The 57,671-nt window shown below is 73.4% G+C and carries 47 protein-coding genes and 3 tRNA genes (2 of these 50 cut by a window edge); 32 read left to right on the forward strand and 18 right to left on the reverse strand.

All coding sequences use genetic code 11. The features are described 5' to 3' along the window. The 3 genes from SM452_RS11840 to SM452_RS11850 all read left to right on the forward strand — a co-directional run. Positions 1-746 carry the 3' portion of a putative Ig domain-containing protein gene (locus SM452_RS11840; protein ID WP_355507498.1) on the forward strand. It extends 406 nt beyond the left edge of the window, so the window shows 746 of its 1,152 coding nt (coding positions 407-1,152); the start codon falls outside the window, past its left edge; its stop codon occupies positions 744-746. Positions 747-869: 123 nt separating this feature from the next. Beyond that, positions 870-2,363 (forward strand): Asp-tRNA(Asn)/Glu-tRNA(Gln) amidotransferase subunit GatB, encoded by a 1,494-nt coding sequence (gatB, locus tag SM452_RS11845; protein ID WP_018786240.1) that lies wholly within the window; start codon positions 870-872, stop codon positions 2,361-2,363. Between the two features lie 116 nt (positions 2,364-2,479). Beyond that, a complete protein-coding gene (locus tag SM452_RS11850; protein ID WP_262014710.1) occupies positions 2,480-4,837 on the forward strand; it encodes a transketolase-like TK C-terminal-containing protein in 2,358 nt (785 codons plus the stop codon). Between the two features lie 388 nt (positions 4,838-5,225). Here the strand turns inward: SM452_RS11850 and SM452_RS11855 are convergent, their stop codons facing one another. The 3 genes from SM452_RS11855 to SM452_RS11865 form a co-directional block, all read right to left on the reverse strand. After that, a complete protein-coding gene (locus tag SM452_RS11855) occupies positions 5,226-6,839 on the reverse strand; it encodes a metallophosphoesterase family protein (RefSeq protein ID WP_135243676.1) in 1,614 nt (537 codons plus the stop codon). A gap of 53 nt (positions 6,840-6,892) precedes the next feature. Next, positions 6,893-8,068 carry a PQQ-dependent sugar dehydrogenase gene (locus SM452_RS11860; protein WP_463839921.1) on the reverse strand — a complete coding sequence of 392 codons (1,176 nt, stop codon included), beginning with the start codon at positions 8,066-8,068 and terminating at the stop codon, positions 6,893-6,895. An 86-nt stretch (positions 8,069-8,154) separates the two neighbouring features. Continuing rightward, on the reverse strand, positions 8,155-9,960 hold the full coding sequence (locus SM452_RS11865; protein WP_463839922.1) for a SpoIIE family protein phosphatase: 1,806 nt from the start codon (positions 9,958-9,960) through the stop codon (positions 8,155-8,157). A 143-nt stretch (positions 9,961-10,103) separates the two neighbouring features. Here SM452_RS11865 and SM452_RS11870 point away from each other — a divergent pair, with 143 nt between their 5' ends. Beyond that, positions 10,104-11,030, forward strand: a complete 927-nt coding sequence (locus SM452_RS11870) for a 2-hydroxyacid dehydrogenase (RefSeq protein ID WP_355507506.1) — start codon at positions 10,104-10,106, stop codon at positions 11,028-11,030. An 8-nt stretch (positions 11,031-11,038) separates the two neighbouring features. Here the strand turns inward: SM452_RS11870 and SM452_RS11875 are convergent, their stop codons facing one another. Beyond that, positions 11,039-11,422: a PH domain-containing protein gene (locus SM452_RS11875; RefSeq protein WP_318332824.1), complete on the reverse strand. Its 384-nt coding sequence runs from the start codon at positions 11,420-11,422 to the stop codon at positions 11,039-11,041. Positions 11,423-11,950: 528 nt separating this feature from the next. On the opposite strand from SM452_RS11875, the gene SM452_RS11880 reads away from it, so the two are divergent. Further along, a complete protein-coding gene (locus tag SM452_RS11880; protein ID WP_463839923.1) occupies positions 11,951-14,293 on the forward strand; it encodes an EAL domain-containing protein in 2,343 nt (780 codons plus the stop codon). 11 nt (positions 14,294-14,304) lie between these two features. Here SM452_RS11880 and SM452_RS11885 read toward each other — a convergent pair whose 3' ends face one another. After that, positions 14,305-15,330, reverse strand: a complete 1,026-nt coding sequence (locus SM452_RS11885; protein WP_262014716.1) for a LacI family DNA-binding transcriptional regulator — start codon at positions 15,328-15,330, stop codon at positions 14,305-14,307. A 339-nt stretch (positions 15,331-15,669) separates the two neighbouring features. Between SM452_RS11885 and SM452_RS11890 the strand changes: the two genes are divergently transcribed. The 6 genes from SM452_RS11890 (at position 15,670) to SM452_RS11915 (ending at position 23,442) form a co-directional block, all read left to right on the forward strand. Beyond that, on the forward strand, positions 15,670-16,953 hold the full coding sequence (locus SM452_RS11890) for an ABC transporter substrate-binding protein (protein ID WP_463839924.1): 1,284 nt from the start codon (positions 15,670-15,672) through the stop codon (positions 16,951-16,953). Positions 16,954-17,023: 70 nt separating this feature from the next. Beyond that, entirely contained in the window at positions 17,024-18,037 is a 1,014-nt protein-coding gene (locus tag SM452_RS11895; protein ID WP_262014718.1) for a carbohydrate ABC transporter permease, read from the forward strand. Continuing rightward, positions 18,034-18,894 (forward strand): carbohydrate ABC transporter permease, encoded by an 861-nt coding sequence (locus SM452_RS11900; RefSeq protein WP_262014719.1) that lies wholly within the window; start codon positions 18,034-18,036, stop codon positions 18,892-18,894. The genes SM452_RS11895 and SM452_RS11900 overlap by 4 nt, the downstream gene beginning before the upstream one ends. Then, the gene (locus tag SM452_RS11905; protein ID WP_463839925.1) at positions 18,891-21,338 is read left to right on the forward strand and encodes a glycoside hydrolase family 2 protein; all 2,448 of its coding nucleotides are present in this window, start codon (positions 18,891-18,893) and stop codon (positions 21,336-21,338) included. The genes SM452_RS11900 and SM452_RS11905 overlap by 4 nt, the downstream gene beginning before the upstream one ends. 77 nt (positions 21,339-21,415) lie before the next feature. Further along, entirely contained in the window at positions 21,416-21,754 is a 339-nt protein-coding gene (locus tag SM452_RS11910; RefSeq protein ID WP_013284484.1) for an ArsR/SmtB family transcription factor, read from the forward strand. Beyond that, complete coding sequence (locus SM452_RS11915) at positions 21,751-23,442, forward strand: SulP family inorganic anion transporter (protein WP_355507521.1); 1,692 nt, start codon at positions 21,751-21,753, stop codon at positions 23,440-23,442. Before SM452_RS11910 ends, SM452_RS11915 begins: the two co-directional genes overlap by 4 nt. Before the next feature lie 110 nt (positions 23,443-23,552). On the opposite strand, the gene SM452_RS11920 is transcribed toward SM452_RS11915, so the two are convergent. Continuing rightward, complete coding sequence (locus SM452_RS11920) at positions 23,553-24,275, reverse strand: hypothetical protein (protein WP_463839926.1); 723 nt, start codon at positions 24,273-24,275, stop codon at positions 23,553-23,555. Between the two features lie 61 nt (positions 24,276-24,336). Continuing rightward, entirely contained in the window at positions 24,337-26,184 is a 1,848-nt protein-coding gene (gene ilvD, locus SM452_RS11925) for a dihydroxy-acid dehydratase (RefSeq protein WP_463839927.1), read from the reverse strand. 110 nt (positions 26,185-26,294) lie between these two features. Between ilvD and SM452_RS11930 the strand changes: the two genes are divergently transcribed. The 4 genes from SM452_RS11930 (at position 26,295) to ilvC (ending at position 32,406) form a co-directional block, all read left to right on the forward strand. Continuing rightward, a complete protein-coding gene (locus tag SM452_RS11930; protein WP_262014724.1) occupies positions 26,295-28,742 on the forward strand; it encodes a putative bifunctional diguanylate cyclase/phosphodiesterase in 2,448 nt (815 codons plus the stop codon). A gap of 180 nt (positions 28,743-28,922) precedes the next feature. Further along, the gene (locus tag SM452_RS11935) at positions 28,923-30,818 is read left to right on the forward strand and encodes an acetolactate synthase large subunit (RefSeq protein WP_262014725.1); all 1,896 of its coding nucleotides are present in this window, start codon (positions 28,923-28,925) and stop codon (positions 30,816-30,818) included. Continuing rightward, entirely contained in the window at positions 30,819-31,334 is a 516-nt protein-coding gene (gene ilvN / locus SM452_RS11940; protein WP_013284504.1) for an acetolactate synthase small subunit, read from the forward strand. It abuts the gene before it with no gap. A gap of 58 nt (positions 31,335-31,392) precedes the next feature. Further along, a complete protein-coding gene (ilvC, locus tag SM452_RS11945) occupies positions 31,393-32,406 on the forward strand; it encodes a ketol-acid reductoisomerase (protein ID WP_120571299.1) in 1,014 nt (337 codons plus the stop codon). A 57-nt stretch (positions 32,407-32,463) separates the two neighbouring features. Here ilvC and SM452_RS11950 read toward each other — a convergent pair whose 3' ends face one another. Beyond that, on the reverse strand, positions 32,464-34,149 hold the full coding sequence (locus SM452_RS11950) for a tetratricopeptide repeat protein (protein ID WP_262014726.1): 1,686 nt from the start codon (positions 34,147-34,149) through the stop codon (positions 32,464-32,466). A 370-nt stretch (positions 34,150-34,519) separates the two neighbouring features. Here SM452_RS11950 and serA point away from each other — a divergent pair, with 370 nt between their 5' ends. Beyond that, complete coding sequence (serA, locus tag SM452_RS11955; RefSeq protein WP_355507530.1) at positions 34,520-36,118, forward strand: phosphoglycerate dehydrogenase; 1,599 nt, start codon at positions 34,520-34,522, stop codon at positions 36,116-36,118. A gap of 60 nt (positions 36,119-36,178) precedes the next feature. Here serA and SM452_RS11960 read toward each other — a convergent pair whose 3' ends face one another. Both SM452_RS11960 and SM452_RS11965 read right to left on the reverse strand, forming a co-directional pair. Beyond that, positions 36,179-36,535 (reverse strand): hypothetical protein, encoded by a 357-nt coding sequence (locus SM452_RS11960; RefSeq protein WP_355507532.1) that lies wholly within the window; start codon positions 36,533-36,535, stop codon positions 36,179-36,181. 311 nt (positions 36,536-36,846) lie between these two features. Then, positions 36,847-37,719 carry an FAD:protein FMN transferase gene (locus SM452_RS11965; protein ID WP_355507534.1) on the reverse strand — a complete coding sequence of 291 codons (873 nt, stop codon included), beginning with the start codon at positions 37,717-37,719 and terminating at the stop codon, positions 36,847-36,849. 219 nt (positions 37,720-37,938) lie between these two features. On the opposite strand from SM452_RS11965, the gene SM452_RS11970 reads away from it, so the two are divergent. Next, positions 37,939-38,970, forward strand: a complete 1,032-nt coding sequence (locus SM452_RS11970; RefSeq protein ID WP_262014728.1) for a 3-isopropylmalate dehydrogenase — start codon at positions 37,939-37,941, stop codon at positions 38,968-38,970. 189 nt (positions 38,971-39,159) lie between these two features. Continuing rightward, positions 39,160-40,254 (forward strand): branched-chain amino acid aminotransferase, encoded by a 1,095-nt coding sequence (locus SM452_RS11975; protein WP_463839928.1) that lies wholly within the window; start codon positions 39,160-39,162, stop codon positions 40,252-40,254. 51 nt (positions 40,255-40,305) lie between these two features. On the opposite strand, the gene SM452_RS11980 is transcribed toward SM452_RS11975, so the two are convergent. The 4 genes from SM452_RS11980 to SM452_RS11995 all read right to left on the reverse strand — a co-directional run bounded on the left by SM452_RS11980 (position 40,306) and on the right by SM452_RS11995 (position 42,848). Then, complete coding sequence (locus SM452_RS11980) at positions 40,306-41,046, reverse strand: tyrosine-protein phosphatase (RefSeq protein WP_463839929.1); 741 nt, start codon at positions 41,044-41,046, stop codon at positions 40,306-40,308. Between the two features lie 51 nt (positions 41,047-41,097). Further along, positions 41,098-41,562 carry a PRC-barrel domain containing protein gene (locus tag SM452_RS11985; RefSeq protein WP_262014731.1) on the reverse strand — a complete coding sequence of 155 codons (465 nt, stop codon included), beginning with the start codon at positions 41,560-41,562 and terminating at the stop codon, positions 41,098-41,100. 192 nt (positions 41,563-41,754) lie between these two features. Further along, positions 41,755-42,285, reverse strand: a complete 531-nt coding sequence (gene ahpD / locus SM452_RS11990; RefSeq protein ID WP_104113885.1) for a carboxymuconolactone decarboxylase family protein — start codon at positions 42,283-42,285, stop codon at positions 41,755-41,757. Positions 42,286-42,287: 2 nt separating this feature from the next. Continuing rightward, positions 42,288-42,848 (reverse strand): peroxiredoxin, encoded by a 561-nt coding sequence (locus SM452_RS11995; protein ID WP_262014732.1) that lies wholly within the window; start codon positions 42,846-42,848, stop codon positions 42,288-42,290. A gap of 315 nt (positions 42,849-43,163) precedes the next feature. Between SM452_RS11995 and cimA the strand changes: the two genes are divergently transcribed. Next, the gene (gene cimA / locus SM452_RS12000; RefSeq protein WP_262014733.1) at positions 43,164-44,762 is read left to right on the forward strand and encodes a citramalate synthase; all 1,599 of its coding nucleotides are present in this window, start codon (positions 43,164-43,166) and stop codon (positions 44,760-44,762) included. A 1-nt stretch (position 44,763) separates the two neighbouring features. On the opposite strand, the gene SM452_RS12005 is transcribed toward cimA, so the two are convergent. Then, the gene (locus SM452_RS12005) at positions 44,764-45,756 is read right to left on the reverse strand and encodes an endonuclease/exonuclease/phosphatase family protein (RefSeq protein WP_463839930.1); all 993 of its coding nucleotides are present in this window, start codon (positions 45,754-45,756) and stop codon (positions 44,764-44,766) included. 278 nt (positions 45,757-46,034) lie between these two features. Here SM452_RS12005 and SM452_RS12010 point away from each other — a divergent pair, with 278 nt between their 5' ends. The 9 genes from SM452_RS12010 to SM452_RS12050 all read left to right on the forward strand — a co-directional run bounded on the left by SM452_RS12010 (position 46,035) and on the right by SM452_RS12050 (position 53,383). After that, positions 46,035-46,556 (forward strand): hypothetical protein, encoded by a 522-nt coding sequence (locus tag SM452_RS12010; protein WP_262014735.1) that lies wholly within the window; start codon positions 46,035-46,037, stop codon positions 46,554-46,556. Positions 46,557-46,748: 192 nt separating this feature from the next. After that, positions 46,749-47,798, forward strand: coding sequence for an AAA family ATPase (locus tag SM452_RS12015; RefSeq protein WP_355514545.1), 1,050 nt, complete (start codon positions 46,749-46,751; stop codon positions 47,796-47,798). Further along, positions 47,795-48,811, forward strand: coding sequence for a DUF58 domain-containing protein (locus SM452_RS12020; RefSeq protein ID WP_463839931.1), 1,017 nt, complete (start codon positions 47,795-47,797; stop codon positions 48,809-48,811). Before SM452_RS12015 ends, SM452_RS12020 begins: the two co-directional genes overlap by 4 nt. After that, positions 48,808-49,767 carry a VWA domain-containing protein gene (locus SM452_RS12025; protein ID WP_262014738.1) on the forward strand — a complete coding sequence of 320 codons (960 nt, stop codon included), beginning with the start codon at positions 48,808-48,810 and terminating at the stop codon, positions 49,765-49,767. The genes SM452_RS12020 and SM452_RS12025 overlap by 4 nt, the downstream gene beginning before the upstream one ends. A gap of 39 nt (positions 49,768-49,806) precedes the next feature. Next, on the forward strand, positions 49,807-50,667 hold the full coding sequence (locus tag SM452_RS12030; RefSeq protein ID WP_262014739.1) for a S1C family serine protease: 861 nt from the start codon (positions 49,807-49,809) through the stop codon (positions 50,665-50,667). Positions 50,668-50,820: 153 nt separating this feature from the next. Then, positions 50,821-51,117 carry a hypothetical protein gene (locus tag SM452_RS12035; RefSeq protein ID WP_013284522.1) on the forward strand — a complete coding sequence of 99 codons (297 nt, stop codon included), beginning with the start codon at positions 50,821-50,823 and terminating at the stop codon, positions 51,115-51,117. A gap of 9 nt (positions 51,118-51,126) precedes the next feature. Continuing rightward, positions 51,127-51,552, forward strand: coding sequence for an alternative ribosome rescue aminoacyl-tRNA hydrolase ArfB (arfB, locus tag SM452_RS12040; protein ID WP_262014740.1), 426 nt, complete (start codon positions 51,127-51,129; stop codon positions 51,550-51,552). Positions 51,553-51,601: 49 nt separating this feature from the next. Further along, positions 51,602-52,174, forward strand: a complete 573-nt coding sequence (locus SM452_RS12045; protein ID WP_355514550.1) for a GNAT family N-acetyltransferase — start codon at positions 51,602-51,604, stop codon at positions 52,172-52,174. Between the two features lie 87 nt (positions 52,175-52,261). Continuing rightward, positions 52,262-53,383: a cellulose binding domain-containing protein gene (locus tag SM452_RS12050; RefSeq protein WP_355514553.1), complete on the forward strand. Its 1,122-nt coding sequence runs from the start codon at positions 52,262-52,264 to the stop codon at positions 53,381-53,383. Between the two features lie 24 nt (positions 53,384-53,407). Here SM452_RS12050 and SM452_RS12055 read toward each other — a convergent pair whose 3' ends face one another. Then, positions 53,408-54,292, reverse strand: a complete 885-nt coding sequence (locus SM452_RS12055) for a 3-methyladenine DNA glycosylase (RefSeq protein ID WP_262014743.1) — start codon at positions 54,290-54,292, stop codon at positions 53,408-53,410. 34 nt (positions 54,293-54,326) lie between these two features. Next, entirely contained in the window at positions 54,327-55,793 is a 1,467-nt protein-coding gene (locus SM452_RS12060; protein WP_463839932.1) for a hypothetical protein, read from the reverse strand. 213 nt (positions 55,794-56,006) lie between these two features. On the opposite strand from SM452_RS12060, the gene SM452_RS12065 reads away from it, so the two are divergent. From SM452_RS12065 to SM452_RS12080, 4 genes are all read left to right on the forward strand, one after another. Continuing rightward, positions 56,007-56,810: a fumarylacetoacetate hydrolase family protein gene (locus tag SM452_RS12065; protein ID WP_013284528.1), complete on the forward strand. Its 804-nt coding sequence runs from the start codon at positions 56,007-56,009 to the stop codon at positions 56,808-56,810. A gap of 107 nt (positions 56,811-56,917) precedes the next feature. After that, positions 56,918-56,989, forward strand: a tRNA-Gln gene (locus SM452_RS12070). A gap of 76 nt (positions 56,990-57,065) precedes the next feature. After that, positions 57,066-57,138, forward strand: a tRNA-Glu gene (locus SM452_RS12075). 151 nt (positions 57,139-57,289) lie between these two features. Continuing rightward, positions 57,290-57,362 (forward strand) — tRNA-Glu (locus SM452_RS12080). 149 nt (positions 57,363-57,511) lie between these two features. Here the strand turns inward: SM452_RS12080 and SM452_RS12085 are convergent. Next, positions 57,512-57,671: the 3' end of an IclR family transcriptional regulator gene (locus SM452_RS12085; protein ID WP_013284529.1), read on the reverse strand. It continues 527 nt past the right edge of the window; 160 of the gene's 687 nt are visible here — the last part of the coding sequence; the start codon falls outside the window, past its right edge; the stop codon is at positions 57,512-57,514.

Below are 57,671 nucleotides of genomic sequence, written 5' to 3' on the forward strand. Positions count from 1 at the left end.
TCCACACGGTCGAGGCGACGGGTGGCACCGCGCCGTACCGGTTGTCGGTGACCTCGGGCGGTCTGCCGACGGGGATGCTCGTGGTGGGGACGTCGCTCGGTGGTGCGCCGACCACGCCCGGGACGTACACGTTCACGCTGCGGATGACCGACAAGAACGACCGCTTCGACGAGCAGAACGTCACAGTCGTCGTCGCCGAGGCGGTGACCGCGTTCACCTCCGGCGAACCGCCCGCCGCCACCGTCGGTAAGCCGTACTCCTTCCGGTTCACCGCCGACGGCGACTCGGACATCGCGTTCGCCCTGGCCGCCGGGGCCCTGCCGGACGGTCTCACCCTCGACGAGGCGGGCAAGCTCAGCGGCACCCCGGGCAGCGCCGGCACGTTCACCTTCACCGTCGCGGCGAAGGGATACAGCACCAGCGCCACGAAGCAGGTGTCGCTGACCGTCGCCGCGCGGCCCCAGAGCACCCCGACGGCGTCCCCGACCGGCTCGACGCCCGACCCGGCCGACCCGACTGCGACGCCGACGCCGAGCGACCCGGCCGCCACGCCGTCGGAGAGCAGCAGCACCCCGGCGCCCCAGCCGACGCCCTCGCCGTCGAAGGTGAGCGGCGCGTGGCTGCCGATCACCGGGCCGGGTTCGCCGCTCGTCCTGCTGCTGTTGAGCGTCGTGGCCTTCTCCGTCGGCGGCATCCTGCTCGTGCTCGCGTACAACCGGCGGCGGACCTTCACCACACCCGAGTGACACCCGGCCCGGGCCCGGTCGTCGTGGCGGGCCTGGTGCGGTGATCTCGAAGCCCGGCAGCGGGGTGGCTCGGCCAGCCGATTAGGCTGGAACGGTTCTGTCCGGATCGCGCCTGGAGCTCAGATGACGACGACACTGCCCGCGTACGACGAGGTCGTCGCGCGCTTCGAACCGGTGATCGGCCTGGAGACCCACGTCGAGCTGGGCACGAACACCAAGATGTGGTGCGGCTGCCCGACCGATTTCGGCGGCGAGCCGAACACCCGGGTCTGCCCGGTCTGCCTCGGCCTGCCCGGATCGCTGCCGGTGGCGAACAAGGCCGCCATCGAGGCGACCATCCGGATCGGGCTGGCGCTGAACTGCTCGATCGCCGAGTGGTGCCGGTTCGCCCGGAAGAACTACTTCTACCCGGACATGCCGAAGAACTTCCAGATCAGCCAGTACGACGAGCCGCTGTGCTTCGACGGCTACCTGGACGTCGAGGTCAACGGCGAGCTGGTGCGCATCGGCATCGAGCGGGTGCACCTGGAGGAGGACACCGGCAAGACGCTGCACGTCGGCGGCGCCACCGGTCGCATCCACGGCGCCACCGAGTCGCTCGTCGACTACAACCGGGCCGGCATCCCGCTCGTCGAGATCGTCACCAAGCCCATCCCCGGCACCGGCGCGCTCGCGCCCGAGGTCGCCCGCGCGTACGTCACCGAGCTGCGTGACGTGATCCGCTCCCTCGGCGTCTCCGACGTGCGGATGGAGGAGGGCTCGCTGCGTTGCGACGTCAACACCTCCCTGAACCGGCCGGGTGAGGAGTGGGGCACCCGCACCGAGACCAAGAACGTCAACTCGCTGCGCTCGGTCGAGCGGGCGGTCCGTTCGGAGATGCTGCGCCAGGCGTCCGTGCTGGAGGCCGGTGGCCGGATCACCCAGGAGACCCGGCACTTCCACGAGGACACCGGCGACACCACGTCGGGCCGGTCCAAGGAGACCGCCACCGACTACCGGTACTTCCCGGAGCCGGACCTGGTGCCGCTCGCCCCGGACACCGCGTGGGTGGCCGAGCTGAAGGCCGCCCTGCCGGAGCTGCCGCGGCTGCGCCGCAAGCGGATCCAGCAGGAGTGGGGCCTGTCCGACCTCGACATGCAGTCGGTGGTCAACGCCGGCGCGGTCGAGCTGATCGAGGCGACGGTGGCCGCCGGTGCGACCCCTGCCGCCGCCCGCAAGTGGTGGCTGGGCGAGCTGTCCCGCCGCGCCAACGAGACCGGCGTGGAACTGGCCGACGTGGGTGCCACTCCGGCGCAGGTCGCCGAGCTGCAGGGCCTCGTCGACGCCGGCAAGCTCAACGACAAGCTGGCTCGTACCGTGCTCGAGGGCGTGGTGGCCGGTGAGGGCTCGCCGACCGAGATCATGACCAACCGCAACCTGGAGGTCGTCTCGGACACCGGCGCGCTCACCGCCGCAGTGGACGAGGCGATCGCCGCCAACCCGGACGTCGCCGACAAGATCCGCAGCGGCAAGGTCGCGGCGGCCGGCGCGCTGGTCGGCGCGGTCATGAAGACCACCCGTGGCCAGGCGGACGCGAAGACCGTCCGCGAGCTGATCCTGGCGCGCCTCGGCGCCTGACGTACGTAAGGAAGGGCCCCTTCTTAACGCCTGGTGCATGGGAAGGGGCCCTTCCTAACGCCTCGCCACCCCCTCCCCGGACAGGGCGTCAACGGCGACGCCCGGATGGAGTCACCGTGAACCAGCACGACCTCGACGTCCTCGACGAGATCCAGCGCCGGGTGCTCTGGCTCGCCACCCGCATCGTCGACGCGGCCAACCACGACCGCGACACCGGTGACGGGGTGAAGGTCGGCGGCCACCAGGCGTCAAGCGCCTCCCTGGTCACCGCGATGACAGCGCTCTGGTTCCACCACCTCGACGCCGAGGACCGGGTCGCGGTGAAGCCGCACGCCTCGCCGGTGTTCCACGCGATCCAGTACCTGCTCGGCAACCTCGACAAGTCGTACCTGCCGAAGCTGCGGGCACGCGGCGGGCTCCAGTCGTACCCGTCGCGTACCAAGGACCCGGACGAGGTGGACTTCTCCACCGGCTCGGTCGGCCTGGGCGCTGCCGCGCCGCTGTTCGCCGCCGTAACCCGCCGCTACGTCGACGCGCACTTCGGCCCGCGCCCGCACTCCCGGTTCGTCGCCATCATCGGTGACGCCGAGCTGGACGAGGGCAACATCTGGGAGGCGGTCGCCGACCCGGCCACCACCGGACTCGGCAACGTGATGTGGCTCGTCGACTTCAACCGCCAGTCACTGGACCGGGTCGTCCCCGGCATCCGCATCAACCAGTGGCGCGGTCAGTTCGAGGCGGCCGGCTGGCACGTCGTGGAGGTCAAGTACGGCCGTAGGCTCGCCGAGGCGTACGCCCGGCCGGGTGGCGCGGCGCTGCGCGACTGGATCGACCGGATGCCCAACGAGCAGTACCAGTCGCTGTTCGGGCTGGCCGGGCCGGCGCTGCGCAAGCAGTTCCTGGACGGCGCGCCGGCCGAGGTGGCCGCGTTCGTCGCCGACATCGGCGACGACGAGCTGGGCCCGCTCGTCACCGACCTGGGCGGGCACGACGCGCAGGCGATGCTCGACGCGTACGCCCAGTGCGACGCGGTCACCGACCGGCCCAGCGTCGTGTTCGCGTACACGGTGAAGGGCTGGGGTCTGCCGATCGCCGGCAACCCGCGCAACCACTCGGCGCTGCTCACCACCGAGCAGATCGACGCGCTGCGCGCCGCGCACGGCCTGACCGTCGAGACCGAGTGGGACCGCCTCGACCCGGCGACCCCGGCCGGCATCCGGGCCGGCGAGCGCCGGGAGGCGCTGTCCCGCCGGCCGCGCGAGCGTGCGCTGGGCGTCACCGTTCCGGAGACCACGAGGGTACGCGCGAACAAGCCCGTCTCCACCCAGGAGGTCTTCGGCCGGGTGCTGGTCGACCTGGCACGCGATCCGCAGGTGGCGCCCTACCTGGTGACCACCGCGCCGGACGTGGCCACCTCGACGAACCTGGCCGGGTTCATCAACAAGACGGGCGTGTTCGCCCCGACCGAGCAGCGTTCCTGGACCGAGGACCGGATGCTGCGCTGGACCGAGAGCCCCGCCGGGCAGCACATCGAGCTGGGCATCTCGGAGATGAACCTGTTCCTGCTGCTGGGCCAGCTCGGCCTGTCGTGGGACCTGTCCGGCCAGCCGCTGCTGCCGGTGGGCACCGTCTACGACCCGTTCGTGCTGCGCGGTCTCGACGCGTTCCTCTACGGCACGTACTCCGGTTCCCGGTTCGTGGTGGCCGGCACCCCGTCCGGCATCACGCTGGCCCCGGAGGGCGGCGCGCACCAGTCCACCATCACCGCGTCGGTCGGCCTGGAGCTGCCCGGGGTGACGTTCCTGGAGCCCGCGTACGCCGGCAGCCTCGACTGGCTGCTCTGCGACGCGCTCGGGCAGATCGCCGGCGGCGCCGCTCCGGCCGCCACCGCCGCGCCGGCCGAGGACGGGGCGTACTACTTCCGGCTCAGCACCCGGCCGATCGACCAGGCGCCGTTCGAGGCGGCCCGGGCGCGGCTCGGGGACGCGGTGCTGCGGCGGCAGGTGGTGGCCGGCGCGTACCGGCTCGTCGACGCGCACCAGGCGTACCCCGATCTGGCTGACGCCCCGGTCGTGCAGCTCGCCGCCTCCGGCGCGGTGCTGCCGGAGGTCCTGGCGGCCGCCGCGGAGCTGGCGGAGGAGGGCGTCGCCGCGCACGTGGTCGACGTGACCAGCCTGGACCGGCTCTACCGTGCGTGGCAGCGGACGCTGCGCCAGGGCGTGCGGACCGCGACCGTGCCGAGCGTGCCCGGCGCGCTGCGGTCGGCGTTCGCCGACCGGGTGCCGGTGGTCACCGTGCACGACGCCGCGTCGCACGCGATGGCCTGGCTCGGCTCGGCGGTCGGCGCCCCGGCGGTGCCGCTCGGCGTGGACGAGTTCGGCCAGTCCGGCAGCGTCCGGGAGTTGTACGAGCTGCACGACCTGCTGCCCGGCAGCATCGTCAACGCCGCGCTGGCCGCGATCGCGTTGCGCTGAGGCGCGCGTCCGTTGCGCTGACCGCACTCCGCCACGGGGCCGGCCGGACAGCCCGGGCGGTGGCTGGTTTTCCCTCACGGAACGTGACGGCTGGATTGGCTGCGGAGAGTAACCGCCTCTGGTGGCCTCGGGATTCACCTCTCGGCCCCTTTGCTCTGCAGCCACATCCGCATCACCGCCCTGAGCTGGGACGGAGTGGAGTGCCCACCGCTCTGCATCCACCCAGGCGGCGACTCTCGGTGCCTGCTGCGCCGATGGGTGCAGAGCAAAGTCGGCGGCGGGGCATCCCCGTGCCGGACGGGCTTCGTGACGCCGAGTCACCGGGTGTCAGTGCGGCAGAGCGCCCGACTGAATGACCGCGAGGGGAGGCGGCGAGAAAGCGGGGCGGTCAGCTCGTGGGGGTGGGGCTCAGCGTGGTCGTACCCGGTGACGGCGACTCCGACGGGCCGCGGGTCGGGGTCGGGGTGACCGGGACCTGGTCGCCCTTGGCCGGGTCGCGGATGACGTGCCGCTCCAGGTTGACCTGCGACTGCCCGGTGCCGCCCACGGTGATGTCGTCGTACGCCTGGAGCAGCTTCTGCTGGTCGAAGTAGAGCACCGTCATGGTGAGCGGGGTCGGCTTCTCGCCCTCCAGGCCGCGCAGCCCGGCACCGCCGGTGGAGCCCTGCACCATCAGCGTGGTCGGCTGCTTGCCCTCGACCTGCGGCAGTTTCGACACCTGCCGGGAATGGGTGTGCCCGGAGAGCACCAGCGGGCAGGTGCCGGAGAGCGGGCCGGCCGAGGCGGGGTCGTGGATGAGCGCGATGTCGACCTTGCGCGGCGACTTCCCGATCGTGGCGGCGAGCTGTTCACCGGCGCCGATCACCTGGTCGGCGACGGCCGAGGTGAGGCCGCTGCCGGCCGGTGAGGTCTCCTTGTCCGGCGTGAAGCGGGGGTCGCCGATGCCGGCGATGGTCAGCCCGCCAACCGTCGTGACCGAGTTGTTCAGCACGATCGCGTTCGGCTGCTGCGCCACCGCGGCGGCGGTGCGCGGCGAGTCGTGGTTGCCGCGGATGAACACGTACGGCTTCTTGAGCAGGCCGATCGACCCGACGAACGACGCCTCCGGCTCGCTGCCCCAGTCGGTCATGTCGCCGGTGTCGACCACCACGTCGATGCCGAACTGCTCGACCACGGTACGGATCAGCTGCCAGCCGGTCGGGTTGAGGTGGATGTCCGACACGTGCAGCACCCGGGTGGTGCCGGGCGACGGCTGCACCACGGGCAGCGCCGAGACCGTGGTGTAGAGCTTGCTGACGTTGCCGACCAGCCGTTGGAGCTGCTCGGCGTACTTGGTGTAGTCGTTGGCGATCCGCCGCGCGTCACCGACGATCGCCGGCGCGTTGACGAGCAGGCCCTCGTACCGCGGCTCCTCGATCGCCTGCGGGCGCAGCGTGCTCGCGGCCACCCCCAGGCTGCCGGCGGTCACGACCAGCGCCAGACCGCCGGCCCACGCGGTGCGCCGGACGTCCCGGAAGACGAGCGCGGCCAGCAGCAGCGTGGCCAGCACGGCCGAGGCGAGCGTACGCAGCCCGAGCCGCATCACGCCGTCGCGGACGTCCTGGACGGCCGACTGGCTGGCCCGGCTGATGCTGGCCGGGTCGTCGATGAGCGCCTCGGTGCGCCCCTGGTCCAGCGAGCCCACCTCGACGGTGAGGTACGCCGGGCCGTCGTGACTGTCCAGCAGCAGCGCGCCCAGCGGCGGGATGTCGACTGTGGTGCCGCCGGACAGCGACGGGCTGAGCTTCAGTTCGGCCCGGAACGGGCCGATGTCGGTGCCGACGTGGCCGCCCGCGTACGTGCCGATCACGATGCCGCCCAGCGTGACCGCGAGCAGAGCCAGCACGACACCCAGCCGGCGCAGCCGGTGGCCGGGCCGCCACGCCGTCAGGCGGCGGGCGCGCCCGCGCTCCGGAGACGTCTCGTCCCCGGTGCGGTGCTGTTCGTTCTCGTGGCCGTCCATGCTGAGATTCTGACCTGCCCCCTGCGCGATCTTGACAAACCCGGCCGGCCGGATCAGCTCCGGCCGGCACCACCGTCGGCGAAGACGAGCCGCAGGAGGCGGTCGTCCTCGGCGGTGGGCGTACCCCGCCCGTCCCGGTTCGACGTGCTCACCCACAGCGAGCCGTCGGGCGCCGCCGCGACGGCCCGTAGCCGACCGTACCGGCCGTTGAGCAGGTCGCGCGGCTGACCGAGGACGGTGCCGTTACCGGCCAGCTCCACCAGCCAGAGCCGCTGGCCGCGCAGGCAGGCGGCGACGAGCAGACGGTCCGCTGCCGCCAGGCCGGAGCAGGAGGCGTCACCGGTGGGCCACTGCGTGATCGGGTTCACGTAGCGCCTGTCGTCGCCGCGCCCCTCGACCCGGGGCCACCCGTAGTTGCCGCCCTTGTCGATCTGGTTGATCTCGTCCCAGGTGTTCTGGCCGAACTCCACCGCGTACATCTTCTTGTCCGGCGTCCAGGCGAAGCCCTGGACGTTGCGGTGACCGGTCGACCAGACCGGCGACCCGGCGGTGGGGTTGCCCGGCGCCGGCTTGCCGTCCGGCGTGATCCGCAGGATCTTGCCGCCGAGGCTCTTGGCGTCCTGGGCGTTCTCGGTGCGCCCGGCGTCGCCGGTGCTCGCGTAGAGGTGACCGTCCGGGCCGAAGCCCAGCCCGCCGCCGTTGTGCGTACCGGACTTCGGGATGCCGGTCAGGATCGGCTTCGGCGCCTGCCCGAGCTGCATCTTCGCGATCCGGTTGTCGTCCTCGGCCGTGTAGTAGACGAAGACCGTGCGGTCCTTGGCGTACGCGGGGGAGACCGCGATGCCGAGCAGGCCGCCCTCGCCGCCGGCGGCGACGTCCGGCACGGTCTGCACCGGCCGTACGGCCAGCCCGTCCGGGCCGGACTCCGGGCCGACCTGGAGGATCCGCCCCTTGTCCCGCTCGGTGACCAGCGCGCCGCCGTCGGGGAGGAACGCGATGCCCCACGGCACCTCCAGGCCCTTGGCCAGCACGGTGGCGACCACCTGCTGGCCGGCCCCGCCGGGGCTCGCGGTGCCGGACGGTGTGGGCAGGTTGGGCGGGGCGCCGGCCGGGTCCGGCTCAGGCTCGCCGAGGGCGCAGCCGGCGGTGCCCAGCAGCAGCGCCGCGCAGGACGCCGCCAGCGCCGTCCGGAGGCGGCGGACACGGGGGTACGCAAGACGCGGGCTCACCCGCCCCAGCCTAGCCGGGCGGACCGGCGAACCGGGCGCGTCGCGCGCACCCCTGTCCGCCTCCGGCCGTTCGGGGGAGGGCCGGTTCAGCCGGCCCGCAGCGCGAGCATGGCGACGTCGTCCTCGCGCCGGTGGGCGGCGGCGAGCAGCCGGTCGCAGAGCAGGTCCAGCGGTACGCCCGGTCCGCCGGCCCGGAGGTGGGCGAGCAGCTCGGCCTGGCCCTCGTCGATCGGCTGGTCCCGGCGCTCGATCAGCCCGTCGGTGTGCAGCAGCAGCGTGTCGCCCGGTGCCAGGGTCAGCGTCCGGCCGGTACGCCGGGGCGGCCGGGCCAGCCCGAGCAGCGGTCCGCGGCCGTCCGCCACCGAGACCGTGCCGTCGGCGCGGACCAGCAGCGGCGGCGGATGCCCCGCGTTGCACCAGGAGACCGTCAGCCCGCCGGCGGCCGGACGGACCCGGGCCAGTACGGCGGTCGCCACGGTGGGCACCCGCAGCCCGCCCATGGCCCGGTCCAGGTGGGCCACCAGATCCTCCACCGGGTCGTTACGCCCGTACGCGTTGCCACGCACCAGGTTGCGCAACTGGCCCATGGTGGCCGCCGCCTCGATGTCGTGCCCGGCGACGTCGCCGATCGCGGCGATCAACTCGCCGTCGGGCTGGACGAACGCGTCGTACCAGTCGCCGCCCACCTCCACCCGGTCGGCGGCCGGCAGGTAGCGGGCGGCCAGCTCGATCCCCGGCACGGCCGGCAGGGTCGGCAGCATGCTGTGCTGGAGCACCTCGGCGACGTGGCGCTGCTCGCCGTAGAGGCGGCTGTTGCCGACCGCCTGTCCGGCGCGTACCCCGATGTCCTGCGCGGTGCGCAGGTCGCTCGGGTCGAAACCGCGCCGCCCCGGACGGTTGACCAGCGTGACCGCCCCGATCACCCGGTCCCCGGCGGCGGTGATCGGCACGGTCAGGTGGGAACCGATGCCGAGCCGCTCGGCGAGCGCCACCAGCTCCGGGCGTGTCGTGCCGCGCGCCAGGTCGTCCAGGCCGGCCACGGCCCGCACCACCGGCCGCCCGGTACGCAGCACCGACCGGATCTGCGACTCCGCGCTGAGGCCTGTGGTCAGCAACTCGGCGAAGCGGGCCAGGTCGGCCTCACGCTCGGCGTCCCGGTGCACGCCGGTGACGGTGCGCGGCCGGCCCGCCGGGTCGACGAGCGTGATCAGGCACCAGTCGGCGAGCAGCGGCACCATCGCGTGCCCGAGCCGGTCCACAGCGGTGGCCACGTCGAGCGTGCCGCCGAGCATCTCGCTCATCCCGGCCAGCATGGCGAGCCGGTCGTGCGCCTCCTCCGTGCGGCGGCGGGCCTGCTCGGCGCCCCGGACCGCGATGCGCAACCGCAGCTCCGAGGAGCACGCGGCGGCCAGGTCGGCGAGCGTCCGCAACTGCTCCTTCGTCCAGGCCCGGGGCTTGCTGTCGATCGCGCAGAGCGAGCCGAGCACCCGCCCCTCCAGGTCGGTCAGCGGCATGCCCGCGTACGCCACCACGCCCAGATCCTCGATCGCCAGGTTGAGGCGTACGCGCGGGTAGAGGCGGGCGTCGGGCAGCACCAGCGGCATCTCGATGTCGACGACGTGCTGGCAGAACGAGTGGGTCAGCGGCGTCTCCCGGCGGGCCGCCCACGGCTCCGGCAGCCCGGTCGCGCCGGGGAAGAACTGACGGTCCGCGTCCACCAGGGAGACGAGCGCGACGGGTACGTCCAGCAGGTCGCCGACCAGCCGCGCGAACCTGTCGAACGACTCGTCGGGTACGGCGTCGAGCCGCGTCTCGTCGAGTGAGCGCAACCGGTCGGGATCGGCGAGCGCCGGAATCGGCACGGACACCCGTCCCCGGCCGTCCTCGCTCATCGCCACCGCCCTCAGCAAGCGGAACACCCGACCGGCATCCCGTTCTCGGTTATACCCCGCCGGACCGCCACTCCATTCCCGGCGCGGTGTTCGTCACGGGTCACGCCGCGCCGGCCGGTCCGGGGCCGATATCGTCGGCGGTCGTGAAGGTATGGATCCCGCACCCCGAAGGCCGCCGGCTGCTCGGCGAGCCGCCGCCCGGCGTCACCGTGGAGGTGCTGGACGACCCGCACCGGCTCCCGTCGTCCCCGGCCGGGGTGCGGTTCTGGGTGCCGCCGTTCCTGTCCGGCCCGGACGCCGGCGCGCTCCTCGCCGAGCTGCCCGACGTCGAGGTGGTGCAACTGCTCTCCGCCGGAGCGGACGCCTGGGTGGGACGGATGCCCGGCGGCGTGACCCTCTGCGACGCCCGGGGCGTGCACGACTCGCCCACCGCCGAGTGGGTGGTCGCCGCGATCCTCGCCTCGCTGCGCGGGTTCGCGCCGCTGGCCCGGGCGCAGGCGCGGCGCGAGTGGGCGTACGACGAGGTGGCGCCCACCGACGAGCTGGCCGGCAAGCGGGTGCTCATCGTCGGCGCCGGCTCGATCGGCACCGCGGTCCGTGACCGGCTCGCCCCGTTCGAGGTGAGCTTCACGCTCGTGGCCCGTACGCCGCGCCCCGACCAGGGCGTGCACGGGGTCGACGAGCTGCCCGCGCTGCTGCCGGAGGCGGACGTGGTGGTGCTCCTGGTGCCGCTGACCGAGCAGACCCGGGGCATGGTCGACGAACGTTTCCTCGCCGCGATGCCGGACGGCGCGCTGCTCGTCAACGCCGCCCGCGGGCCGGTGGCCCGTACCTCGGCGCTGGTGGCCGAGCTGACCTCGGGCCGTCTGCGCGCCGCGATGGACGTCACCGACCCGGAACCGCTGCCCGCCGACCATCCCCTGTGGGAACTGCCGAACGTGCTGCTCACCCCGCACGTCGCCGGCTCGGTACGCGGGCTGCTGCCCCGCGCGTACCGCCTGGTGGGCGAGCAGTTGCGCCGGTACGTGGCAGGCGAGGAGCTGACGAACCGGGTGGTCGACGGCTACTGATCGCCGGCTTACTGATCGCCGTCGGCGTCCGGTAGTTCCTGCCCGGTGACGGCGATCAGCCGGGGCAGTTCGGTGGCGCGTACCGCCGGCAGCATCACCACCTCGCCGTCGTCGAGCCGGGCCATCGCCCGGCCGCGGGAGTCACCGGCGAGTTCGGCGACCCGGTTCCACGGCACCCGGCGCTGCCCGACGAGCGCCCGCAGCCGCAGCTCCCGGGCGTCGGCGTCGGTGCCGGCCCGCCACGCCCAGACCGCGACGGCGAGCGGTACGAGCAGCACCCAGAGCAGCCACCATCGGGCGGAGGCCAGGGGCAGCGCGCCGATGAAGGCGACGATCGCGGCGACCAGGATGGCCTGGTTGTGACGGAAACGGACGGTATCGGCGCGGCTCACCTCCCGATGATCCCACCCGGCCGGTCCCCGCCACCCCGCGGGCGTCCCCACCCCCTAGTCGGACCACTCGATCGCGCCGACCCTTCCGCGCCCGGCCACTCCGCCGCAGCGTGCCCGCCGCAGATCTTGGTACGGCCCCGCCCTTCCCGGGGCGGTTCGGTACCAAGATCTCCCCGTGCTGGAGATCTTGGAAGCGTGGGGCCCCTCTGGGGGCCTTTTCCTTCCAAGATCTCGTGTCGGGAGACGTGCGGACCTCAGCGGCGTTGATCTTGAACGGGGCCCGTCGCGGGCGACGTCCATTGATGTGACGGATGTCACTGGCCGGGTGACGTCACCGGGCGCTTCCGGGATCGTTTCTAGGCGTGGCCGCAGCGGTCCCCGCCGATGCGTTCCCGTACCGCCCCGACCCCGCACGTCGTACCGCGTACCGCAACCGCACCGCCCCCGTGCCCCCTCACGAAGGCGACCGCCGTGCCCGTCCCCCCTCCCGCCGTTCCCCGTCGGCGATCGGTCCTGCCTGATGTCGCCGTGTCGCTCACCGGCACGGCCTTCCTCCTCGCCGGCGTCGCCGGTGCCCTGCCCGGCCCCGCTGCCGCCGCGCTCGCCGTCGCGGGAGGCTTCGCCCTCGCCTGCGTCCGGCTCGCCTGGCTGGCCGGAGCCGCCACACCGCCCGACCGTCCCGCACTGCCCGACCATCCGGCACCGACCGGCCATTCCGAATCGACCGACCGTCCCGCGCCGACCGGCCACCGCGCGCCGACAGGCCGGCCCGCGCCGGCAGACGGGGCTCGGGGCCTCGCTGTGCCGCACGGCGCGACGGCGCTCGGCCCGAGGACCGGGCGGCGGGCTCGCCGGGCGGCCCTGTCCCGCCGGGTCGCCGCCATCCTGGACGGTGCCGTCCTGGACGCCGGGCTCACCGTCGCGGTGCTGCCGCTGAGCGACGCCGCGCACCGGCTGCCGATCGCGCTGGCCGGGCTGTGCCTCGCCGGGGCACTGCACGTGACGGCGCTGCTGCGCCTGCCCGGCCGATCCCGGCTGTCCGGCCCGGAGCTGGTGCGCCGTACCGTCGACGTGCTCGCGCTCGGCGTGAGCCTGGTCTTCGGGGGCTGGATGCTGCTGCCGGGCGGCCCGGTCCCGGCCGTCGCCGCAATGGTGGCGGCGGGCGGCGCGGTGGTGCTCGCCGTGCTCGCGGTGGCCGCCGTCGCCGAACGCCGGCGCCGGCCCGGTGCCGCGCGCTGCCACGCCGGTTCCGCGCTGACGCTCGGCGGGCTGACGCTACTGGTGGTGCTGCTGGCCTACGGTGCGCCGGACCGGGCGCTGCCGCTCGTCGCGGCGCCGCTGGTGGCGGGGGCGCTGCTCACCGCCGCCGGCGCCCGGCGTACCTCCGGGGGTGAACGACCGGGCCGGGACGTGGCGCCTGCCGCGTGGCCGCGCCTCACCGCGCCGGCCGGGATCGCCGCGCTGGCCGCCGGGATCCACCTGATGACGGCGGGGGAGTTCAGCACCGCCGCGATGGCCCTGGGTCTGGCCGTCGTTCCGCCGATCATGGCGGGTGAGCTGCTCGCCGCCGCCGACCAGCGGCGCCGCGTGCAACGGCTCGCGGCTCGCGAGGCGTGGTTGCGGCGCCGGCTCGGACCGGACGCCCGGGCGGCCGAGCCCGTGCCGCTGACGCGCGCCGAACTGGTCCGGGCGATGGCGGAACGCAGTGGCGGCGCGCTGCTCGTCGTCGACCTGCACGGTACGGGTGGCGCGGTGCCGGAGGGACCGATGCTGACCGAGGCCGCACGCCGGTTGCGAGCGGGCGCCGAGACGCAGGATCTGGTCGCCCGGCTCGGCGACACCGAGTACGCGGTCCTCACCGACCGCGGGCCGGTGCTCGCGTACGCGCTCGGTCTGCGGCTGCTCGCGGCGCTGGCCGAGCCGTACCCCCGGCCCGGAGGTCTCGCCCGGTTGAGGGTGAGCGTCGGGCTGGCCGAGACCAGCGGCGGCGATCCGGAGGACGTGCTGCGCCAGGCGGACCTGGCCCGCCGCCGGGCGGTGCAGCTCGGCCGGGACCGGGTCGAGTGGTACGACGCCTACCTGGAGGAGCAGCTGGTCCGCCGCCTGGATCTGGAGCGGGAGCTGCCCGGCGCGGTGGCGCGCGGTGAGCTGGACCTGGTCTACCAGCCGGTGGTGGCGCTCGCCGACCGGATGCCCGTGGGCACCGAGGCGTTGCTGCGCTGGCGCAGCCCGGCGCTGGGCACCGTGCTGCCGGCCGAGCTTCTGCCGGTGGCGGCCGACCTCGACCTGACCGGCGAGATCGGGCGGTGGGTGCTGGACCGGGCCTGCCGCCAGCTCGCCGCGTGGTCGGAGGGCGGCCGCGAACTGTGGATGGCGGTGAACGTGACGCCGCGCGAACTCGCCGCACCGGACTTCGTGGCGCGTACCGCTACCGCGCTGGCCGCGTACGACGTGGTGCCGGAACGGCTGGTGGTGGAGGTGGCCGAGCCGGTGGTGGGCGCGGAGCCGTCCACAGTGGTGGCCCGGCTGGCCGGTCTGCGGTCGATCGGCGTGCGGATCGCGCTGGACGACTTCCGGGCCGAGCACGCCTCGCTCGCGCAGCTCCGCCGGCTGCCGATCGACCTGCTCAAGGTGGGCCCGCACCTGGTCGGCCCGGGCGGGGACGGGCAGTGTCCGCTGATCGACGTGGTGGCGAACCTGGCCGACCGGCTCGGCGTGGAGCTGGTGGTCGAGGAACTGGAGTCGGAGGCCCAGGTGGCGGGCGCGCGGCGGGCCGGCTGCCGGTACGGCCAGGGCTTCGCGCTGGCCCGGCCGGCGACCGCCGAACGGGTCGAGGCGTGGTTCGAGGAGTACCCGTCCACGGCGCGGTGAGCTGAACCGGTTCAGCGGTTCGTCGTACGCGGTGGGGCGGTGCTGCCGCGCGGCGTCAGATGCGCGGTCTCGTCCTGCACGACGGCGGCCGGCTCGCCCGCGATCACGGCCAGGAGCTGACGGGCGGCGTGTGCGCCGTACGCCGGGATGTCCCGGCCCAGCGCGGTGAGCGGCGGGTGCACCAGCCGGCAGAGCGGCGAGTCGTCCCAGGCCACGATGGACAGGTCGCCCGGCACGGTGAGGCCCATCTCCTGGGCCACCGAGAGCCCGGCGATCGCCATCACGTCGTTGTCGTAGATCACCGCGGTGGGGCGGCCGGCGGAGCTGAGCAGCCGCCGGGTGGCCCGCGCGCCCTCCTCGCCGGTGTAGTCGGACCAGACGGTGGTCGCCTCGTCCAGCCCGAGCCGCCGGCACACGCCGGTGAACGCCTCGGTGCGGATCTCGGTGTGCAGCAGCGACTGCAGCCCGCCGACCCGGGCGATGCGCCGGTGGCCGAGCGCGACCAGGTACTCCACGGTTTCGACGAGGGCCGCCGCGTCGTCGGCCCAGACGCTCGCCAGGCCCCCGGTGTGCCCGGGTCCGCCGATCACCACCGCCGGCAGCTGCAGTTCCTCCAGCGCCGGCACGCGCCGGTCGTCGGTGCGCAGGTCGCAGACGAGCACGCCGTCCACCCGGCGTTCGGCCCACCACCGCCGGTAGACGGCGATCTCGGCCTCCTGGTCGCTGACTACCTGGAGCGTGAGCGCGTACGAGCGGGCCGACAGTTCGGCCTCGACGCCGCTGATCAGCTCCATGAAGAACGGCTCGATGCCGAGTATCCGGGCGGGGCGGCACAGCGCCAGCCCGACCGCCTTGGCGGTGGCGCCGGACAACGCGCGGGCGGCGCTGCTCGGGCGGAACCCGATCTCGGCGGCGATGGCGAGGATCCGCTGCCGGGTCGCCTCGGAGACACCGGGCTGGCCGTTCAGGGCGTACGACACCGCGCCCTTGGAGACCCCGGCGCGCCGGGCGACGTCGGCGATGGTCGGCCGCTTCACCGAAGCGTTCCTCCACTGTGTCCGGCCCTCGCGGGCGCTTCCGGTCGCCGGATCACCGGCGTCTGGTGACGCTACTGCACGCGCTGCCGGGTCCGGGTGCCGCCGGCGGCGCCGGTGGACCGCATCCGGCGGCAGTCGCTTGTGCGGTTCAGCTTAGAGCGCGGACCCGCCGACGACCGCCCGGAGCGTGGTCGTGAGCGGCGGCGAGGTTACCGGACCGGCACCTCGGTAACCGACCGTTGACAGTCATGAATGAGGACCGTACGGTGGCGTCACTTATCCGGTTCAGTCAACGTCTCTCGATATTCGGGAGCGTTCCCATACGGCGCGGAGGATGAGATGAGACGGTCCTGGACGCACCTGGCGCGGGTGGCCGCCGTCGGTGCCCTCAGCCTGGTCATGATCGCCGCCTGCAGCGGCAGGAGCACCACCGGCGGCTCGGACTCGGCCGGTGGTCAGGTCACGCTGAAAATCAACTTCTGGGGCGACTTCGGGCTCCAGGATCTGAAGGCCAAGTACGAGGCCGAGCACCCGAACGTCAAGATCCAGCTCAACTCGGGCGAGTACAACGCCCAGCACGAGGACCTGCAGAAGAAGCTCGTCGCCGGCAACGGCGCGCCCGACATCGCGGCGATCGACGAGGGCTTCATGGTCCAGTTCCGCAGCCAGTCCGACAAGTTCGTCAACCTGCTCGACAAGGGCGCCGGCTCGTACGAGAGCAAGTACCTGCCCTGGAAGTGGAAGCAGTCGCTGTCGGCGGACGGCAAGACGCAGATCGGCCTCGGCACCGACGTCGGCGGCCTGGCCATGTGCTACCGCACCGACCTGTTCAAGGCCGCCGGCCTGCCCACCGAACGCGACCAGGTGTCAGCGCTCTGGCCCACCTGGGACAGGTTCATCGAGGTCGGCCAGCAGTACACCGCCAAGACGAAGAAGAAGTTCATCGACGCCGGCACCAACCTGTTCAACCCGATCCTCGGCCAGCAGCCGGTCGGGTTCTACGACGAGCAGGACCAGCTCCGGATGGAGCAGGGCCCGAAGGTCGCGTTCGACTACACGGTCAAGGCCGTCGGCGCCGGGCTGTCGGCCAACCTGGTCAGCTTCCAGGCCGACTGGGACAAGGGCTTCACCAGCGGTGCGTTCGCGGTGCTCGCCTGCCCGGCGTGGATGCTCGGCCACATCAAGGACACCGCACCGGGCACCGAGGGCAAGTGGGACATCGCCGCGGTACCGGGTGGCGGCGGCAACTGGGGTGGCTCCTTCCTGACGCTGCCCAAGCAGGGCAAGAACGTCGACGAGGCGTACAAGCTGCTGACCTGGCTGGTCGCGCCGGAGCAGCAGATCGAGATCTTCAAGAAGGTCGGCAACCTGCCGTCGCAGCCGGCGCTCTACAGCGACCCGGCGATCGCCGACTTCAAGAACCCGTTCTTCAACGACGCCCCGGTCGGCCAGATCTTCCCGAAGATGGCGCAGGGCCTCACCCCGCAGTACCTGGGCCGCAAGAACGGCCCGACCCGGGTGGCGGTCGAGAACGTCATCCGGCGGGTGGAGAACAAGTCGCTCAAGTCCGACGCCGCCTGGAACGAGGCGGTCAAGGAGGCCGAGAAGGCCGCCAAGTCCTGACGTGTCACAGGTGACGGGGCGGCCCGGTCCGCCCCGTCACCGTCCGATCTCCCGGCCCTGGAGTGAACAGATGTCCAGCACCCGTGCCGCGCCCGCGCCACCAGGCCGTCCACCCGCGCGCAAGCCCGGCCGTACCGGCGCCGGCGACCGGCGGATGAGCTGGCGCGACCGGCTGTACCGCTTCGACATGCGCTACATGCCGTACCTGATGATCGCGCCGTTCTTCCTGCTCTTCCTCGTGTTCGGGCTGTTCCCGCTGCTGTTCAACGCGGTCGTGTCGCTGCGCAACTACCGCCTCGACGACCCGACGCTGCCGTACTGGGCGGGCACCGAGAACTTCAGCCGCCTGTTCGCCGACGAGGACTTCTGGAACGCCCTGGCAAACACGTTCGGCATCTTCCTGCTCTCCACCGTGCCGCAACTGCTGCTCGCGCTGCTCGTCGCGTCGCTGCTCAACCGCAGGCTGCGGGCGCAGACGTGGTGGCGGGTGGGCGTGCTGCTGCCGTACGTGACACCGATCGTGGCCTCGACGATGGTGTTCAGCGTCTTCTTCTCCCGCGACTTCGGCATGGCGAACTGGGCGCTGGGTCTGCTCGGCATCGGCGGCCCGGAGGACCCGATCGACTGGCGGGCGGACAAGCTGCACGCCTGGATCGCCATCGCCACCATGGTCAACTGGAAGTGGATCGGCTACAACGCGCTGCTCTACCTGGCCGCCATGCAGTCCATTCCGCGCGACGTCTACGAGGCCGCGGCGATCGACGGCGCCGGCCCGTGGAAGCAGCTCTGGCGGATCACCGTGCCGATGATCCAGCCGGTGGTCCTGTTCACCGTCATCCTGTCCACCATCGGCGGGTTGCAGCTGTTCACCGAGCCGATGTTGTTCGACCCGAACGCGCAGGCCGCGACCGGCGGGCCGGACGGCGAGTGGCAGACCATCGCCCAGCTCATCTACAAGGTCGGCTGGAAGGACCTCAACCTCGGGTACGCGGCCGCCATGTCGTGGGCGCTGTTCCTGATCATCCTGATCGTGGCCGGCGTCAACTACCTGCTGACCAACCGACTCTCCGGAGGCCGCCGGTGACGACGCGACGTGTGGTGGCCCGGGCGCCACAGGACACCCCGGCCGGGCTCTGGACCTACCTGCTGCTCGCCGTGAGCATGCTGTTCGCCGCGTTCCCGCTCTACTGGATGTTCGTCATCGCCACCAGCGACGACGAGGCGCTGGCGAAGCTGCCACCCGCTGTGGTCCCCGGCGACCGCTTCCTCACGAACGTCGACGAGGTCTTCTCCCTCCAGGACGTCTACTTCGCCGCGTCACTGGTCAACAGCGTCATCGTCTCCGCCGTCGTGACCGCCTCGGTGCTGTTCTTCTGCTCGCTGGCCGGCTTCGCGTTCGCCAAGCTGCGCTTCAAAGGCAGCCGCGCGCTGATGCTGTTCGTGGTGCTCACCCTGACCGTGCCCAACCAGCTCGGCATCGTCGCGCTCTACATCGTGATGGGCAAGCTCGGCTGGAACGGCACGCTGCTCGCCGTCATCGCGCCCGGCCTGGTCACCGCGTTCGGCGTGTTCTACATGCGGCAGTTCATCGTGAACACCGTCCCGGACGAGCTGATCGAGTCGGCCCGGGTCGACGGCGCCACGACCATGCGGGTGTACGCGACGATCGTGCTGCCCGCGATCCGCCCGGCCCTGGCGGTGCTCGGCCTGCTCACGTTCGTGGCGACCTGGAACGACTTCCAGTGGCCGCTGATCACGCTCAGCGGCACCGACTACCCGACGTCGATGGTGGCGGTCTCCGACCTCGCAAGCGGCAACTACGTGATCTACCGGCGGGTGCTCGCTGGTGCGTTCATCGCCACCGTCCCCCTGCTGGTCATGCTGTTCATCGGTGGACGTCAGATCGTCCGCGGAATCATGGAAGGCGCGGTGAAGTCGTGAGCCGTCGAACGCTGCTGCACGAGGGATGGACGCTGCGGGCCGAGCCCGGTCCGGCGGTGCCGCCGGAGATCGCCGGGACGGCCGTGCCGGCCACGGTCCCGGGTTGCGTGCACACCGACCTGCTGGCGGCGGGCCTCATCCCCGACCCGTACCTGGACGACAACGAGAACCGCCTCACCTGGATCGGCCGCACCGACTGGGTCTACGAGACCACGTTCGCCGGGCGACCCGGTGACGACGACCGGGTCGACCTGGTCTGCGCCGGGCTCGACACCGTCGCCACCGTGACGCTCAACGGCGTCGAGGTCGGCCGCACCGAGAACCAGCACCGCTCGTACCGCTTCGACGTCCGCGCGCTGCTGCGCCCGGACGGCAACACCCTGTCCGTACGCTTCGACTCCCCGTACCGGTATGCCGAGGCGCACCGGGACCGGCTCGGTGACCGGCCCAACGCGTACCCGGAGCCGTTCCACTTCATCCGCAAGACCGCCTGCAACTTCGGCTGGGACTGGGGGCCGACGCTCGTCACCGCCGGCATCTGGCGCGACATCGGCCTGCACGCCTGGTCCACCGCCCGGTTCGCGTCGGTCCGGCCGCTCGTGACGGTGGCCGACGGAGTCGGCCGGGTCGAGCTGCACGTGCAGGTCGAGCGGGCCGGCGACGAGCCGCTGACCGTCCGCGCCGCCGTCGCCGGGGCCAGCGCCGAGGTCGCCGTACCGGCGGGGGAGCGGACCGCCGTCGTGACGCTCACCGTCGCGGACCCCGCGTTGTGGTGGCCGATCGGGTACGGCGACCAGCCGCGCTACGACCTCGACGTCACCCTGCACGGCGCCGACGGCCGGGAGCTGGACGCCGCCGCCCGGCGGATCGGGTTCCGCTCGGTCCGGCTCGACACCACACCCGACGCGCACGGCACCCCGTTCACGCTGCACGTCAACGACGTGCCGGTGTTCGTCAAGGGCGTCAACTGGATCCCCGACGACGCGTTCGGAAACCGGGTCACCCGGGAGCGCCTGGCGCATCGGTTCGGCCAAGCGGCCGGCGCAAACGTCAACCTGCTGCGCGTCTGGGGCGGCGGCCGGTACGAGTCGGACGACTTCTACGACCTCGCCGACGAGATCGGGTTGCTGGTGCAGCAGGACTTCCTGTTCGCCTGCGCGGCGTACCCGGAGGAGGAGCCGTTCCGCACCGAGGTCGAGGCGGAGGCGCGCGAGCAGGTGACCCGCCTCGCCGGGCACCCGTCGCTGGTGCTCTGGACCGGCAACAACGAGAACATCTGGGGCTGGCACGACTGGGACTGGCAGGAGCCCCTGGACGGGCGTACCTGGGGGCGCGGCTACTACCTTGACCTGCTGCCGGGGATCGTCGGCGAGCTGGACCCGACGGTCCCGTACTGGCCGGGGAGCCCCTGGTCCGGCAGCGAGGACGTGCATCCCAACGACCCGGCGCACGGCACCACGCACATCTGGGACGTGTGGAACACCGACGACTACACGCGCTACCGGGAGTACGTGCCCCGGTTCGTGGCCGAGTTCGGCTACCAGGCGCCGCCCGCGTACGCGACGCTGCGCCGGTCCCTCTCCGACGATCCGCTCGCGCACGACTCGCCGGGCATGGCACACCATCAGAAGGCCGCGGACGGGGACGGCAAGCTCCGGCGCGGGCTCGACGCCCACCTGCCGCCGCCCGCCGACTTCGACGACTGGCACTACCTCACCCAGCTCAACCAGGCCCGCGCCATCCAGCTCGGCGTCGAGCACTTCCGCTCGCACCGGCCGGTCTGTACCGGCACCGTCGTGTGGCAGCTGAACGACTGCTGGCCGGTCACGTCGTGGTCGGCGATCGACGGCGACGGCCGCCGCAAACCCCTCTGGTACGCGCTGCGCCGCGCCTACGCCGACCGGCTGCTGACGGTGCAGCCGCGCGACGGCGGGCTGGCGCTGGTGGCGGTGAACGAGACCGCCCAGTCGTGGAGCGGGCCGGCCACCGTCACCCGGCTGGCCCTCACCGGGGAGCCGAGGGCGAAGACCTCGGTCGACCTCGACGTCCCGGCGTACTCCTCGGTCGTGGTGGAACTCCCGGCGGAGCTGGCGCGGCCGGACGACGGCCGCGCGGAACTGCTCGTCGCGGACGCCGGGGACGCCGCGGAGCGCGCGCTGTGGTTCTTCGCCGAGGACCGCGACGTGCGGTGGCCGGCGGCGCAGTGGGACGCGACCGCCGAGCCGGTCGACGGCGGCCGGCGGGTCAGGGTGACCGCCCGGACCGTGCTGCGCGACCTGACGCTGTTCCCGGATCGCCTCGATCCGGCCGCGCAGGTGGACCGGGCCCTGGTGACGCTGCTGCCGGGGGAGAGCGCGACGTTCACCGTGCACGCGCCGGGCCCGCTCGACGCCGACGCGCTCACCCGCCGCCCGGTGCTGCGCTGCGTCAACGACCTCGTCTGAGGGGTCACACCCCATCTCCGTCGATTTGAAGATTTCTGCAAGTGCTAAAGTCTTCAGAGTCGTCGGAGGGGTGAGTCATGTCGGTGCCGCTGTACCAGGCCAAGGCGGAGCTGTTCCGCACCCTCGGGCACCCGGTGCGCATCCGGGTGCTCGAACTGCTCCAGGACGGGCCGAAGCCGGTACGCGACCTGCTGGCCGCCATCGACGTGGAGGCGTCGAACCTCTCCCAGCAGCTCGCCGTGCTGCGCCGCGCCGGCATGGTCACCTCGTACCGGGACGGCCCGCTGGTCATGTACGCGCTCAGCACCCCCGACGTGGCCGACCTGCTCGCCGCCGGACGACGCATCCTCGGCGCGGTCCTCACCGACCGGGACGCGCTGCTGGACGAGCTGCGGGCCTCCGGGACGGACCGGTGAGTGCGGCGGCCCTTCGCGCCGGTGACGCCGTCCGGCAGGCGGGCCGGCTGTTCCGCGGGCTGCTGCCCGGCCGGGCCGACTGGGCGGCAGCGCGCCGCTCACCCCGGCGCGACCTGCTCGCCGGGCTCACCGTCGCCGTGGTGGCGCTGCCCCTGGCGCTCGCCTTCGGCGTCACCTCCGGGCTCGGCGCGCAGGCCGGCCTGGTCACCGCCGTCGTCGCCGGAGCCGTCGCGGCGGTCTTCGGCGGCTCCAACCTCCAGGTCTCCGGTCCCACCGGGGCCATGACTGTGGTGCTGGTGCCCGTGGTGCAGCAGTTCGGCGCCGGTGGCGTGCTGATGGTCGGCGCGCTGGCCGGGCTGATCCTGATCGCGCTCGCAGTGGCCCGCCTCGGCCGGTACGTCCGCTACCTGCCGTCCCCGGTGATCGAGGGCTTCACCGCCGGCATCGCCGTGGTCATCGCGCTGCAACAGGTGCCGGCCGCGCTCGGCGTCACCGGCGCGCACGGCGAGAAGGTGTGGGCGGTCGCAGCCGACGCGGTCGCCCGGTTCGCCGCGCAGCCCCGGCCCGCCGCGATCGCTGTGGCGCTCGGTGTGGCGGCGCTGATGCTGCTCGGCGGCCGGTGGCGGCCCGCCGTGCCGTTCTCCCTGGTCGGGGTGGTCGCTGCGACGCTGCTCGCCGAGCTGACCCCGATCGAGCTGGCCCGGATCGGCGAGCTGCCGCAGGGGCTGCCCGCGCCGTCGCTGGACTTCGTGGACCTCGGCGCGCTGGGCGTACTGCTGCCGAGCGCCCTCGCCGTGGCCGCGCTCGCCGCCCTGGAGAGCCTGCTCTCCGCCACGGTGGCCGACGGCATGACGGTCGGCGAGCGGCACGACCCGGACCGGGAACTGTTCGGCCAGGGCCTGGCCAACCTGGCCTCCCCGGTCTTCGGCGGCATCCCGGCGACCGCCGCCATCGCCCGTACCGCGGTGAACGTCCGCGCCGGGGCTTCCTCGAAGCTCGCCGCGCTCACCCACGCGGTGGCCCTCGCCGCGATCGTGCTCGCCGCGGCCCCGCTCGTCGGCCGCATTCCGCTGGCCGCCCTGGCCGGGGTGCTGCTCGCCACCACGGTACGGATGGTGGAGGCGGCCTCCCTGCTGGCGCTGATGCGGGCCACCCGGGCCGACGCGGTGGTGCTGGTGCTGACGTTCGCCGTCACTGTCATCTGGGATCTGGTGACGGCGGTGGTCGTCGGGCTCGCGGTCGCGGCGGTCCTGGCGCTGCGCGCGGTGGCCCGCAGCGCCAAGCTGGAACAGGTGCCGCTGGACACCGGCGAGCACAGCGCCGAGGAGCACGCGCTGCTCGCCGAGCACATCGTCGCGTACCGGCTGGACGGGCCGCTGTTCTTCGCCGCCGCGCACACCTTCCTGCTGGAACTGGCCGAGGTGGCCGACGTGCGGGTGGTGATCCTGCGCATGTCCCGCGTCTCCACCGTCGACGCGACGGGCGCGCAGGTGCTCGGCGACGCCGTCGCCCGGTTGCGCGCCCGGGGGATCACGGTGCTGCTCTCCGGCATCACGCCGGGCCACGACCAGGTGCTCAGCACGCTCGGCGTCGCCGACGAGCTGCGCCGCGAGGGCCTGGTGTTCGCGGACACCCCGGCCGCCATCGCGTACGCCCGGGGCGTCGCCCTCGCCGCGAGCCCGGCCTAGGCTGCGGTCCCTTCGAGTGCCGCCCGCGCCGTGAGTGGAACGTCATGGGTGTCTACGGCATCGTTTGACACCCATGACGTTCCACCCGACGGCTGTGCAGGCCGAGAGCGCTAGTTGGGCAGGGCGGCGAGGCCGGCCAGCAGTTCCCACCGCTCCGCCTCGGTGAGGACCGCGTACGCCGGCTCGTCGCGGCGGTCGGTGTCCGCCTCGATCGCCGCGCGCTCCGGCCCGTCCGGCAGCGTCCGGATCTCGTCGGCGGTCAGCCCGGCGGCCCGCCACGCGGCCCGGTGCGCGTCGGCGCGGTGGTGGCGCAGCGAGCCCAGCCGGGTGACGAGCAGCAGCGCCGGGGAGGCGCCCTCCGGCTCGTACGGCGGGGACATCGCCCGGAACACCGGCCCGCCGGTGGCCTGCGCGTGCGTTAGCACCCGGCCGACCAGGTCGGCGAGGCGGGGCACGATGCTCAGGCCGGGCAGCACGCCGGGCAGCGTCGACCACAGTTCCTCGGCTGCCTCACCGCTGGCCCGCTGGGCGAACAGCGTCAGCTCGCGGCCCAGGTCGGTGAGGTGCCAGACGCCGTCGGCGTCCCGGACGACGATGCCCTGCTCCAGTTCCTCGTCCATGCTGCCGGACGTGTAGATCAGGCCGTCGGCCAGCGCCTCGGCGGGCATCGGCCGGGCCAGCACACCGGAGAAGAAGCTGTTCTCCGCGCCGAGTGTGCAGCCCCGCTCGGCGTAGAAGGCCTCCATCCGGGCGCGGGCTCCCCAGCGGGCGCCCACGTACACCCGGTCGATCGCGGGCCGGACCAGTCGCGCGTAGCTCACCGTCGTCTCCACGCCGCCGGACCCTACCGGCGGCGGGCGTCGCGCGGGGCCCTGCCGCAGAGCCCCGCGTTGCTCACTCCGGGACGCGGCGGTAGGCGCCGTCGCTGGCCGAGGTCGCCATCGACGCGTACGCGCGCAGCGCCGCCGACACCGGGCGCTGCCGGTCGACCGGCGTGTACGGGCGGTCCCGCTTCTCCTCGGCCACCCGGCGTGCCTCCAGCTCGTCGGCGGGCACGTTCAGCTCGATCGACCGGCCCGGGATGTCGATGACGATCTCGTCGCCGTCGCGGACCAGCGCGATCAGCCCACCCGAGGCCGCCTCCGGGGAGACGTGCCCGATGGACAGGCCGGAGGTGCCGCCGGAGAACCGGCCGTCGGTGAGCAGCGCGCAGGAACGGCCCAGCCCACGGCCCTTGAGGAACGAGGTGGGGTAGAGCATCTCCTGCATGCCGGGGCCGCCCTTCGGGCCCTCGTACCGGATCACCACCACGTCCCCGGCGACGATCTCCTTGGCGAGGATCGCGGTCACCGCGTCGTCCTGCGACTCGTAGACCTTGGCCGGGCCGCGGAACGTCAGGCACTCCTCGGGCACACCGGCGGTCTTCACCACGCAGCCGGCCGGCGCGAGGTTGCCGTGCAGGATGGCCAGGCCGCCGTCCGCGCTGTACGCGTGCTCCCGGTCCCTGATGCAGCCGCCGGCCGCGTCGGTGTCCAGCGACGACCAGCGGTTGGTGGTGGAGAACGGCTCGGTGGTGCGCACGCCGCCCGGCGCGGCGTGGAACAGCTCGATCGCCTCCGGCCGGGCCGCGCCGCCGCGCACGTCCCAGTCGGCCAGCCACTCGTCGAGGCTGGGGGAGTGCACCGACCGCACGTCGCGGTGCAGCAGCCCGGCGCGGTCCAGCTCACCGAGGATGGCCGGGATGCCGCCGGCCCGGTGCACGTCCTCCATGTGGTAGTTCGGCGAGTTCGGCGCGACCTTGGCCAGGCACGGCACCCGGCGGGAGATCGCGTCGATGTCGGCGACGCCGAAGTCCAGTTCCGCCTCGCGGGCGGCGGCGAGCAGGTGCAGCACGGTGTTCGTGGAGCCGCCCATCGCCACGTCGAGGGCGATCGCGTTCTCGAACGCCTCCCGGCCGGCGATCGAGCGCGGCAGCACCGAGGCGTCGTCGTTCTCGTACCACTGCTTGGCGATCTCGACGACGGTGCGCCCGGCCTCGACGAACAGCGACCGCCGCGCGGCGTGGGTGGCGAGCGTGGATCCGTTGCCGGGCAGCGCCAGGCCGATGGCCTCGGTGAGGCAGTTCATCGAGTTGGCGGTGAACATGCCGGAGCAGGAGCCGCAGGTCGGGCACGCGGAGCGCTCGATCTCGCCGAGCTGGTCGTCGGTGACCGCCTCGTTGGAGGAGGCGATCATGGCGTCGATCAGGTCGATCTTGGAGTGCACCACGCCCTCGATCGCCACCGTCTTGCCGGCCTCCATCGGGCCGCCGGAGACGAAGACGGTCGGGATGTTGAGCCGCAGCGCGGCGAGCAGCATGCCCGGGGTGATCTTGTCGCAGTTGGAGATGCAGACCAGGGCGTCCGCGCAGTGCGCGTTGACCATGTACTCCACCGCGTCGGCGATCAGCTCCCGGCTGGGCAGCGAGTAGAGCATGCCGCCGTGGCCCATGGCGATGCCGTCGTCCACGGCGATCGTGTTGAACTCCCGGCCGACGCCGCCGGCCTCGGCCACCGCGTCGGCGACCAGGCCGCCGAGGTCCTTGAGGTGGACGTGACCGGGTACGAACTGGGTGAAACTGTTCGCGATGGCGACGATCGGCTTGCCGAAGTCGTCGTCGGTCATCCCGGTGGCCCGCCAGAGGGCCCGGGCGCCGGCCATCGTCCGACCGTGGGTGGAGGTCCTCGACCGCAGCTCAGGCATGACAACCAGTCTGACACCATCCGCGCGGTGACCCCGCCGCGCGCACCCTGTGTCCCAACAGTTGCACACCCGGTGCCCCACGGGAGGCGCTCATCCGGCAGAGTTGACGCGTGCAGTCGTCCCCGGGGATGGTCACCGTCGCGGTGTTGAGCGGGATCGCCGCGGCCGGCGCCGCCGTGCTGCTCGCCGCCTCGGTGCGGCGCCGCACCGGCCCCCGCCGGCCGGCTCACCTGCTGCTCGCGGTCGCCGCCGGGGCCGCCCTGTTCAGCCTCCTGGTCGGCCTCGGCGGTCTGCTGGCCGCCGGTGACCACTGGGCGCACCGGCAGGGCCAGCGGACCGGATGGGCGATCCTGGTCGCCGTCGGCACGACGCTCGCCGCGCTCGGTCTCGGTGCCGCCGTACTGCGGCTGCCCGGCGCCGCCGCGTCCCGGGCGGCCACCGCCCGGCTGCTGCTCGACGGCCTGATCATGGGCAGCGCGCTCTGGTTCGTCGGCTGGGTGGCGATCAGCGAGCCGACCCGGCTGCTCGGCGACGCCACCCCGGTCGCCTGCCTGCCGATCGTGCTGGCCACCGTCAGTGCGGCGCTCACCACCGGGCTCACCGTGATCGTCGTGCTGCGGGTCGCGCCGCCGCGCGGGTGGCTCACGCTGCTCGCGGCCGGCGCGACAGCGGTGACGGCCGGCGGCCTGGCCGTGTCCGCCGGGCTCTGCCAGGCCGGCCCGGGCATGGTGCTCACCGGCGCGGTGCTGACCGCCGCCGGGCTGATGGCCACGGCCGTGGCCGGGCGCCGCGCCGACCTGACGCAGCTCGACGTCGACTTCATCCGCCGCGACGGCGAGTACGCCTTCGTGCCGATGTTCGCCATGGCGGCCTCCGCGATGTACCACCTGGTGCAGGGCGGCGGGTTCGACGGGTACGCGATCGTGGCCGGCACGGTCGAGGGGTTCGCGCTGGTGACCCGGCAATATCTGGCCCTGAACGACGTCCGCGGCTACGCGATCCGGCTCGCCGAGCGCGAGGCGCACTTCCGCGAGCTGGCGCACACCGACCCGCTGACCGGGCTGGCGAACCGGCGCGGACTGCTGCGTGCCCTGCACCGCAGCGCCGAGGCGGGCGTGCCGTGCGTGCTGCTCGGGCTCGACCTGGACGGCTTCAAGAACGTCAACGACATGCGCGGGCACGACGTCGGCGACGCGGTGCTGGTCGAGGTGGGGCGGCGGCTGCGGGGCAACCTGCGCCCGGGCGACCTGGCCGCCCGGCTCGGCGGTGACGAGTTCGCGGTGCTGATGCACGGTGCGGCCGACCCCGGCCCGGTCGCCGACCGCCTGCTCGGGGTGCTCGGCCGCCCGTACGAGCAGGGGGACGGGCCGGTCTTCCTGTCGGTGAGCATCGGGGTGGCCGCCGGGCAGCGGGAGCAGGACGTCGAGTTGCTGCTGCGCAACGCCGACCTGGCGCTGCGCTACGCCAAGCAGCGGGGCAAGAACCGGATCGAGCGCTACGACGCCACGTACGACCAGTTGCTGAGCCGGCGCACCCGGATGGAGCACGAGCTGCGCGGCGCGATCGAGCGCGACGAGCTGCGGCTGGTCTTCCAGCCGGTGGCCTCGCTGCCGTCGGTGCGGCCGGTCGGCGCGGAGGCGCTGCTGCGCTGGCGGCACCCGGAGCTGGGCAACGTCCGGCCGGACGAGTTCATCCCGCTCGCCGAGGAGTGCGGGATGATCGCCAAGCTCGGCGCGTGGGTGCTGCACCAGGCCTGCTTCCAGCTCTCCCGCTGGCTGGCCGACGGGCACGACGTCTGGGTGTCGGTGAACGTGTCGCCGCGCGAGCTGCACGCCCCGGAGTACGTGGTCCAGGTCGCCGACGCGCTGCGCGCGCACCACGTGCCGCCGCAGCGGCTGGTGCTGGAGGTGACCGAGCACGCGGTCGCCACCGACCTGGACGAGCTGATCCGGCGGCTCACCGCGCTGCGGCTGACCGGGGTGCGGATCGCGCTGGACGACTTCGGCGCCGGCTATTCGTCGCTCGGCCAGCTGCGGCGGCTGCCGATCGACATCCTGAAGATCGACCACAGTCTGGTCGCCGAGCACGAGCCGGTCCGGCCGGTCGGGCGGGACGGCCCGGCGTTCGCCCCGATGGTCGACATCGTCATGCGCCTGGGTCACCAGCTAGGGCTGGAGGTGATCGCCGAGGGCGTCACCAACCCGACCGAGCTGGCCGCGGTGGTGGCCGCCGGGTGCCGGTTCGGCCAGGGCGCGCTGTTCGGCTGGGGCGTACCGGCCGAGCACCTGGAGGCGATGCTGGAGGCGGCCACCGCGCCGGGCAACCGGTATACCGCGATGCCGCCGGCGCCGCCGCCCGCGCCGGCGCGCGCCCCGTCGCCGCTGCTGCCGAGGCTGCGCAACAATCCGCCCGCCGCGGTGCCCGCGCAGCGTCCCCCGATGGAGGGATCTTCGCAGGTGGCACCGGTCGTGGAGGGGCTGTCGGTGACCGACACGCCCACGTCCGTGAACCAAAATGTGGGATCAGTTGACTCATCGCGTGAGATGCGTCAGGCTTAGCCGCATGTCGTCGAACCGGTCGCCGCGAGTACTTACCTGAGCGCACTCTCCCACCGAGAGTGCGCTGGCCCCGTGCATCCTGCACGTGGGCTTTTTTGTTGCCGTCGGACCATCGCCGGGACCTCGCCGTCCCATCCTGAGAAGCGCGTCACCCACTCACTTCCGAAGGCTTGAACCGCCATGACGAGACCCACGCCAGAGACCCTCGCCCACTCCGCCCGCCGTGCCCGCTCCGGCACCGGCGCGGCCGGTGACTCCGACCCCGCCGCCCGCCCCGGCCGTACCGTCCCGGCGGCCGCCACCACCGAGACGCCCGTACGGGAGCCCGCCACCGCGCAGGTCTCGGGCGCCGGTTCGCTCGTGCGGTCGCTGGAGGCGCTCGGCGTCGACGTGGTCTTCGGCATTCCGGGCGGCGCGATCCTGCCCGCCTACGACCCGCTCTACGACTCCACGGTCCGGCACATCCTGGTCCGCCACGAGCAGGGCGCCGGGCACGCGGCCACCGGCTACGCGCAGGCCACCGGCCGGGTCGGCGTGTGCATCGCCACCTCCGGTCCGGGCGCGACGAACCTGGTGACGCCGATCGCGGACGCGTACATGGATTCGGTCCCGATGGTGGCGATCACCGGGCAGGTGGCCCGGCCGTCGATCGGCACCGACGCCTTCCAGGAGGCGGACATCCAGGGCATCACGCTGCCGATCACCAAGCACAACTTCCTGGTGCAGACCGCCGACGAGATCCCCCGCGTGCTGGCCGAGGCGTTCCACCTGGCCGCGACCGGCCGCCCCGGCCCGGTGCTCGTCGACATCCCCAAGGACGTGCTCCAGGCGCCGGCGACCTTCTCCTGGCCGCCCACGCTCGACCTGCCCGGCTACCGGCCGACGCTGCACCCGCACGGCAAGCAGATCCGCGAGGCGGCCCGGCTGATGACCGGCGCCCGCCGCCCGGTCCTCTACGTCGGCGGCGGCGTGCTCAAGGCCGGCGCCACCGAGGGGCTGCGCAAGCTGGCCGAGCAGACCGGCATCCCGGTGGTCACCACGCTGATGGCGCTGGGCGCGTTCCCCGACTCGCACCGTCAGCACCTGGGCATGCCCGGCATGCACGGCACCGTCGCCGCGGTCTACGGCCTGCAGAAGGCCGACCTGATCGTGGCGCTGGGTGCCCGCTTCGACGACCGGGTGACCGGCAAGCTGGACTCGTTCGCGCCGGACGCGACCGTCGTGCACGCCGACATCGACCCGGCCGAGATCGGCAAGAACCGGCACGCCGACGTCCCGATCGTGGGCGACGCGCGGCACGTGATCGACGAGCTGATCGCCGCCGTCACCGCCGAGCAGGCCGCGCACCCGCCGGCCGACCTGACCGACTGGTGGGCCCAGCTCGACGACCTGCGCGAGCGCTACCCGCTCGGCTTCGAGGAGCCGGCCGACGGCACGCTCTCCCCGCAGTACGTGATCAAGCGGCTGGGCGAGATCGCCGGCCCGGACGCGGTCTACGTGGCGGGCGTCGGCCAGCACCAGATGTGGGCCAGCCAGTTCATCTCGTACGAGAAGCCGCACACCTGGCTCAACTCCGGTGGCCTGGGCACGATGGGCTACGCCGTCCCGGCCGCGATGGGCGCCAAGGTCGGCAAGCCGGACACCACGGTGTGGGCGGTCGACGGCGACGGCTGCTTCCAGATGACCAACCAGGAGCTGGCGACCTGCGCGCTGGAGGGCATCCCGATCAAGGTCGCCGTGATCAACAACGGCAACCTGGGCATGGTGCGGCAGTGGCAGACCCTGTTCTACGGGGAGCGTTACTCCAACACCGAGCTGGGCACCCACAAGCACCGCATCCCGGACTTCGTCAAGCTCGCCGAGGCGCTCGGCTGCGTCGGTCTGCGCTGCGAGAACGCCGCCGACGTGGACAAGACCATCGAGGCGGCCATGGCGATCAACGACGCGCCGGTGGTCATCGACTTCGTGGTCGGCAAGGACGCGATGGTCTGGCCGATGGTCGCCGCCGGCACCAGCAACGACGAGATCATGTTCGCCAGGGGTGTGCGCCCCGCGTTCGACGAGGACGAACTCTAAATGACTATGCACACGCTGTCCGTGCTGGTGGAGAACAAGCCGGGTGTCCTGGCCCGGGTCTCCGGGCTGTTCTCCCGGCGCGGGTTCAACATCGACAGCCTCGCCGTGGGCGAGACCGAGAACCCGGACGTCTCCCGCATCACCATCGTGGTCAACGCCGAGTCCTCGCCGCTGGAGCAGGTGACCAAGCAGCTCAACAAGCTGGTGAACGTCCTCAAGATCGTGGAGCTGGACCCGCAGGTGTCGGTGGCACGCGAGCTGCTGCTGGTCAAGGTCCGCGCGGACCGCGCGGCCCGGGCCCAGGTGCTGGAGACGGTCGGCCTGTTCCGCGCCCGGGTTGTCGACGTCGCGCCGGACACGCTGACCATCGAGGCGACCGGCACGCCGGACAAGCTCGACGCGCTGCTGCGCGACCTGGAGCCGTTCGGCATCAAGGAGATGGTCCAGTCCGGCACCGTGGCGATCGGGCGGGGTTCGCGGGCCATCACCGCCGGCCCGGCCCTGCGCGCCGCCTGATCCGTACCCACAAGTTTTTCGACGGGCCGACGGGCACCGCCGTACGAAAGGGAAGTCAATGAGCGTTGAGGTGTTCTACGACGACGACGCCGACCTGGGCCTGATCCAGGGCCGCAAGGTCGCCGTGATCGGGTACGGCAGCCAGGGCCACGCGCACGCGCTGTCGCTGCGCGACTCCGGCGTCGACGTGGTGATCGGCCTGCCCGCCGGGTCGAAGAGCCGGCCGAAGGCGGAGGAGCAGGGCCTGCGGGTGCTCACCCCGGCCGAGGCGGCGGCCGAGGCCGACGTGATCATGATCCTGGCGCCGGACACCGCCCAGCGGCACATCTACGCCGAGTCCATCGCGCCGAACCTGGCCGCGGGCAAGGCGCTGTTCTTCGGGCACGGCTTCAACATCCGGTACGGCCTGATCAAGCCCCCGGCCGACGTGGACGTGGCGATGGTCGCCCCGAAGGGCCCCGGTCACCTGGTCCGCCGCCAGTACGTCGACGGCAAGGGCGTGCCCTGCCTGGTCGCGGTCGAGCAGGACGCCAGCGGCAACGCGTTCGGCCTGGCCCTGGCGTACGCCAAGGCGATCGGCGGCACCCGGGCCGGCGCGATCCGGACCACGTTCACCGAGGAGACCGAGACCGACCTGTTCGGCGAGCAGGCGGTGCTGTGCGGTGGCGCGGCGGCGCTGGTGCAGACCGGTTTCGAGGTGCTCACCGAGGCCGGCTACGCGCCCGAGGTGGCCTACTTCGAGTGCCTGCACGAGCTGAAGCTCATCGTCGACCTGATGTACGAGGGCGGCATCGCCCGGATGCGCTACAGCATCTCCGACACCGCCGAGTACGGCGACCTGTCCCGCGGCCCGCGCGTCATCGACTCCCGGGTCAAGGACGAGATGCGCAAGATCCTCGGCGAGATCCAGTCCGGCGAGTTCGCCCGCGAGTGGGTGGCCGAGGACGAGGCCGGCCGGCCGAACTTCGCCAAGTGGCGGGCCGAGGGCGCGGCGCACCCGATCGAGGAGACCGGGCAGAAGCTGCGGGCCATGATGAGCTGGGTCGACCGGCCGATCACCGAGACCGCCTGATCTCTTCCTCGTGCGGCCCGCGGCCCGACGCTCTCCCCGGCGTCGGGCCGCGGGCCGTCACGACGGATCGGAGCGACCGGCGCCGACCGTCTCCTGAACGGCCGCGATCTCGTCCCGGACCCGCTCCGCCTCGGCCCTGCGGTCCAGACGCGACAGCGTGAGCCCGAGGTTGCGCAGCGGGGTGAGCAGCTCCGCCCGGTCGATCCGGTCCGGGTCGGCGCGCAGCAGGTCGAGGCACTCCCGGTAGATCCCCACCGCCTCCTCCAGCCGGTCGAGGGCGTGCACCCGGTTGCCCAGGTTGCACAGGGCTTCCGCCAACCCGAGCCGGGTCGCCACCGGGTCGACGCCGAACAGCTCGCGGCGCACGGTCACGCACTCGCGCAGCAGATCGGCCGACCCGCGCGGGTCACCGGCCAGGTTCACCGCGCCCGCGAGCGTGAAGAGGCACCGCCCGAGCAGGTCCCGGTACGCCGGGTCGCCGCCGGCCAGCAACCGGGCCAGCTCGACCGCCTTCCGTCCGGCCGCCAGGCCGTCTCCGTCCCGCCCGGTGCTCGTCGCGCCTCCGCCTGCCAGGCCGTCCTCGGCCGGTCCGTCCGGCGGCGCTGTCCCGCGCCGGCCTGGTGCCTCCGCCGGCGAACCGCCGGAGCCCGTCGTCAATTCGTCCACTGTCAGCGCGCAGCGGATCAGCAGGGCGCGGGCCAGCCGGGGACGCCAGACCTCCGGCAGCCGCCCGGCGTTCTCCCGGCAGAGCGGAAGTAACTCGGCCAGCAGGATGTCGACCGCAGCCCGGTCTTCGGCCGCGGCCCGCAGCTCGAGCCTGTCCAACAGGGCCTGGGCCAGCACGTCGTCGTGGCCGTTGCGGGCGAGCGCCGCCGCCTCGGTCAGGTGCGCGGCCGCGTCGTCCGGCCGGCCGGCCCGCGCGGTGAGGTCGCCGAGGACGAGCAGCCCGTGGGCCAGTGCGGCCCCGGCGCGCGGCGTTCCGGCCGTCACCATCGCCCGCTGCCGGCCGACGGCCTGCTCCGCGAGCCGCACGGCCGCCTCCGGGTCGTCCAGCTGCGCCCGGCACTCCGCTTCGATCAGCATGGCCCGGGCCAGCAGCTGTCGCCCCGACCGGGGCTGGATCCCGCTCCACAGCTCCACGTCGACGCGGGATTCCTTGATCAACTCGAGGGCCTCGCGTGCCGCACCGGTGGCCGCCAGGCCCTGGGCGAGGTCCGTCGCGGCGGACGCGCCGATGCCTGTCCACTGGATCCGCCGATAGGCGGAAAGACCGCGATGCAGCTCCAGCGCCTCTCGCCGGACCGTGTTCGCCTCCTCCGTCCGGCCCAGCGACTCCTTGCCCTCACCGATCGTCAGCAGGGCCCGCGCCAACCGCATCCGCTCCGGCGGCCGCAATGCCCCGCAGGCGCGCCAGGTCGCTCGGGCCCGCAGCGCCAGACTGAGCGCCTCCCGCACCTCCCCGCACAGGTGGAGGTTCAGCGCGAGGAGCCCGCGGGCGGTGGCGAGCACCACCAGTTCCGGCCGGTCGTCGGTGTCCTCGACGTACCCGATGGCCTCCCGGAGCTGGCCGATCGCCTCGGCGACGGGCACGGTGTCGGGCGCGGCGGCCCGGGCCACCAGCGCCCGGGCCAGGGCGACCCGGTGCTGGTCCGGCCGCTCGGCGGCCAGCCGCCGGCAGAGCGTCACCGCCTCCTCGGCGGCCGCCGTGCGCCGGGCGGTCGAACCCGGCAGCCCGCTCACCATCTGAGACCGGGTGATCAGGACCTCGGCCAACCGTGGCCCCCACCGGTGCGGGCCCAGTCGGGCCATCGGCCGTAACAGCGCGATCCGGACCATTACCGACATCTGCGGCTCCCTCCCCGTGCGGGTGCTGCCTCCGTTGTACGGGGAGCCCGCCAGTCGCCGCGTCCGGTGAACAGGGGATGACAGGCGTGCGACGGGGCTGTGTGAGGGCCCTCACCCCGCAGTCCGGGACACGCCGGGCGGGCGGCCCCCTACCATCCTTGGTGTGGTGCCCGAGCGCACCCGACGGCCGTGGCACGGATCGGCGCAGGGCGCAGCGCGGCGTCCCGGCGCCCCAGGCCGAACCATTACCGAGCGTCTACGAGGACCGATGAATCCTGTCGTACTGATCGCCGAAGAACTCGCCCCCGCCGCCATCGAGGTGCTCGCCCACGACTTCGACGTGCGCCACGTGGACGGCACCGACCGCCCCGCTCTGCTCTCCGCCCTCTCCGAGGCCGACGCGGTGATCGTACGCAGCGCCACCCAGATCGACGCCGAGGCGATCGCCGCCGCGCCGCGGCTGAAGGTGGTCGCCCGGGCCGGCGTCGGACTGGACAACGTCGAGGTGCCGGCCGCCACCGCGCGCGGCGTCATGGTCGTCAACGCGCCCACCTCGAACATCGTCTCCGCCGCCGAGCAGGCCGTCGCGCTGCTGCTCGCGGTCGCCCGCAACACCGCCAGCGCCAGTGCCGCGCTCAAGGCGGGGGAGTGGAAGCGGTCCAAGTACACCGGCGTCGAGATCCAGGGCAAGACCGTGGGCGTGGTCGGCCTCGGCCGCATCGGCGTGCTCTTCGCGCAGCGCATCGCCGCGTTCGGCACCCGGCTGATCGCGTACGACCCGTACATCCAGCCGGCCCGCGCCGCCCAGCTCGGCGTCCGCCTGGTCGGGCTGGAGGAGCTGCTGCGGGAGAGCGACTTCATCTCGATCCACCTGCCGAAGACGCCGGAGACGGTCGGCCTGATCGGCGAGAAGGAGCTGGCGATCGTCAAGCCGGGCGTCCGGATCGTCAACGCCGCCCGCGGCGGCCTGGTCGACGAGCAGGCGCTCGCCGACGCGATCGCGGAGGGCCGCGTCGCCGGCGCCGGTGTCGACGTGTACGCCAAGGAGCCGTGCACCTCCTCGCCGCTGTTCGCCTTCGACAACGTGGTGGCCACCCCGCACCTGGGCGCCTCCACGAACGAGGCGCAGGACAAGGCCGGTCTCGCGGTGGCCAAGAGCGTCAAGCTCGCGCTGCAGGGCGAGTTCGTCCCGGACGCGGTGAACGTGCAGGCCGGCGGCGTGGTCGCCGAGGACGTCCGCCCGCTGCTGCCGCTGGCCGAGCGGCTGGGCCGGGCGTTCACCGCCCTGGCCGGCGGGGTGGCCGCCAGCGTCACCGTCGAGGTGCGCGGCGAGATCGCCGCCCACGACGTGTCGGTGCTCAAGCTCGCCGCGACCAAGGGCCTGTTCAGCTCCGTGGTGGAGGAGCAGGTCACCTACGTCAACGCGCCGCACCTGGCCGCCGAGCGGGGCGTCGAGGTCACGCTCGCCACGCCGGGCGAGACCGTCGACCACCCGAACCTGGTGACCGTACGCGGGGCGCTGCCGGACGGGCGTACCGTCCGCGTCTCCGGCACCGTGGCGCACACCGGCACCCGGGACGTGTTCAAGCTGACCGAGGTGGACGGTTTCGACGTGGAGATCGGCGCGGAGGGCATCCTGGTCTTCCTGCGCTACGCCGACCGGCCCGGCGTGGTCGGCACCGTCGGCACGCTGCTCGGCGAGTCCGGCGTCAACATCGCCGCCATGCAGGTGGCCCGCCGCGAGGCCGGTGGCGAGACGCTGATGACGCTCACCGTCGACCAGGCGCTCGGCGCCGACCTGCTCACCTCCGCGGCCGACTCGATCGGCGCGGTCGCGGCCAGCGCGGCCGACCTGCGCGACGTGTAGTCCGAACAGGACACATCGGGGCCCGGCCGGATCGGCCGGGCCCTTCGTCGTCCCGGTGGGTCAGGAACGGACGCGGGCCGGTGGCGGGTAGACCGAGCCGTCCTGCGCGTCGAAGAGCATCAGGTCGTGCTCGCCGGCCAGCCGCTCGATGTCCAGCAGCACCTGGTCCGGGCAGGTCGGATGCAGGTTCATCTCGATGTGGTCGGCGGCCGTGTGCAGCGGCGCCACCTCCCACGGCGTACCGGGCCGGGCCGGGCGGTCCGGATAGCTCGCCGTGATCGCCCGGTAGAAGGCGACGAGTCGCGGGTCGGGGTGCTGCTCGCCGTGCCAGCCCTCGCGGCACTGCTGCACCGCCGCCCGCACCTGCTCCGGTGTCGCCCCGTCCGGCAGGGCCCACACGCTCAGATCGAAACTCACGGCGGACAGCGTGCCATCCCGCGCCGGGCCCGTCACCTCTGCCCCACCGTGCGTTCACCGCTGATTGCCGACATCGTCCACCCGGCGTCCGCTGTGGAGACTCTTGCGTCGAGTTGCGTCGATTCGCTAGCGTACCGATGCGGTTTCCGCTGAGTCGATCCCCGGCCCGTCTTCGGGTGGCGTGGTCGGGCGCCCGGCCCCTCGGCCCGCACCCCTCGATTGCGCGAGCCACGCGCACTCGTCGCTGACCGGCCCTCACGGTCGTTGCCGAGACCGTGGGGGCCGATCGCGCTCCGCAACAGGGCAGCAGATCAGCGCCGGTGGTGCGCGAACAGCGGGCGGTAGTCCGTGTCGTGGCGGAACCAGGCCAGCCCGGCCGGTCCGGCGGCGTACAGGGCGGTGGCGTAGGCGTCGGCGACGGCGAGGTTCGGTCCGAGCACGGTGGCGGCCACCAGCCGGTCGGTCGGCTCGCCGGTGTGCGGGTCGACGACGTGCCCGCGCCGGCCGGTGACGCCGGAGGTGCCGACCGCGCCCGTCGTCATCTCCAGCACGACGGGTGTCCGGCGGGTGTCGGTGGGGTGGTGCACGGCGACGCGCCACGGTCCGCCGTGGGCGGCGTGTCCGCGTACCGTCAGGTCGGCGCCGCTGAGCACGGCGTAGTCGTGGATGCCGGCGGCGCGCAACCGCGCCGCGGCCCGCTCCACCGCCCAGCCGCCGAGCAGGCCGCCCGGGTCGAAGCCGCCGGGCACGGCCCAGGCGTCGAACCAGCCGTCGGTGGCCGCCCGCATGGCGGCGCAGAGGTCGATCAGGTCGGCCAGCGGAGGGTACGAGTCGGGGCTGATCTCGTCGCGGCGCAGCCGGGAGACGAGGCTGTCCGGCCGGTTCGGGCCGTAGGTGAGGTCGACGGCGCGCAGCTCGGCGACGGCGTCGCGCAGCGCCTCGCTGACCGCCCGGTGGCCGAACCACTCCGGCGCGTTGAGCAGCATCGTGTAGTCGGCGGTCGAGGTGGTGACGGTGTGCCGGACGCTGATCCGCCCGGACGCGGAGGTGCCGGCCCGCTCGACGCGGTGCTTCGTGGTGCCCAGGTGCAGGTCCGGCCGGAGCGGGCGGAACGCGGACTGGTCGACCCAGCGGGTACGTGGTTGTTCGTCCGCCCAGTGGGCCCGCCGGTGCTCGATCCGCATGACACCTGCCCCCTCGGTGGTCGCCGCCGCGTCGCGGCGGTGCCGGATTCCGGGCCCCCGTCGACCCGGTGAATCCGACCCTAAGCAGTGGAGATGACCGCAGCATGAGTGCCGGCTGGGAGCCTCCTGTGATTCGCCGTCCCGGATGATGGAAGATTCGTACCGGGGGCCGGGACGGCGACGTACGGTTGCGCCTAACGACGAGACGAGGAGCGCCAGGTGGCACACATCGCGGTGGTGGCCGGCGACGGCATCGGACCCGAGGTGGTCGCGCAGGCCCGCAAGGTCCTCGACGCGGTGGTGCCCGGGATCGAGGCCACCGAGTACGACCTGGGCGCGGCACGTTACCACCGCACCGGCGAGGTGCTGCCCGACTCCGTCCTCGACGAGCTGGCCGGCCACGACGCCATCCTGCTCGGCGCGGTGGGCGACCCCACCGTGCCGCCGGGAGTGCTGGAGCGCGGTCTGCTGCTCAAGCTCCGGTTCGCCTTCGACCAGTACGTCAACCTGCGCCCGTCCCGGCTCTGGCCCGGTGTGGCCGGTCCGCTGGCCGCGGTCAAGCCCGGCGAGGTCGACCTCGTGGTGGTCCGCGAGGGCACCGAGGGGCTGTACGCGGGCGCCGGCGGCGCGCTGCACCGGGACACCCCGGCCGAGGTGGCCACCGAGGAGAGCCTGAACACCCGGCACGGCGTCGAGCGGGTGATCCGTGACGCGTTCGCCCGGGCCGGCCGCCGGGAGCGGCGCAAGGTCACGCTCGTGCACAAGACGAACGTGCTCACCCACGCCGGGTCGCTGTGGGCGCGCGCCTTCGCCGCGGTGGCCGCCGAGCACCCGGACGTGACCACCGAATACCAGCACATCGACGCCGCCGCGATGTTCCTGGTGACGAACCCGTCGCGGTACGACGTGGTGGTCACCGACAACCTGTTCGGCGACATCCTCACCGACATCGCCGCCGCCGTGACCGGTGGCATCGGGCTCGCGGCCAGCGGCTGCATCAACCCCGAAGGGCGCTACCCGTCGATGTTCGAGCCGGTGCACGGCTCGGCGCCGGACATCGCCGGCCAGGGCGTCGCCGACCCGGTCGCCGCGGTGCTGTCCGCCGCGCTGCTGCTCGACCAGCTCGGCCACCCCGACGCCGCCGCCCGGGTCACCGCCGCGGTCGGTGCCGAGCTGGCCGCGCGTACGCCGGGGACGCCGCTGCGCACCGAGGAGGTCGGCGACCGGCTCGCCGCGTACGCCGTAGCCTGACCGGGCCGACCCTGCCGGCGGCCCGGTACCGGGCCGCCAGACCCGTCACCGGGCCACCCCGACCGTCCGGCGCGTCGTCTCCGCCGGGGCGGAGCTATCCGCTGAACGACCGTTCGGGGTAAGTTTTCTGGCACCAGTGACGTCGGCGTGCGATCCCGCATGCCGTCAACCCGCAGGGAGGTCAGCGCGATGAGCGGTGGTGACATGCTCGATTTCGAGATCCGTCCGAATCCCGCGCCGGTATCCGCCGCCGACCGGGCCGCCCTGCTGGCGAACCCCGGCTTCGGCCGGGTCTTCACCGATCACATGGTCACGATCCGCTACGCCGAGGGCAAGGGCTGGTACGACGCCCGTCTGGAGGCGCGGGCGCCGATCCCGATGGACCCGGCCGCGGCGGTGCTGCACTACGCGCAGGAGATCTTCGAGGGGCTGAAGGCGTACCGCACCGGTGCCGCGGTGACGATGTTCCGTCCCGAGGCCAACGCGGCCCGGTTCGCCGCGTCGGCCCGCCGGCTGGCCATGCCGGAGCTGCCGGAGGCGACGTTCGTGGAGTCGCTGCGCCGCCTGGTCGAGATCGACCAGGCGTGGATCCCGGAGCACGAGGACGCCAGCCTCTACCTGCGGCCGTTCATGTTCGCCAGCGAGGTCTTCCTCGGCGTCCGCCCGGCCAACGAATACCTCTACTGCGTGATCGCCTCGCCGGCCGGCGCGTACTTCGCCGGTGGCGTGAAGCCGGTGACGGTCTGGGTGTCGCCGGACTACACCCGGGCCGCGCCCGGCGGCACCGGCGCGGCCAAGTGCGGCGGCAACTACGCCGCCTCGCTCGCCGCGCAGGCCGAGGCGATCGAGGCCGGCTGCGACCAGGTGGTGTTCCTGGACGCGGTCGAACGGCGGTACGTCGACGAACTGGGCGGCATGAACGTCTTCTTCGTCTACGACGACGGCAGCATCGTCACCCCGCCGCTGGGCGGCACGATCCTGCCGGGCATCACCCGCGACGCGATCCTCACCCTCGCCGCCGAGGCCGGGCACGAGGTGCGGGAGGCGCCGGTCAGCTTCGACGACTGGCGGGCCGACGCGGCGAGCGGCCGGCTGCGCGAGGTGTTCGCCTGCGGCACCGCCGCCGTGATCACCCCGATCGGTGGCGTGCGCTTCCCCGACGGCGAGTTCCTCATCGGCGGCGGCGAGCCGGGCCGGGCCACGATGGCGTTGCGGCAGAAGCTCGTCGACATCCAGCGCGGCCGCGCCGCCGACCCGCACGGCTGGGTCACCCGGGTCCTCTGACGGCCCTTCGCGGTGATCGAGGGGTTCGCTCCTCGATCACCGCGGGGCAGGTCAGTCCAGCAGGTGGGTGCGCAGGGACTCCAGCTGCGCGTCGGTGACGCCGGCGTGGGTCAGGTAGCCCTCGATCGAGCCGTAGCCGCCGCGCAGCTCGGCGAGGAACAGCTCCATCGTCTCGGCCGGTGACTCCAGGAACGGCGGCGGTGGTTCCTCCGCGTCCGGCAGCGTGGCCCGGACCCACTCGGTGAAGCGCCGCGACGCGGCGGTGCTGAGCGCGTAGTCGACTACCACGTCGTCGTCGGGCACCCCGAGCACGGAGAGCGTAAGCGCGCAGACGATGCCGGTGCGGTCCTTGCCGGCGACGCAGTGCACCACCACCGGGGCGTTGGCGCTGTCCGCGATCAACCCGACCGCCTCGGCGAGCCCGGCGGTGCCGGTACGCGCCAGGTCGGCGTACCGGTCGGCCAGGTAGCGGGCCAGGCTCACGCCGGAGGCGTCGAACCGGTTCGCGCCCCAGTCGGCATGCTCGGGGTGGATGTGCCGGTAGGTCAGGCCGTCGTAGTCGGGCACCCGCCCGTCGCGTTCCACCTCGGTGGGGCGGCGCAGGTCGATCACGGTACGGATGCCGAGCGCGGTGAACGCGCTCCGGTCGGTGTCGTCGATGCGGTGCAGCGAGTCGGAGCGGTAGAGCCGGCCGCGGCGGACGGTGCGCCCGTCGCGAGCGGCGTATCCGCCGACGTCGCGGAAGTTGAACAGGGCGGGGAAGGGGCTCTCCGGGGCGTCCACATCCGACACGGTAACGGCCGGCGGGGCGTTCGCGCGTCCCCGCCGGCCGTCACCGAGGTGTCAGGCGCGCGGCGGCACGTCCGGCGGCAGTGCCGAGTGGCTCTCGCCGTAGTAGCCGCCCAGCCGGTCCCGGTATCCGGGGTCGGCGTGGCTGGACTCGTCGTACTCCGGGGCGGCCTTGATCTGGTCCTTCTCCCGGTCGACGTGCACGGTGCGGGCGTCGTGGTCGACGTGGTTCACGGTCCCGGCCGGGAGCATCACCTTCTTGCCGAAGATCCACGGCCCGGTGTCCACGACCAGGTAGCTGTCGTCCACCTCGTGGCTCGCCCGGTCGATCTTGCCGATGGCGCCGTCGGTGGCCTCGACCTTGTAGCCGGTCAGGTCGGCGCTCGCCACACCCGCCTCGTCGCGGTAGCGCCACGGGTCGAAGGCACCCGCCGGGGCGCCCCCGGCGACCGTGCCCCGGCCGTCGTCGAGGATCGGCTCGGTGCCGCCGTGCGTGGCGCGCGGGTCCAGTCCGTCCATGTGCCGCCTCCCGTCCCAGGGCCGCGGCCGTCGCGGCGCCGTCGTCAGTCGGGAGGGTTACCCACCCTGTCCGGGCACCAACCCGCCGGCGGCCGGCCCGCCGACGCCGAGGGGCCGGCGCCACGGTGGTGACGCCGGCCCCTCGGGTCGTCGGCCCGCGCGGTGCCGGTCGGGCACGTGCGGGCCGGTGGATCACGCCAGTGCGGCCTCCGCGTCCAGGGTCACCGCGGCGGCGTGGACGACGGCGGCGATCCGCAGCCCCTCGTGCACCTGCTCACGGCTGAACCCGGCGGCGCGCAGCGTCTTCTCGTGCGACTCCAGGCAGACACCGCAGCCGGTGATCGCCGAGACGGCGAGGCACCACAGCTCGAAGTCGGTCTTCTCCACGCCGGGGCGGGCGATGATCTGCATCCGCAGCCGGGCCGGCAGCGACGCGTACTGCTCGTCGCCGATCAGGTGCTTGGCCCGGTAGTAGACGTTGTTCATCGCCATGACCGCCGCCGCGCCCTTGGCCGCCGCGACCGCCTCGGGCGTGAGGTGACCGGCCGCCTCGGCGGCGATCTCCCGCAGCACCACCGGGTTGCGGGCCGCCACCGCGCAGGCCAGGGCGGTGCCCCACGCCTGCTCCGGCTTCAGTGTCGAGGTGGTGATGGTGGAGCCGAGGTTGAGCCGGATGTCCTTGGCGTACTCGGGCAGGCCCGCCTTGATCGCGTCCAGACCCATGGTCAGGCCCCGGCGCCGGCGAGGAGGGCGTTGGCGTCGAGCGTCGCGCCGCCGGAGGTCCAGTTGCACGGGCACAGCTCATCGGTCTGGAGCGCGTCGAGCACCCGCAGCACCTCGGAGACGTTGCGGCCGACCGAACCGGCGGTCACCATGACGAACTGGATCTCGTTGTTCGGGTCCACGATGAAGGTGGCCCGCTGCGCGACACCGTCGGCGCCGAGCACGCCGCAGGCGGAGGTCAGCTCACGCTTGATGTCGCTGAGCATCGGGAACGGCAGCTCGCGCAGGTCCGGGTGGTCCTTGCGCCAGGCGTAGTGGACGAACTCGTTGTCGACGGAGACGCCGAGCACCTGGGCGTCGCGGTCGGCGAACTCGCCGTTGAGGCGACCGAACTCGGCGATCTCGGTGGGGCAGACGAAGGTGAAGTCCTTCGGCCAGAAGAACACGACGCGCCACTGGCCCTCGTGGGACTTGTGGTTGATCGTCTCGAACGCCTTGTCGGCGTCGAGCGACACGCAGGCGGTGAGTTCGTACTCGGGGAAGTGGTCACCGACAGTGAGCACGGGTCCTCCTTGGGCGTGGCTCGGCAGCACCGCCGGGCCAGTAACTGGATCAGTTCAAGATTCTTCCGCAGCCCCGTTTGTGCTCGTGGCGGGCGGTGGCCCGGTGTGAAGGCGATCACCACGGCGGTCGTCGTCCCGGAATATGGGTTTCGCCTCCCAGAACCGGGGGCGGGGTGGCAGAGTACGGGTCGTGACCAGCTTCGTCCTGATCATTAGCAGCTAGCGCGCCGGCCCTTCCCCCGCCGAGCGCGCAGACCTCCCGCATCCGCGGGGGGTCTTTTTGTTTGCTCCCCAGGGCACGAGAAGAGGACTCCGATGACGTTCCAGGTGTACGACACGACGCTGCGCGACGGCGCGCAGCGCGAAGGGCTCACGTACTCGGTGGTCGACAAGCTGGCGGTGGCCCGCCTGCTCGACGACCTCGGAGTCGGCTTCATCGAGGGCGGCTGGCCGGGCGCGGTGCCCAAGGACACCGAGTTCTTCCGCCGCGCCCGCACCGAGCTGGAGCTGCGGCACGCGATCCTGGTCGCCTTCGGGGCCACCCGCAAGGCCGGCCTCGCGGTCGAGGACGACCCGCAGGTGCGCGGCCTGCTCGACGCACAGACCCCGGCCGTGGCCCTGGTCGCCAAGGCGGACCTGCGGCACGTGGAGCGCGCGCTGCGCACCACCGCCGAGGAGAACCTCGCCATGATCCGCGACACCGTGTCGTACCTGGTGGCGCAGGGGCGGCGCGTCTTCGTCGACGGGGAGCACTGCTTCGACGGGTTCCGGTTCGACCCGGGCTACACCTCGGCCGTGGCGGAGACCGCGCTGGCCGCCGGCGCCGAGCGGTTCGTGCTCTGCGACACCAACGGCGGCATGCTGCCCTCCCAGGTCACCGCCGTGGTCGAGCAACTGGTGGCGCGGACCGGGATCGCGCCGGAACGGCTCGGCATGCACGCGCAGAACGACACCGCCTGCGCGGTCGCCAACACGATCGCCGCGGTCGAGGCGGGCGTCCGGCACGTGCAGGGCACCGCCAACGGGTACGGCGAGCGCCCCGGCAACGCCGACATCTTCGCGATCGTCGCCAACCTCCAGCTCAAGCTGGGCATGCCCGTCCTACCGGAGGGCTGCCTGGAACAGATGGTGCGGGTCTCGCACGCCATCTCCGAGATCGCCAACATCGCCCCCGACACCCACCAGGCCTACGTCGGGGCCGCTGCCTTCGCTCACAAGGCGGGGCTGCACGCGAGCGCGATCAAGGTCGACCCGTTGCTCTACAACCACGTGGAACCCGCCGTGGTGGGCAACGACATGCGGATCCTGGTGACCGAGATGGCCGGCCGGGCCAGCATCGAGCTCAAGAGCCGCGAGCTCGGTCTGGACCTGGCCGGCCATCCGGACGCCCTGTCCCGGGTCACCGGGCGGGTCAAGGAGCTGGAGGCCGACGGCTGGTCGTTCGAGGCCGCCGACGCCTCGTTCGAGCTGCTGGTCCGCTCCGAGCTGCCGGACGCCGCGCCGGCCCGGCCGTTCGCGCTGGAGTCGTACCGGGTGATCGTCGAGCACCGCGAGGACGGTGCCGTGGTCTCCGAGGCGACAGTGAAGATCCGGGTACGCGGCGAGCGGGTGATCGCCACCGCGGAGGGCAACGGCCCGGTGAACGCGCTGGACGAGGCGCTGCGGGTGGGACTGGCCCGGCACTACCCGGAGCTGCGCGACTTCGAGCTGGCCGACTACAAGGTGCGCATCCTGGAGGGCAGCCACGGCACCGGCGCTGTCACGCGCGTCCTCGTGGAGACCGCCGGCGCCGGCCGCGACTGGACCACTGTGGGCGTGCACCCGAACGTGGTCGAGGCGAGCTGGCACGCGCTGGTCGACGCGCTCACCTACGGCCTGGACCGGGCCCGGGTGCCGGGCGGGAGCCCGGCCTGACTCAGCCGGCCGGCAGGCGCAGCTCGGCCAGCAGAGCGCGGTGGTCGCTGCCCGGCACCGAATGGGTGCCGGCGGCGCGCACCGCGATGCGCCTGTCGACGAGGACGTGGTCGATGGTGACCGGCGGGATCGGGTCGCCGTCGTAGGGCCCCCAGGTGCCGCCGAACCCGGCTCCGGCCGCGTCCGCCGCGTCGGTGTAGCCGGTGGCGATCAGGCCCCGCAGCGCCGCGTGGTCGAGCGTGGCGTTGAAGTCCCCGGCCAGCACGCTCAGCCCGCCGTCCGGGGTGGCAGGCGGCTGGGCGCGCTGGTCGGTCCACCAGTCCGGCACGAGGTGCGGGGCGTACGGCGCGGCCGGATGAGCCGACTCCACCCGCACCGGTGGCGCCCCCGGCACGGTCACCGTCGCGTACGCCTGGGTGAAGAAGAAGCCCCTGTTGCGCCGGTGACCGGTGTCGCGCAGCGGGTGCCGGGCGTACACGCCGGAGCCGGTCGAGCCGACCTCGGGCGTCAGCGACCGGTGCGGCAGCAGGGTGGCCAGCCCGAGCCGGTCCAGCTCGGCCGCCAGCGGCGGGGTGAGTTCCTGCACCGTGAGCACGTCGACCCGCCGCGTCCGGACCAGGTCCACCAGCGCCGCCGGGTCGGCCGAGCCGAGGCGCAGGTTGGCGGTGAGCAGCCGCAGCGTCGGCCCGTCGGCGGCGGGCCGGTCGCCGGGGATCGCGCGGGGCGCCACCGCGCCGATCAGCGTCAGCGCGGCCAGGACCGCGATCACCGCCGGGGCGCGGCGCCGCAGGGCGAGCGCGGCCACCGCCACGACCGGGGCCACGGCGGCGGCGTACGGCGTGAACGCGACCGCCTGCACCAGCGGGCCGCGTTCCAGCCCGGTCAGGCGTACCAGCGCCCACGCGGCGACCGGCGCGACGGCGAGCCAGCACGCGACGGTGGCCGGGCGGCCGCCCCGAGTGCCGGCCCGGGGCAGTCGCGGCAGGGTGATCATGGCGGTCAGGCTACCCGGATCAGGGTCGGCGCGATGCCCTCCGAAACAATTTCGTGAATTGTTCCTCGCAATTTCCGAGCACTTTGCGGGTTGGCTGGGCACGCAATAGTGCTATTGACCGCCCGCATTTTCCGGTGCTAGGTTCCACCTGGTTGAGACGTCGCGACTCTCTGTAGTAAGGCCAGCTCACGAGCGGTGCGCTCCCGGACGGATACCCGATGATCCGCAATTTGACGCGCGCAGTCGCCGTATCACCACGGTCTACCAAGGGAGAACTCATGGCCACATTCTTGAAGCGAAAGGCGACGGTGGTGGCGCTCGCCGCGCTGTCGCTCAGCCTGGCCGGTGGCGGGATCGCCGCAGCCGCCCAATCGGAGGCGAAGCCGCAGCCCGGTGCCCGGCACTCCACGGCCCAGCCGCCGGTGACCGCCGCCGAGCGGCAGGCCGCCCGCACCGCCATGCGGGCCACCCTGGCCCCACCGGCGGCCGGCCAGGTCGCCTGGGCCGTCGTGGCGGCAAACGGCACGCTGCTGCAGCACTCCGGCAACGTGGTGTCCTCGTTCCGGTTCACCCCCGGCGTCGGGGTCACCGTCGGGCAGTACCAGGTGCTGTTCGACTACAACGTCTCCGCCAAGGGGTACCACGTGTCGATCGGCACGAACGACTCGGCGAACGTCCCGCCGGGCGGCGAGATCTCGGCCGCGCCCCGCACGCTGACCCCGAACGCGGTCTTCGTGCAGACCCGCAACTCCACCGGCGGCGCCTCGGACCGGCCGTTCCACATCCTGGTCGCCAACTGACCCGTACGGCCCCGCACCGGCTCCCGCTCCGGCGGGGGCCGGTGTCGTGTTCCGTACCGGTCCGGCGGGTGCCGAGCCGCTTCGTGCCGTTCCCGCCCGGCTGGGGAGAAGCTGCCGGTCCGGCCCGCCGACCACCGCCCAGGGGCCGATAATCCGACGTTTGTCGCCGGTCCGGCACGGGAAGCAAGCACCGTGACGGACATCTCGGACACCCCGGCCAGCGTGCTCAGCCCGGTCGACGCCGACGCGAGCGGCGTCGAGCTGGAACAGACCCTCGTCGAGGTCAAACGCGTGATCGTCGGGCAGGATCGACTCGTCGACCGCCTGCTCACCGCCCTGATCGCCGACGGCCACTGCCTGCTGGAGGGCGTACCGGGGGTGGCCAAGACGCTGGCGGCGCAGACGCTCGCCACAGTGGTCGGTGGCACGTTCTCCCGCATCCAGTTCACCCCCGACCTGGTCCCCTCCGACATCGTCGGCACCCGCATCTACCGCGCCTCCACCGAACAGTTCGACGTGGAGCTGGGGCCGATCATGGCGAACCTGGTGCTCGCCGACGAGATCAACCGGGCCCCGGCCAAGGTGCAGTCGGCGCTGCTCGAGGCGATGGCCGAGCGGCAGGTCTCCATCGCCGGCCGGAGCTGGCCGGTGCCGGACCCGTTCCTGGTCCTGGCCACCCAGAACCCGATCGAGTCCGAGGGCGTCTACCAACTACCCGAGGCGCAGCGCGACCGCTTCCTGATGAAGGTCGTGGTCGACTACCCGAGCGACGCCGACGAACTGGCCATCCTCTACCGGATGAGCACCGAGCGGCCCACCGCGAGTACCGTGCTCGACCCGACCCGGCTGCGCGATCTGCAGCGCCGCGCGACAGACGTCTTCGTCCACCACGCGCTCGCAGAATATGTGGTCCGCCTCATCCTCGCCACCCGCGACCCGGAACGCTTCGGTCTGCCCGACGTCGCGCCCCTGCTGGCGTACGGGGCCAGCCCCCGGGCCACGCTCGGCCTGGTGGCCGCCGCCCGCGCGCAGGCGCTGATCCACGGACGGGACTACGTGCTCCCCGAGGACATCCGGGAACTCGCGGTGGACGTGCTGGCGCACCGGCTCGTGCTCTCCTTCGACGCGATCGCCGACGGCATCTCCGGCGAGGACGTGGTACGCCGCGTGATCGAGGCGGTGCCGCCGCCCCGGCTGGTGAACGGGCCCACCGAGACGGTGAACGACCTGGCGGCGGCATGACCGGCGAGGCCGGGCCCGGGCTCGCCGATCTCGCCCCGGACCAGCGGCTGCGCCGGCTGGAGCTGACGGTGACCCGGCGGCTCGACGGCCTGCTGCACGGCCGGTACCGCGGCCTGCTCCCAGGTCCCGGCAGCGAGGCGGCCGGCAGCCGCGAGTACCGGCCCGGCGAGGACGAGGTGCGCCGGATGGACTGGGCGGTCACCGCCCGGACCACCGTCGCGCACGTCCGCGAGGTCGACGCGGACCGGGAGCTGACCACCTGGCTGCTCGTCGACGCCAGCCCCAGCATGGAGTACGGGACGTCCACGCTGGACAAACGGGAACTGGCGGTGGCCGCCGTGGCGGCGATCGGCTTCCTCACCGCCGGCGTCGGCAACCGGCTCGGCGCCCAGGTACTCACCCCGGACGGGTTGCGCCGGTTCCCGGCCCGCAGCGGGCGTATCCATCTGCTCGGGCTGCTGCGCGCGCTGCTCGGCGCCCCGCGTACCGGCGACCTGCCGGACTCCGACGGCGCGGGCGCGGCCGGCGCGGGCCGGCGCGACGCGGCGCCGGGCCTGGTCGACGGGCTGGACGGCCTCCAGCGCGTCGCCACCCGGCGCGGGCTCGTGGTGATCGTCTCCGACTTCCTCGACGAACTGCCCGACGACCCGGACGCCGCGCCGCCGCCGTGGGCCGCCACGCTGCGCCGCCTCGCGGTACGGCACCAGGTGCTCGCGGTCGAGGTGACCGACCCGCGCGAGCTGGAACTGCCGGACGTCGGCCTGATCACGCTGGTCGACCCGGAGAGCGGCCGGCACCGCGAGGTGTGGACCGGCGACCCGGGCCTGCGCGAGCGGTACGCGCGCGCCGCCGCCGAGCAGCGCGACCAGGTACGCCGCACCCTGCGCCGGGCCGGCGCGACCCACCTGGCGCTGCGCACCGACCGGGACTGGTGCGCGGACGTCGTCCGGTACGTGCACGAGCAGCGCCGGCTGGCCACCGTGCCGGCCGCGGCCCGCGGAGGTGTCGCATGACCTGGCAGTCACCCGCCCGCCTCTGGCTGCTGCTCGCCGTCGTCGCGCTGGTCGCCGGCTACCTGGTGCTGCAACGGCGGCAGAGCCGGTACGCGGTGCGCTTCACCAACCTGCGCCTGCTCGACCGGGTCGCCCCGCGCCGCCCGGCCTGGCGGCGGCACGTCCCGGCGGGCCTGTTCCTCGCCATGCTGGCGCTGCTCGTGGTCGGGTTCGCCCGGCCCGAGGCGGAGGTGCGGGTGCCACGGGAGCGGGCCACGGTGATGGTCGCGGTGGACGTGTCCACCTCGATGCTCGCCGGTGACGTGGACCCGGACCGGCTGACCGCGGCCAAGGAGGCGGGCCGGCGGTTCGTCGACGGGCTGCCCGACGAGTTCAACGTCGGTCTCGTCGCCTTCGCCGGCAGCGCGGCCGTGCTGGTGCCGCCGAGCACCGACCGGGAGGCGCTGCACGACGGCATCGGGCGGCTGGCCGAGGGCATCACCGGCGTGCAGGGCACCGCCATCGGCGAGGCGATCAGCACCTCGCTCGGCGCGGTCAAGAGCCTGGACGCCACCGCCGCCAAGGACCCGCCGCCGGCCCGGATCATCATCCTCTCCGACGGCGCGAACACGTCCGGCATGGACCCGATGGAGGCCGCCGACCAGGCGGTCGCCGCGAAGGTGCCGGTGCACACCATCTCCTTCGGCACGCCCGGCGGCTCGGTCGACCGGGGCGGCCGCGCGATCCAGGTGCCGGTGGACGGCCAGACGCTGCGGGCGGTCGCCGAGCAGACCGGCGGCGGCTTCCACGAGGCGTCCACCACCGCCGAACTGAAGGACGTCTACGAGGACATCGGCACCTCGGTCGGCTACCGCACCGAGCGGCAGGACGTCTCGGCCCGCTTCATCGGCCTCGGGCTGGTCCTGGCGATGGGCGCCGCGGCCGGCTCGCTGCGGTGGTTCTCCCGGCTGCCCTGACCCGCACACCACTACCGCACGACATGTGAGGAGCCAGGCATGGCAGTGCAGACCGGACTCGGCGAGCCACGCGGACCGTGGTTCGTCTCGCCGGAGCTGGACCCGGACGGGCGCGGCCACCGGGAGGTACCCGGGGGCGGGCCGGACGCGGGACGGCGGAGCATGCGGCACCGGCTGCTGAGCGTGGCGGCGGTGGTGGCGCTCTCCACCGTCTCCGGCGCGGCGGCCGGCACCTGGGCGGCCGATCAGGACTCGCCGGGACCGACCGCGGCGTCCGCCGCTCCGGTGCCCGCGGAGCTGGTCACCGCCGCCGGCAAGACGGTGCCCGGCGTGGTCTCGGTGATGGTCGGGGGCCGCTCCGGCGCGTCCGCGTCCGGCTCCGGCTTCGCCATCGACAACGAGCAGCACATCGTCACCAACGACCACATCCTGGCCCGCGGCGGTGCCGGCGCGGTGACTGTGGAGACCTCGGACGGGCGGCGCTTCCCGGCCGAGGTGGTGGGCCGGGAACCGGCGAGCGACCTGGCCGTGCTGAAGGTGCCCGCGTCGGCCGGGTTGCCGCCGTTACCGCTCGCCAAGGCGAACTCGACGCGGGTGGGGGAGCCGGTGCTCGCCGTCGGGTCGCCGCTCGGGCTCGCCGGGACGGTCACCGCCGGCATCGTCAGCGCGCTGAACCGGCAGGTACGGATCGGCAACGGCCGGCACACGGCGGTGCAGACCGACGCCTCGATCAATCCGGGTAACTCCGGTGGTCCGCTGGTGAACGCGCGCGGTGAGGTGGTCGGCGTGAACACCGCGATCGCCACCATCGACGGCAACGGCTCCATCGGCATCGGCTTCGCCATCCCGATCGACCAGGTCCAGCAGACCGCCGACACCATCATCGGCCGGGGCGGCTGAGTCAAACGGGCGCGGTCTCCCGCGCGGGGTTGCTCCGGCCCCCGCGCGGCGCTGACCTGCACAAGCATCGCAAGATCGGTGCGAACTGTCGGATATCCGGCGTGGGATCATCGGGGCATAGAAATATTACGCTGAGTATGGATACTGGCGGAGGTGGAGCAAGCTGTCATTGCGGCCCTCCTCGTGGTGGGCCTGATCATCGGCGCCGGTGTCGGCGCGTCCTACGCGCGTGCAAAACGTGGCTGGACGGATTACCAGACGATCCGGACGAGCGTCCCCGGCGCCCGGCGCAACGCCTGGCTCGCGATCCGGGGCGTCGTCGTCAAGCTCGCCGTGATCGCCCTGCTGCTCGTCGGCGCGGCCGCGTACGCGGCGTCCGGCGGCGGCGAGGAACGGGCCGGTCCCACGCCGAGCGCCACCCCCACCCCGAGTCATCGCGCCGGGCGCTAGCCTCGGGGGGTGGACGACGGACTGCGGGTCACCGATCGGCTCACGGTGCCCGCCGCCGAGCTGCGGGAACGGTTCTCCCGCTCGTCCGGCCCGGGTGGGCAGGGAGTCAACACCACCGACTCCCGGGTGGAGCTGAGCTTCGACCTGGCCGGCTCGCCGAGCGTGCCGGAGACACTGCGGGAACGGGCGCTGGCCCGGCTCGCCGGCCGCCTGGTCGGCGGCGTGCTCACGGTGACCGCCAGCGAGCACCGCGCCCAGCTGGCCAACCGCGAGGCGGCCCGCGAGCGGATGGCCGCGCTGCTGCGCGAGGCCGTCGCCCCGCCGCCGAAGCCGCGCCGGCCGACCCGCCCCTCGCGTGGCGCCAAGGAACGCCGCCTGGCCGAGAAGAAGCGCCAGTCCCAGCGCAAACGCGACCGCCGGGTGGACGGCGACTGACCGAAAAACGGTTGAGCCGCCCGGTACGCCGACCGGAGAATTCCGCCACGTGATTGACTTCTCCGTCAAGCCCACGCTCACCGGCGAGCGGGTGGTGCTGCGCCCGTTCCACGACGACGACCTGCCGGCACTCGCCGAGATCCTGGCCGACCCGGAGGTGGTCCGGCTGACCGGCAGCCCGGCCGGCGAGACGTTCGAGCCGTCCCGTCTGCGCGCCTGGTACGGCACCCGCAACAGCCAGGACGACCGGCTCGACCTCGCGGTGGTGGACCGGGCGAGCGGCACCTGCGTCGGCGAGGTGGTCCTCAACGAGTGGGACCGGGCCAACGCGAGCTGCAACTTCCGCACGCTGATCGGCCCCGGCGGCCGCAACCGCGGCCTCGGCACCGAGGCGGTCCGGCTGATCGTCGGGTACGGCTTCGAGCGGCTCGGCCTGCACCGCATCGGCCTGGAGGTGTTCGCGTTCAACCCGCGTGCCCGGCGCGCCTACGAGAAGGTGGGCTTCGTCGCCGAGGGGACGCTGCGACAGGTGCTGCGCGACGGCGACGACTGGGTGGACGCCACTGTCATGTCGATCCTCGCTCCGGAGTGGAACCGGCACCGGGGGCACCCGGAGGGTTGAGCCGGAGGCGTCGAAGCGCTTCAATGCGTACGGGAGCTTCAGGGCCGTCACCGACCACCACGTCACAGTGACAGGAGTCCCTTCCGCATGTCCCGAAACCCCCTGCGCGCCGCGCTGACCGCGCTCGCCGCGCTGCTGCCGGTCCTCGCTCTCGGCCTCGCCCTCACCGCCACCACGCCCCCGGCCGCCGCGGCGGCCACCCCGGTCCGCGTCATGCCGCTGGGCGACTCCATCACCGGGTCACCCGGCTGCTGGCGGGCACTGCTCTGGAACCGCCTCCAGTCCACCGGCCACACCGACGTCGACTTCGTCGGCACGCTCGGGCCGCAGGGCTGCGGCGTGCCGTACGACGGCGACAACGAGGGCCACGGCGGCTACCTCGCGACGAACGTGGCGAACCAGAACCTGCTGCCCGGCTGGCTTGCCGCCACCCGCCCGGACGTCGTGCTCATGCACTTCGGCACCAACGACGTGTGGAGCAACATCGCGCCCGCCACGATCCTGGCCGCGTACTCCAAGCTGGTGGACCAGATGCGGGCCGCCAACCCGGCCACCACGGTGCTGGTCGCGAAGATCATCCCGATGAACCCGGCGAGCTGCCCGGAGTGCGGCCAGCGGACCGTGGCGCTCAACGCGCTGATCGACGGCTGGGCGGCCGGGAAGACCACAGCCGCCTCCCCGATCGTGGTGGTCGACCAGTGGACCGGGTTCAGCACCGCCACCGACACGTACGACGGCGTGCACCCGAACGCCGCCGGCGACCAGAAGATGTCCGACAGGTGGTACCCGGCGCTGGCCGCCGCGCTGGCCCGCACCACGCCCGGCCCGACCGCGAGCCCCACGCCGTCACCGACCACCAGCCCCACCGTCAGCCCGACGCCCACCGCCGGCCCGACGTCGGCGCCCGGCGGCTGCACCGCCACCTGGCGGATCGCCGGTCAGTGGCCGGGCGGCTTCCAGGGGGAGGTGACCGTCCGCAACGACGGCGCCGCGCCGATCGCCGGCTGGACCGTGCGCTTCCCGCTCACCGCGGGCCAGCGGATCAGCCAGGCGTGGAGCGCCGACGTGACGCAGAGCGGAACCACAGTGACCGGCCGGAACGCGAGCTGGAACGGCGCCCTGGCCCCGGCCGCCCAGACCACGTTCGGGTTCCTCGCAGACGGTGCCGTCCCGAGCCCGGCACCGGCAGTGACCTGCGCCGCGAACTGATCCCCGCGCCGGCCGGCCCCGCGCTCAGCGGCGGTCGGCCGGCACGGCCCGGTCCAGCGCTGCCAGCAGCCGGGCCCGCAACCCGGCGGCCCGCTCGGCGAACCCGCGCTGTGCGGCGGCGTACTCGGCCCGGCCCTCCGGCGTCTCCACAGGCACCGGCGGGTAACCCAGGTCGGCCAGGTCGTACGGGCTGGCCCGCATGTCCAGCGCCCGGATCTCCCGGGCCAGCGCGAAACAGTCCGCCACCAGCTCCGACGGCACCAGCGGCGACAGCTTGTACGCCCACTTGTACAGATCCATGTTGGCGTGTAGGCAGCCTGGCTGCTCCAGCGCGTGCTGGCCCTCCCGGGTCGGCTGGAGCACGTTCAGCGGCCGGGCCGGCGCGGTGAAGAACCGGAACGCGTCGAAGTGGCTGCACCGCACGCCGCGCTCGGAGACCACAGCCGCCGTCTCCGCCGGGCTCAGCCGCAGCGGCCAGGCGTTGTGGCGCACCTGCTCCTGGGTCTGCCGGTAGACCATCGCCCACTCGTGCATGCCGAAACAGCCGAACTGCGCCGGGCGTCCGGCGGTCGCCGCGAGCAGCGTACGGATCCAGGCGATCGACTCGGCGCGCCGCGCGCGTACCCGATCGGTGTCGAGGGTGAGCCCGGCGGCGCCCGCCGTGTAGTCCGGGCCGAAACCGGCCGGGTCGGCGTCGCGCAGCACCACGCCCGCACCCGGGTGCCAGCGGCGCAACTGCGCCGGGCGGTGCGAGTAGTAGGTGAACAGGAAGTCCTCCACCGGGTGCTTCACCCCGGTGCGGCGGCGCTCCAGGTGCGGCGTCAGCCAGGCGTCCACCCGCGCCTCGTGGGCGTGCCGGCGCGCCTGCCAGTCGGCCAGGTCGAGCGCGGGGGCGAGGGCGGCGGTCACACACCCCAGGGTACGACCGCCGCCCGTGCCCGGATCACGCCACGTCCACCCGCACGCCCGCCGAGAAGACGCCGCTGCGCAGCTCCAGCCGTTTCGGCGGCTCGTCGCCGCGCATGGTGAACACCAGCGGCAGCAGCACCCGCCGCCCGGCGGCCACCGGCTGGGAGAAGACGTCCCGGCCCAGGTTCGCCACCCGGGTCGCGTCCTCGTCCGCCGCCACCCAGTTGCCGCTGGGCAGGTACGCCCGCTGCAACTGCCCGTGCCAGGTCTGGTCCTCGGTCGTGAGGTTGCGCACCCCGACCGTGGCCAGGCACGGCCGGCCGCCGCCCGGCGCCGGCGGCAGGACGTCGGCACCGCAGCTCACCCGGTAGACGGTGAACTCGAACGCGGTCTCGCGCAGCGGCTGGCCCAGCCCGCCGGTGACGCTGCTGCCGACCCACGCGCCGCTCGTCGGCTGCTTGGTGGTGTCCATCGCGGCCACCCGCTGCGTGGCCGACCAGGCCGCCGCGCCGACCACACCGGCCAGCACGGCCGCCGCCACGCCGACCACGAGCCACACCGGCGGGCGGCGACGACGGCTCGCGGGCGACGGCACCGCCGTACGCGGATAGACGGTGCCGCGCTCGGCCGCCCCTCGGTCCGGCACGCTGTGACCAGGGCCGCCCTGGCCGGGCCCGGCTCCGCCCGGCACGCCCGGGCCGGGCACGCCGCTTCCCGGGGCGCCGGTGTGCATGGCGCCGCCTCCGGGCGTACCGGTGGGAGTCGCGGCGCGTCCCGCCGCGGTGCGCCGGCGGCGGCGCCGGAGCGCCCACCACACCACACCGGCGGTCACCACCAGCAGCGCGGTGAACGCGGCGAGCAGCACCGGTGGCCGCCGCCAGGCCGGGGCGGCGGTGACCTGCGCCGCCGGAGCCGTCGCGGCGCCCACCCAGGTCGCCGTGGCGCAGTCGAACGGGCGCGTGCCGTCCGAGCCGTAGACGCAGGTGGGGGCCGTCACCGAGCGGCCCGGACCGGGGACCGACAGCGCGGTGTGCAGCGTGGTGGTGCTCTTCGCCGGCAGCCGCAGCCGCCAGGTCACCTCACCGGCGCTCATCCCGGCGGGGCGGCTGGTCCGCCCACCGCCGGTCACCGTGGTGGCCCGCGACCCGTTCGGCAGCTCCTGCCGGACCATCGTGTCGACGGGCGAGGTGCCGGCGTTGCGGACCTCGATCCGGTAGCCCGGCGCCGGGGTGCCCGACGCGCCCACCGCCACGCTGACCGGGGGCATCGACGGCCGGACCGGCGCCGGGCCGGTGGTCGGCACCGCAGGGGGCACCGCCGGTACGCCGGTCGGGATCGGGGTGGCCGCGGCACCGGGGATGACAGCCGGTGCCGGGGCTGGACGGGCGGGGGCGGCGGCCGCGCCGGGCGTCGCCGGGGACAGCGCCGGTACGGCGGCGATGACGCCGAGGCAGTTCACGAACACTGCCAGGGCCCTGTGGTGTCGTCTCGATGCAGGCATACCAACGAACCTCCGGACCCGAAGCTATGGGCCGGGGACCGCCGGGCGGGTACGAAGCCGCCATTCCCGCCCCGTCCGGCGCGATCGCGCGTACCCTGTCCGGCCGCCGATCCGGTGCCGCCGGCGGCCGGTGAGGGTGTGGCGCGCGGCGGCCGGGGCGTGCCGCCTGCCGGTGGCCGCCGGGCGGCCCGCGGGCGGGGATAGATTGGCCGGGTGCGTATCGCTCGTTTCGCTCATGCCAAGGGAATGTCGTTCGGGGTCGTCGAGGGCGAGCCGGAGGCCGGGCCGCAGGGCCTGACCATCGCCGAGATCGAAGGCCACCCGTTCGGGCAGATCCAGTTCTCCGGCGCCCGCTGGGCGCTCTCCGACGTCCGGCTGCTGTCGCCGATCCTGCCCAGCAAGGTGGTGTGTGTCGGCCGTAACTACGCCGAACACGCCGCCGAGCACGGCAGCGAGGTGCCGAAGGAGCCGCTGCTGTTCCTCAAGCCGTCCACCTCGGTGATCGGCCCCCGCGATGCCATCCGGTTGCCGATCTTCTCCAAGCAGGTCGAGCACGAGGCGGAACTCGCCGTGGTGATCGGCGCCCCCGGCGCCCGCCGCGCCGACCGGGCCGCCGCCGAACGGGCCATCTTCGGCTACACCTGCGCCAACGACGTCACCGCGCGGGACCTCCAGCGCTCCGACGGGCAGTGGACCCGCGCCAAGGGCTTCGACTCGTTCTGCCCGATCGGGCCGTGGATCACCACCGGGCTCGACGTGAGCGACCTGGAGATCCGGTGTGAGGTGGGCCGCAACCCGGAGGAGATGGAGGTACGTCAGCTCGGCCGGACCAAGGACATGGTGTTCGACGTACCGGGCCTGGTGTCGTACATCTCGCACGTGATGACGCTGCTGCCCGGCGACGTGGTCCTCACCGGCACGCCGGCGGGGGTTAGTCCGCTCACCGAGGGGGATACGGTCACCGTGCGGATCCAGGGGATCGGGGAGCTGAGCAACCCGGTGGTCCCTGTCGCCTGATCCGCTCCGATGCCTCGTTTCCGCTGGTCAGGTGGGTTTCGAGGGGTTGGATTTGGCCTGTCGGCACCGGGAGGGTAAAGTTCATTCCCGGCGCCGCAAGGGGCCAATGGGGTATGGGGTAATTGGCAGCCCGACTGATTCTGGTTCAGTTAGTCTAGGTTCGAGTCCTGGTACCCCAGCGCAACCGAGGGTTCGTGAGAGCCCTCGGACGCTGGATTCCGGCAGTTCACGCTGGCGGAGTGCAATGAAGGTTCTGGCCCCGTCGTCTAGCGGCCCAGGACGCCGCCCTCTCAAGGCGGTAGCGCCGGTTCGAATCCGGTCGGGGCTACAGCACCGACAGCCCGTCCCGTTTTCCGGGGCGGGCTTTCTGCTGTCCGGTGCACGTGTGCAGGGGGTGCCCCCCGGCGATGGTGCCGCGCGGGATGCCGCTAGACTACTGCCACACCGCCCGGCAGGGTGGTGAAGCACGAAAAGTGCCTGGCCCCGTCGTCTAGCGGCCCAGGACGCCGCCCTCTCAAGGCGGTAGCGCCGGTTCGAATCCGGTCGGGGCTACACCCACGAACGGCCCGTCTCGCTCCGCGAGGCGGGCCGTTCGCATTACCCGCCCCTCCCCGCCCCGTTGATCATGAAGTTGGCGGCAGCCGGGGAGATCAAAAATGCCGCCAACTTCATGATCAACGCGAAGGGGGTGGGTGGGTGGGTCAGAGGCCGGAGAGGCGCTGGCCGGCTCGGACCACGGCCATGGCGTGGCGTTCGCCGGGGCGGCGGCCGAGGCGCTCGATCGGGCCGGAGATGCTGATCGCGGCGATCACCCGGCCGGTACGGTCGCGGATCGGCGCCGAGACGCTCGCCACACCCGCC

The sequence above is a fragment of the Micromonospora sp. SYSU B005 genome (assembly GCF_055362685.1).

What these genes read in the sequence shown, in the direction of transcription:
- SM452_RS11935 (WP_262014725.1), top strand. Translation starts at nt 28,923, where the DNA reads ATGACGAGACCCACGCCAGAGACCCTCGCCCACTCCGCCCGCCGTGCC.
- SM452_RS11895 (WP_262014718.1), top strand. Translation starts at nt 17,024, where the DNA reads ATGTCCAGCACCCGTGCCGCGCCCGCGCCACCAGGCCGTCCACCCGCG.
- SM452_RS11865 (WP_463839922.1), bottom strand. Translation starts at nt 9,960, where the DNA reads ATGAGCGAGGACGGCCGGGGACGGGTGTCCGTGCCGATTCCGGCGCTC.
- SM452_RS12030 (WP_262014739.1), top strand. Translation starts at nt 49,807, where the DNA reads ATGGCAGTGCAGACCGGACTCGGCGAGCCACGCGGACCGTGGTTCGTC.
- SM452_RS12050 (WP_355514553.1), top strand. Translation starts at nt 52,262, where the DNA reads ATGTCCCGAAACCCCCTGCGCGCCGCGCTGACCGCGCTCGCCGCGCTG.
- SM452_RS12060 (WP_463839932.1), bottom strand. Translation starts at nt 55,793, where the DNA reads ATGCCTGCATCGAGACGACACCACAGGGCCCTGGCAGTGTTCGTGAAC.
- SM452_RS11890 (WP_463839924.1), top strand. Translation starts at nt 15,670, where the DNA reads ATGAGACGGTCCTGGACGCACCTGGCGCGGGTGGCCGCCGTCGGTGCC.
- SM452_RS12020 (WP_463839931.1), top strand. Translation starts at nt 47,795, where the DNA reads ATGACCGGCGAGGCCGGGCCCGGGCTCGCCGATCTCGCCCCGGACCAG.
- SM452_RS11855 (WP_135243676.1), bottom strand. Translation starts at nt 6,839, where the DNA reads ATGGACGGCCACGAGAACGAACAGCACCGCACCGGGGACGAGACGTCT.
- SM452_RS11965 (WP_355507534.1), bottom strand. Translation starts at nt 37,719, where the DNA reads ATGCGGATCGAGCACCGGCGGGCCCACTGGGCGGACGAACAACCACGT.
- SM452_RS11985 (WP_262014731.1), bottom strand. Translation starts at nt 41,562, where the DNA reads ATGGACGGACTGGACCCGCGCGCCACGCACGGCGGCACCGAGCCGATC.
- SM452_RS12005 (WP_463839930.1), bottom strand. Translation starts at nt 45,756, where the DNA reads ATGATCACCCTGCCGCGACTGCCCCGGGCCGGCACTCGGGGCGGCCGC.
- ilvD (WP_463839927.1), bottom strand. Translation starts at nt 26,184, where the DNA reads ATGCCTGAGCTGCGGTCGAGGACCTCCACCCACGGTCGGACGATGGCC.
- SM452_RS11975 (WP_463839928.1), top strand. Translation starts at nt 39,160, where the DNA reads ATGAGCGGTGGTGACATGCTCGATTTCGAGATCCGTCCGAATCCCGCG.
- ilvN (WP_013284504.1), top strand. Translation starts at nt 30,819, where the DNA reads ATGACTATGCACACGCTGTCCGTGCTGGTGGAGAACAAGCCGGGTGTC.
- gatB (WP_018786240.1), top strand. Translation starts at nt 870, where the DNA reads ATGACGACGACACTGCCCGCGTACGACGAGGTCGTCGCGCGCTTCGAA.
- SM452_RS12010 (WP_262014735.1), top strand. Translation starts at nt 46,035, where the DNA reads ATGGCCACATTCTTGAAGCGAAAGGCGACGGTGGTGGCGCTCGCCGCG.
- cimA (WP_262014733.1), top strand. Translation starts at nt 43,164, where the DNA reads ATGACGTTCCAGGTGTACGACACGACGCTGCGCGACGGCGCGCAGCGC.
- serA (WP_355507530.1), top strand. Translation starts at nt 34,520, where the DNA reads ATGAATCCTGTCGTACTGATCGCCGAAGAACTCGCCCCCGCCGCCATC.
- ahpD (WP_104113885.1), bottom strand. Translation starts at nt 42,285, where the DNA reads ATGGGTCTGGACGCGATCAAGGCGGGCCTGCCCGAGTACGCCAAGGAC.
- ilvC (WP_120571299.1), top strand. Translation starts at nt 31,393, where the DNA reads ATGAGCGTTGAGGTGTTCTACGACGACGACGCCGACCTGGGCCTGATC.
- SM452_RS11910 (WP_013284484.1), top strand. Translation starts at nt 21,416, where the DNA reads ATGTCGGTGCCGCTGTACCAGGCCAAGGCGGAGCTGTTCCGCACCCTC.
- SM452_RS11950 (WP_262014726.1), bottom strand. Translation starts at nt 34,149, where the DNA reads ATGGTGAGCGGGCTGCCGGGTTCGACCGCCCGGCGCACGGCGGCCGCC.
- SM452_RS12025 (WP_262014738.1), top strand. Translation starts at nt 48,808, where the DNA reads ATGACCTGGCAGTCACCCGCCCGCCTCTGGCTGCTGCTCGCCGTCGTC.